Here is a 56840-nt window from a genome sequence, read left to right as displayed (position 1 = left end):
ATAGTGAAGGAACAGATCGAGCAGCGCCAGAAGCACGATGACGACACCGAAACCGATGCCGAAGTGCATCGCGCGTGTGTGCGCAAAGCCAAGCAACCAGGGCGACACGATGAGCCAGATGCCCATCAAAACGTTGAGCCACTCCTCCCAATCTCGATAGGCAATGATGGCAGCCAGCGACAGGATGCCGATGATCGCGCTCGTTACCCAGAGATCGATCTTGCCCTGGCTGACCGTCATCTTGAACAGCCATGGGGATATGAAGAGGACAGCGGCGAGAAACAGATTGTAGACGTCAGGGACAGTTTCGCGCTCTTGCAACCTGCTCATGACACACCACTCCGCGGGCTATGTCGGAGAAAGCATTTGCAAGCGCTTTGGTTCCCGATCAACGCGCTTCGTATGCTAGACCTTGGTCGCAAGCTGTAGTGCGAGCCGGTCTCCTCGATCCGGCGTCTTCGCGGCACTTACCTTCGTATACGGGGTGCTATCCTTTGGATAGAGGCCCCTTACCTCCGTACAATTGAGCGCCGAATGCGCGCGCCTTAGCGTTACTGCATTCGGCGCTCTGGCGCTGGTGGCATGGAACCTCCCTAACCTCGGCGCAAGGCGGCCACTCCTGTCCGGTCGTCTGCGCCGCTTTTTCAGCAGGCCCGTCGGCGCCTTCAGTATTTTCGGCCGGATCGTCGGCTTTCGTGTCGAACTGGGGATTTGTGCATAATGTCTTCGTTTGGGAAGATCGCACTCTTGATCGATGGTTCCAATCTCTATGCCACCTCCAAGGCGCTCGGCTTCGACATCGATTACAGGCGGTTGCTCAGCGAGTTTCAAAGCCGGGGTACGCTGCTGCGCGCCCTTTACTACACGACCGTCGAGGATCAGGAGTTTTCGTCAATCCGCCCGCTGATCGATTGGCTCGACTATAACGGATACACCGTCGTCACCAAGCTCACCAAGGAGTTCGTCGACGCCAGCACCGGCCGCCGCAAGGTGAGGGGCAGCATGGATGTCGACCTCGCCGTGAGTGCGATGGAACTCGCCGAACACGTCGATCAGATCGTGTTGTTTTCGGGCGATGGGAATTTTCGGTCGCTGGTAGAATCCCTGCAACGCCGCGGTGTCCGCGTGACGGTCCTCTCCACACTGTCCACCCAGCCGCCCATGATCGCCGACGACCTGCGCCGGCAGGCGGACGTCTTCATCGATTTGGCTGAACTGAAGCCAAGAGTGGGGCGCAATCCGGTCGACCTGCCGGCATCGCGCGAGGTGCGGCAGCCACCGCAATTCCTCGCGCGCGGAACGATCAAACGCGACGACCGGGTCGAGTGACCCCTGCGGGACGATCGCCGGATCTTCACACGTCGAAGAATACCGTCTCGTCCGGACCCTGCAAATTGATCGTGAAGGAATACACGACCTTGCCGGCACGCTCGCTGCGCTTCGCGATCAGCGTCGAGCGACGGGTCGGCTGCTCGATCAGGTTGAGCACGGGGTCGGCGGCATTGGCCGCCTCTTCGTCCGAGAAGTAGAGCCGCGTGTTGAGGCCGATATTGATGCCGCGCGCGACGACCCAGACGTTGATGTGCGGCGCGCATTTGCGGCCCGCCTTGTCGGTGATCGCGCCCGGCTTGATGGTCTCGAAGGTGACGAGGCCGCTGTCGAAGTCGGAACCGGCCCGGCCCCAGCCGCGAAACTCCGGCTCCAGCGCGCCTGCCGAGCGATCGGCCGGATGGTTGTAGCGACCGCTCGCATTGGCCTGCCAGATCTCCAGCAGCACGTCGCGCAGCGGCGTGCCGGTGCCGTCGAGCACCTTGCCTTCCAGCGTGATGCGTTCACCTGCAGTGTTCGGCGTCACCAGCACGTTGGAGAAGTTCTTCTCGAAAATGTCGAAGCCGGCCATCGCCGGGATCAAGCCGATATGGACGTAGGGCCCGGCCGTCTGCGAGGCGGTTTCCTTGAGATAGTTGAGCGGCTGCGGCATGGCTCAGTTCCCCTCGGTACGATTTTCGAAATAGGTGGAGCGCTGGCCGCGCAGGACGATGTCGAAGCGGTAGGCGAGCGAATCGAACGGCGTGGAGGCGTTGAGGTCGAGCGGCGCCACGAGGCGGTCGAGCGCGTCCTTGTCCGGGATCGTCGTCAGGATCGGGCAGACCGGGATCAAGGGATCGCCCTCGAAATACATCTGCGTGATCAGCCGCTGCGCGAAGCCCGAGCCGAACACCGAGAAGTGGATGTGGGCCGGGCGCCAGCTGTTGACGTAGTTGCGCCAGGGATAAGGCCCCGGCTTCACGGTGCGGAAATAGTAGTAACCGGTCTCGTCGGTCAGCGCGCGGCCGCAGCCACCGAAATGCGGGTCGATCGGCGCCAGATACGTGTCCTTCTTGTGCCGGTAGCGGCCGCCGGCATTGGCCTGCCAAAACTCGACGAGCGTGTTCGGAACGCCCCGGCCGGTCTCGTCCAGCACGCGGCCGTGGATGATGATGCGCTCGCCGACGGGATCGCCGTCCTTGGCGTAGTTGCGGATCAGGTCGTTGTCGAGCGGGCCGAGATCATTGTGCCCGAACACCGGCCCCGTGATCTCCGAGACCGAGTTCTCCAGCGACAACAGCGCTTGGCGCGGCGAGCGCAGCACCGAGGATTTGTACCCCGGCGCATGCGCCGGCGGATGAATGGAGCGGTCGCGCTGGAAGAAGCCGCCATCGCCGAGCGGCGGCGTGAAGGGCTCGGGACGATTGAGGCGGGGATCCCGCAAGGCTGGCGCCTGGACATTCATCGGCGTTGTCTCTCCCTGTGGGCGCCCGGGTCCGGGCGCACGGCTTGTCGGGAGATCATGGGACGGTCTATTCTCAAGATAAATAGATCAATTATAATGAATTCCATCAAGGAAATCGATCATTTGGCGCTCGACGGCCACGCGCTCGAACTGTTCCTCGCCGTGCTGGAGGAGGGATCGGTCACAGCTGCGGCAACACGGCTCGGCCTGACGCAATCGGCGGTCAGCCACGGACTGAACAAGCTGCGGCGGATCGCCGGCGATCCCCTGTTCGCCAAATCCGGCCGCGGCATCGTCGCCACGGCGCACGCCCAGGCCCTCGCGACGAAGGCGCGCGCGCTGATCGACGAGATGCGCAGCTTTGCCGGCGGCGTCACCTTCGCGCCGGCGCAGGCCCAGCTCTCGCTGACGGTGGCCGCCAATGACTTCCAGCGCGACCTGCTGCTGCCGCGCTTCTTCAACCATGTCGCCGAGCAGGTGAAGAGCCTGAACCTGCGCGTGATCCCCTCACAGTCGCCTTCGCCCGCGATGCTGCGCGAAAACCGCTGCGATCTCCTGATCACGCCGCTACCGCCATCCGGCGTCGACATCGTGCAGAAGCGGCTGCTGAGGGATCACTACGTCTGCTACTACGACGCAAAGGCGCGTGCTGCGCCGACCAGCCGCAACGCCTATCTCGCGGCGCGTCACATCACCGTGGTCTACACCGACAACGAGCGGCTGGACTTCGACCGGCGGCTCGCGGCAAACGGGCTTCACCGCGACATCGCGATCTCCGTGCCGAGCTTCTCCGGCGTGCCATCCTTCCTGCGCGGCTCGCAGATGCTTGCGAGCATGCCGAGCCTGCTCGCATCCGGTGTGATGCGCGATTTCGCGCATGCGCGAATTCCATTGGCCTCCCGCACGCGAACGCTGGCCGAGCTGCCGATGTTCATGGTCTGGCACCAGCGCTATCAGAAGGACCCTGCCCATCGCTGGATCAGGACCGAGCTCGAGACCGTTGCGGCGACGGCCGCCGCCTGAACGACGGGCCCGCCGCCGCTAAGAGCCTGATTCCCGCCAGACCCACTGGTTGCGCAGGGGGAGGCACGCTAAAATCCTGCCATGACAGTGACCGACATTGCGAGCCGGACCTATAATCACAGCTGGCGGCTGGATCCCATCATCCGCAGCCTGCTGGATACCGACTTCTACAAGCTATTGATGTTGCAGATGATTCGGGAGGACTACCCGAGTCAGCAGGTGACCTTCTCGGTCATCAACCGCTCGCGCCATGTGCGGCTCGCCGAGATCATCGACGAGGGCGAGCTGCGCGCCCAGCTCGACCATGCCCGTACCATCCGCTTCAGCAAGAAAGAGCTGATCTGGCTGGCCGGCAATACTTTCTACGGCAAGACCCATATGTTCTCGGCGGACTTCATCCGCTGGCTGGCGGAATTCCGCCTGCCCGAATACGAGCTGCGCAAGGTCGAGGGCCAGTACGAGCTGCATTTCCACGGCCCCTGGACCCACACGACCATGTGGGAGATTCCGGCGCTTGCGATTCTCAATGAGCTGCGTTCGCGTGCAGCAATGAAGGGCCGCGGCCGCTTCGAGCTCGACGTGCTCTACGCCCGCGCCAAGGCCAAGCTGTGGACCAAGGTCGAACGGCTGCGGAAGCTCGAGAACCTGCGGCTCTCCGACTTCGGCACCCGCCGCCGTCACGGGTTCCTCTGGCAGCGCTGGTGCGTCGAGGCGGTGAAGGAAGGCCTGGGCTCATCCTTCATCGGCACATCCAACGTGCTGCTCGCAATGGACAACGATCTCGAAGCCATCGGCACCAACGCGCATGAGCTGCCGATGGTCGCAGCCGCGCTCGCCAGGGACGACGAGGAATTGCGCTGGGCGCCCTACCGCATTCTCGACCAATGGCGCCAGACCTATGGCGGCAACCTCCTGATCGCGCTGCCCGACGCCTTCGGCACCAAGGCCTTCCTGCGCGATGCGCCGGAATGGGTCGCCGACTGGACCGGCTTCCGTCCCGACAGCGCGCCGCCGATCCAGGCCGGCGAGGAGATCGTCGCCTGGTGGGAGAAGAAGGGCCGCAACCCCAGGGACAAGCTGCTCGTCTTTTCCGACGCGATGGACGTCGGCTCGATCGAGGAGACCTATCATCACTTCGCCGGGCGCGTGCGGCTCTCCTTCGGCTGGGGCACCAACCTCACCAACGACTTCGTCGGCTGCACGCCGGACGGCTCGTTCAGCCTCGATCCGATCTCGCTGGTCTGCAAGGTCTCGTCGGTCGACGGCCATCCGGCCGTCAAGCTCTCCGACAATCCGGAGAAGGCGACCGGCCTTCCCTCGGAGATCGAGCGGTACCTGCGCGTGTTCGGCGACGCCGGTCGCGTGCGCCAGCCGGTGCTGGTATAGCACCGGACCAAGCTCCCTCGATCAGGTAGATCGCGCAGGACGGAATGCACGGCATTGGTTCGCCGTTACCGCGCCGGTCCCGGTTCGCCGGCATTTGATGCGATTTGCGGGCGGCTACTTCACGACGGCTTCACCCTGTGGCGGAGTCCCTTGCGCCTTTCAGGTCGGGTTAAGCAACCATCCCGTCTACTCTGCGTTGCAGGCGCAACGTTCGGTTGGGATCGTCGATCGACTTGGGGAATAGAGTGCTTCGCAGAACAGCGACGTCGGCGGAGGGGCGCAACCTCCTTCACGTCATCAAGCTCGTCTCGCCTTTCGTGATGGTCGTCGTGCTCCAGGCGGCGATCGCGGGATTCAGTCTCGAGGTGATGTCCTCGGTCCGCGCCTATGTCGCGGGCGAAGCACTTTGGTCGCGCTCGCAGAAGAATGCCGTCTATTTCCTCAATCTCTATCTGCATTCGGGTGAGACCAGCCAGTTCGCGCAATACCATGCCTCGCTCGCCGTTCCCATCGGGGACGAGTTCGCGCGCTGGGCGCTCGAGCGCGATCCGGTCGACGTCGAGGCCGCCCGCATCGGCTTCCTGCAAGGCGGCAACCATCCCGATGACGTACCGGGTCTGATCTGGCTGTTTCGCTACTTCAGCCGCGTCAGCTTCCTTCAGAACGCGATCCGCGAGTGGGCTGCCACCGACCCCATGCTGCTGGAGCTCAGCATCTTTGGGGAGGTCATCCGGTCCGCGCTGGAGCACGGCCCCATTCAGGACGACGATCGCCTGCGATTCCTGTCGTCACGGCTCTCGGAGCTCAATGCCCAGTTCACGGTGCACGCCAACCGGTTCTCCACCGTTCTCGGCGAAGGCTCCCGCGCGATCAAGGTGACGCTGACTTGCATCAACATCGTCACCGCCGCGACGCTGATCCTGCTTCTGATCTGGCATACGCGGCGGCTGGTGCTGCAACGGCAGGCGTTCGAAGACGCCTTGCATGCCGAGAAGGAACGCCTGGCCTGGCAGGCATCGCACGACTGGCTGACCGGCCTGTCAAACCGTCGCGCCTTCGAGGCGCGCCTGCAAAGCGAGCTCGACAATGCGGCGGCGGGTGCGCTCGGCCTCATCCTGCTCGACCTCGACCAGTTCAAGAGTGTCAACGATAGCTGCGGCCACCTTGCCGGCGACCGCCTGCTCTGCCAGGTCTCGCGCCTCCTGCAACAGGGCCGGCATGCGCATGATCTGGTGGCCCGGCTCGGCGGTGACGAATTCGGTCTGATCCTGCCGCGATGCTCGCCCTTCGATGCCGTCGATATTGCCGAGCGTCTGCGCAGATCGCTCGAGCTGTTCGATTTCGCCTGGGACGATCGCTGCTTTGCGGTCACCGCCAGCATCGGCGTGACCTGCATCGCCGACCGCAACACCACGCTCGAGGATGCGATGCGGCGCGCGGATGCCGCCTGCTATCGCGCCAAGGAAAAGGGACGCAACCGTGTTCAGGTCGAGAGCGGAAGACCCGGCGTTGTCGCCGTCGCAGCCCGACCGCGCGAGGCTGCGCGCGCCTGACGCGGCTCGCCACCGTCACCGCGGGGGCAAGAATCCCGAGCCCTCTGAGATGCATGTCGAGGAACCGTTGGTCACAAAGGCAGACCGTCGCCTACCTTCGCGACGGCCGATTTCAACCGAGACAAGGAAATTACGCCGCCGTCCGCCGCTCCTGCGCGTAGCGCAACAGCGCGGTGAAGCGATAGATGCCGTGCACGAACTTGCCGTAGGGCATGGTGATGAACAACGCGAACACGGCGCCGAGATGCAGCGCGAGCAGCGGCCCCATCGCGCCAGTCTCGCGCAGGACCAGCAGCAGCATCCCGGTGAGGCCAGTCAGGAACAGCATGGCGATGAACCCGACATCCATGCCGTAACGACTCTCGTCAAGCAATGCCGGATCGCGTCGCATCCTGGCCAAGAACAGGCCGATCGGCCCGACGATCAGGCCGATGCCGCCGAGCGTGCCCAGCGCCACCGGCACGTCCCACCACGGATATGGCGCCTCGCGGCCGAGCAGATAGTGATACAGCGTCGCCACCGTCGTCGCGGCAAAGCAGAGCAGGAAGCCGTAGAAGGTCAGGTGGTGATAGCGCTTGCGCCGGTCGGTGGGCTTGTCGTCCTCGTTGTAGCAACCGACACCGCCGCCATGGAGATAGCGCAACTCGCCGGCGTCGCGGATCGCCTGGAAGATCGAGCCGCCGTCCGCGCGGCCGCCAATGGGCGCGCCGATGTCGCGCCAGAAGGCGCGCACGCTCATAACGAGGGCGAAGATCGCGTAAAGGAATGCAGCGCCGAAGAGCCAGGCCATCGCGCTATGCGGCATCAGCCTGTAGAACGCGCCGGGTCCGGTCTGCACGCCGAGCAGCACGCCGCGGTCGTTGAGCGCAACGAAGCCGAGAATGAAGGCGGCCATGCTGAGCGCGGCGATGATGCTGATGACGAGCCCGTTGCGCGCAAACGCGCCGGACAGCGCCTGCGGCCAGGCATAGGCCGCATAGGATTCCGCGCGCGCGACCGCCAGCGTCTTGGGGACGTTGACGTTGAACTCGTGCGGCGGCGAGAACTGGCAGTCGACGTAGCAGGCGCCACAGGCATGGCAGAGATTGGCGAGATAGTTGAGGTCGCCGTCGGAAAAGGCACGGCGCATCTCCATGGCGGGAAACACCGCGCACAGACCCTCGCAGTAGCGGCAGGAATTGCAGACCGTCATCAGACGGTCGGCCTCGTCGAGAATCCTAGTTCCGTGCATGTTTTGCCGCTTCCCGTCCCGCGATCCGCCCGAACACGCTGCCGATGGTCATGCCCATGCCGGCGGCATAGCCCTTGCCGAGCACGTTGCCGGCCATGATCTCGCCGGCCGCGAACATGTTGCCTGACGGCTTGCCGTCCTTCATCAGCATTCGCGCCTCCTTGTTCACGCGCGTGCCGAGATAGGTGAAGGTGATGCCGGGCCGCACCGGATAGGCAAGAAAAGGCGATGTCTCGATCCGACGCGCCCAATGCGTCTTCGGCGGCGCGATGCCTTCGGTACGGCAGTCGTCGAGGATGGTGTGGTCGAACGTGCCGGGCCGCACCGCGGCATTGAACTCGGTGACGGTCTTCTCCAGCGCGGCCGGTTCGAGATCGAGCTTGCCGGCGAGCTCGGCCACCGTTTGCCCGGCGATAGGCGGAAACAGCGTCGGCATGAAGCTGGTGACGACGGTGGAATCGAAGATGATGTAGGCGATCTGGTCGGGCTGCGCCGCGACCAGCCGCCCCCAGATCGCGTAGCGCTTCGGCCAGATGTCCTCGCCCTCGTCGTAGAAGCGCTGTGCGTGCTTGTTGACGACGATGCCGAATACGACCGAGTCGTGCCGCGTGATGATGCCGCCGTCGAACTTCGGCGCGCGGGCGTCGATCGCGACCGCATGGCACTGGGTGGGATCGCCGACCTCCTGCACGCCCTTGTCGAGCAGCATCTTCAGGATCGAGCCACGATTATAGGGCGTGCCGCGGATCAGGAAGTTGTCGGCGGCTTCGCCCCAATATTGCTTCAGCCATTCGATGTTGGCCTCGAAGCCGCCGGCCGCTGCGACCAGCGAGGTGGCGCGGATCTCGGTCTCACCCTTCACCGGCCGCTTGAGGCGCGCGGCAAGGAACATGCCGTCCTCGATCACGAGATCGGTGACCTCGGCATCGTATTCGACCTCGACGCCGAGCCGTTCGGCGGTGAGATACAGCGCGTTGAGCATCGCGCGGCCCCCGCCGAGAAAGAAGGAGTTGGTGCGGCCGAGGCTCAGCGTGCCGCCGAGCGAAGGCTGCCAGCGCACGCCCTGCTCCACGATCCAGTCCAGGATGTCCCGGGACTCGCGGATCATGTGACGGGCCAGCACTTCGTCAGTCTGCCCGCCGGTGACACGCAGCAGGTCCTCCCAGAATTCCTCCTCGGTGTAGGGACCGGTGAGGATTTCGGTCGCAGCGTCATGGGCGCAGCGCATATTGCGGGTGTGGCGGGTGTTGCCGCCGCGATAGAATTTCGGCGCGCCTTCGAGCACGAGCACCGAGGCGCCGCCGCGCCGGGCGCTGATCGCCGCGCACAGCGCCGCATTGCCGCCGCCGATCACCAGCACGTCGTATTTGCTGCTCATCCCGTCTGCCCGATGCGACGAAGTTGGAGACATTCCGCCGGCAGGTGGTTCCGATCGAGCCGATCCGCCATTGCGCACCTTTGTATACAAAGATATACATAAACGACGCAAGCGGCATCTCTGCATGGGCAGGATGCGCATCGGGGGACAATGGCCAGACGGCAGGCAAAGGCAGGTGGAGCGATCGCGCGCGGCGGCGGCATTGCGCTCGGCGAAGCCGTATTCCGCTCGCTGTGCGAAGCGCTCCAGGCCGGGAACTACCGCGCCGGCGACCGCCTGCGCGAGGAGGAGGTGGCCCAGCGCCTGAAGGTCAGCCGAACGCCGGTTCGCGAAGCCCTGGGCCGCCTCGCGGCGCGCGGCTTCGTCGAGCCGGCCGGAGGCCGCGGGCTGATCGTCCGCAATCTCGACATCTCCGAGGTGCTCGAGCTCTACGCCATGCGCGAGATCATGGAAGGCGCCGCCGCGCGCCTCGCCGCCGAACACGCCTCCGCCACGGAGATCGACGCGCTCCGCGATATCGAGCAAGCCTTTGTCGAAGCATCCGCGACCGACCCTGCCGAGATGGCAGGAGAAATGGCAAGGCTCAATCGCGCCTTCCACGAGGCCATCTGCCGCGCCGCACGCAACCGCTATCTCGACAACGCGTCGCGGGAATTGCAGGACTGGATCGCCCTGCTCGGCCCGACCACCTTCACTGTATCGGGCCGCCCCTCGACCAGCCACGATGAGCATCGGGCCATCATCGAGGCGATCGCGGCGCGCGACGGCGACAAGGCCGAGCAGCTCGCGCGGGCTCACATCCGTGAGGCGCTGCGCTGCCGGCTGAAGCTGCTGCAGAAGCAGTAGACGAGACGCTCACGCGAGCACGCCTGCAACGGTCGCCTTCAGAACATCCCTGACGTCACCGGGCTTCAGCCGCACCTGCAAGCCGCGCTGGCCGCCGTTGAGGTAGACGAGGTCATGTACCAGCGCGCTCTGTTCGATCACGGTGCGCACCGGCTTCCGCTGCCCGAACGGGCTGATGCCGCCGACCTTGTAGCCGGTGACGCGCTCGGCTTCAGGCGGCTTCATCATCTGGGCGGACTTGCCGCTTGTCGCAGCGGCAAGCTTCTTCATCGACACCTCCTGGTCGGACGGAACGACCACGCAGACCGGCTTGCCGTCCACCAGCGCCATCAGCGTCTTCAGGACGCGCGCCGGGTCCTCGCCGAGGGCGGCGGCCGCCTGGAGACCGATGCTCTCGGCGTCGGGATCATAGTCGTAGGTGTGGACGGTGAAGGCGAGACCGGCGGTCGCGAGCGCACGTGTGGCGGGGGTGACTTTGGACATGGGCGATGTCTAGCACTGTCGCTGCGGGGCGCGAAGCGGCGTGAGGCAGGCCGGCACCACACACTCAGTCGTCGTCCTGGCGAAAGCCAGGACCCATTACCCCAGGGAGAAGTTAGACACGCTGTTCGGTACTACGACCACCCGCAATCGATAGATTCCGCGGTATGGGTCCTGGCTTTCGCCAGGACGACGCCGGAGATTGGGGCGGATATCGGAGCCGCCCAGCGCGGGCCGTCCTACTCCGCCGCGTCCCGCATTTCGGCGCGCTCGGCCCTTACCGCGCAGAACTTGAACTCCGGAATCTTGCCGAACGGATCGAGCGCGGGGTTGGTCAAGAGGTTCGCCGCAGCCTCCGCGTAGCAGAACGGCATGAAGACCATGTTCTCGGGCACGTCGCGGTCGGAGCGCACCTTGACCTCGACCGCGCCGCGGCGGGTCTCCAGACGGATGAAATCGCCCGGTGCGAGCTTCTTCCTGCGCATGTCCTTCGGCGACATGAAGGCGACCGCTTCCGGCTCGATCTGGTCGAGCACCTGCGCGCGGCGCGTCATCGAGCCGGTGTGCCAGTGCTCCAGCACGCGGCCGGTCGACAGCACCATCGGATACTCGTCGTCGGGCAGCTCATCCGGCGGGATGACCTTGGCCGGCACGATCTTGCCGCGGCCGCTCGCGGTCGGGAAGCCCGTGGTGAAGATGATCTCGTTGCCGGGCTTGTCGGGAGCATCGGCCGGATAGGTGACCGCGCCTTCGCGCACCAACCGTTCCCAGCTGATGTTCTTCAGCGACGGCATCAGCTCCGCCATCTCGGTGTAGACGTCGCCGGGGCCGGAATAATTCCACGGCAGGCCCATCCGCTTGCCGATCTCCTGGATGATCCAGAGATCCTGCCGTGCGTCGCCCGGCGGCTTGATCACCTGACGCGCGAGCTGCACGCGACGGTCGGTGTTGGTGAACGAGCCCTCCTTCTCGGCGAAGGCCGAGGCCGGCAGGATCACGTCGGCGTGGAACGCGGTCTCGGTGACGAAGAGGTCCTGCACCACGAGATGATCGAGCATCGCCAGCGCCTGGCGCGCATGCTGGAGATCGGGATCGGACATCGCGGGGTTCTCGCCCTCGATATACATGCCCGTGATCTCGCCGGCATGGATCGCGTTCATGATCTCGACCACGGTCAGGCCGCGCACGGGATCGAGATCGTGCTGCCAGAGCTTTTCGAACGCGCCGCGCATGTCGTCGCGGCCGACCGGCTGATAATCCGGCAGGAACATCGGGATCAGGCCGGCGTCGGAGGCTCCTTGCACGTTGTTCTGGCCGCGCAGCGGATGCAGGCCGGTGCCGGGACGACCGACCTGGCCGGTGATCAGCGCGAGCGCAATCAGGCAGCGCGCATTGTCGGTGCCGTGGACATGCTGGCTGATGCCCATACCCCAGAAGATGATCGAGGATTTTGCCCGCGCATAGCTTCGCGCCACCTCGCGCAGCGTCTGCGCCGGGATGCCGCAGATCCGCTCCATCTTTTCCGGCGTGAACTCCTTGATCTTCTCCTTGAGCTCCTCGAAGCCCTCGGTGTAGCCGGCGATGTACTGGTCATCGGTCAGGCCTTCAGCGATGATCGTGTTGATCATCGCGTTCAGCATCGCGACGTCGGAGCCCGGCTTGAACTGCAGATGCATGGTCGCGTGGCGCGACAGCGACTGCCGGCGCGGATCCATCACGAACAGTTTTGCGCCATTCTGCTTGACCGCGTTCTTGATGAAGGTCGCAGCGACCGGATGATTCACGGTCGGATTGGCGCCGATCACGATGATGACCTCGGCATCCATTGCAGCAGAGAACGGCGCCGACACCGCGCCCGAACTCAGGCCTTCGAACAGCGCCGCCACCGACGAGGCGTGGCATAGACGGGTGCAATGGTCGACATTGTTCGAGCCAAAACCGGTGCGCACCAGTTTCTGGAACAGATAGGCCTCTTCGTTGGAGCCCTTCGCCGAGCCGAAGCCCGCCAGCGCCTTCACGCCCTTCTCGTCACGGATCCTGACGAGGCCCCTGGCGGCGATGTCGAGGGCCTCCTCCCAGCTCGCTTCGCGGAAATGGGTGAAAGGATTGGCCGGGTCGACCTGGTCGTTGGCATCCTTCTTCGCATTCGGCAGCCGCACCAGCGGCTTTGTGAGACGATGCGGATGATGGATGTAGTCGAAGCCGAAGCGGCCCTTGACACAAAGGCGATTGTGATTGGCGGGGCCGTCGCGGCCCTCCGCATAGATCACCTTCTCGTCCTTGACCTCATAGGTGACCTGGCAGCCGACGCCGCAGAACGGGCAGAGCGAGTCGACCTTCCTGTCGGCATAGGTAACGCGCGTCTGCGCATCGTCGAGCATCACGGCCGGCATCAACGCGCCGGTCGGGCAGGCCTGCACGCATTCGCCGCAGGCGACGCAGGTGGACTCGCCCATGGGATCGTCGAAGTCGAACACGATTTTCGAATCGTGATTGCGATAAGCCATGCCGATGACGTCGTTGACCTGCACTTCGCGGCAGGCGCGCACGCACAGCCCGCACTGGATGCAGGCATCGAGATTGACGCGCATCGCCGGATGGCTGGCGTCGGTCGCCCAGCGCTCGGCGGCGGGGAAGCGGCTCTCGGTGACGCCCGTCGTCTCGGCCCAGTGCCAGAATTTCGAATCCGGATCGTGCGAGGTCTCGCGCGCCGGCTGGTCGGCGACCAGCAGCTCCATCACCATCTTTTGCGCCGATACCGCGCGCGCGGACTCGGTCTTCACCTTCATGCCGACCGACGGCGTGCGCTTGCAGGACGCCGCCAGCACGCGCTCACCCTCGATCTCGACCATGCAGGCGCGGCAATTGCCGTCCGGGCGATAGTCCGGCGCCGGCGAATAGCACAGATGCGGAATCTCGCGTCCCTGGCGTTTTGCGACTTGCCAGATCGTCTCGCCGGGATTGGCCTCGACCTGCTTGCCGTCGAGCTCGAACGTAATCTTCGTCATTCGGCCGCTTCCTTGAACTCGTCAGGGAAATATTTGATCACGGAGGACAGCGGATTCGATGCCGCCTGTCCGAGCCCGCAGATCGAGGCATCGCGCATCGCCTGGCTCAATTCTTCCAGCAGGGCACGGTTCCAGACCGGCTTCTGCATCAGCAGCGCCGCCTTCTGGGTTCCGACACGGCACGGCGTGCACTGGCCGCAGCTCTCGTCCTCGAAGAATTTCATCAGGTTCAATGCGGCCGCGCGCACGCTGTCCCTTTGCGACAGGATCACGACCGCTGCCGAGCCGATGAAGCAGCCGTATTTTTCCAGTGTGCCGAAATCGAGCGGGATGTCGTCCATCGACGCCGGCAGGATGCCGCCGGACGCACCGCCCGGAAGATAGGCGTAGAACTGATGGCCGTCGGCCATGCCGCCGCAATATTCCTCGATCAGCTCGCGTACGGTGATGCCGGCGGGCGCCAGCTTCATGCCGGGATTCTTCACGCGTCCCGAGACCGAGAAGCTGCGCAGGCCGTGACGCTCGTGGCGGCCATGGTCCCTCCACCAGTCGGCGCCCTTCTCGACGATGTCGCGCACCCACCACAGCGTCTCGATGTTGTTGATCAGCGTCGGCAAACCGAACAGGCCGACCTGGAACGGATACGGCGGCTTGTGCCTGGGCAGGCCGCGCTTGCCCTCGATGCTCTCCAGCAGCGAGGATTCTTCGCCGCAGATATAGGCGCCGGCGCCGCGGCGCATGTGCAGCGTCGGACCTCCCGGCGGGAGCTTTGCGATCTCGCGTTCGAGGATCTCGCGCGAGGCCGGATATTCGTCGCGCAGATAGATGTAGACGTCGGAGGCCTGGACCACATGCGCGCCGATCAGCATGCCCTCGATGAACCGGTGCGGATCGGTTTCGAGATAGTAACGATCCTTGAACGTACCGGGCTCGCCTTCGTCGCCGTTGATCGCCATCAGCCGCGGGCCGGGCTCGCCCAGCACTGCGCGCCATTTGCGCCCCGTCGGGAAGCCGGCGCCGCCGAGGCCGCGCAGCGAAGCGTCGTCGAGCGCCTTCAGGAGATCGTCCTTCGAGAGTTCGCCCGAACGTACGCGATTGAGCAGCTTGTAGCCACCGCCGGCGACATAGGCGTCGTACTCGGTATGCTCAGGCAGATGCACGTGCGTGTCGCCGGCCTTGGCCGCCGCCATCACATTGGCGACGGTGGCGTGATCGACGAAGTTGTGACCGACTTCCGCGGCAGGCGCAGTATCACAACGGCCGACGCAGGGCGCGCGCACGACACGGATACCGGGGCCCGAGGCGCTCTGCAAATCCTGCAAGAGCTTCTCGCCGCCGAGCATCGCGCAGGTCAGCGAATCGCAGACGCGGATCGTCAGCGGCGCGATGTCGGGCTCGCCTTCCTTCACCACGTCGAAATGGGCGTAGAAGGTCGCGGTCTCGAACACCTCGGCGAAGGCGAGCTTCATCTCGTCGGCAAGCGCCGCCAGATGCGCAGCCGAGATCTGGTGATACTTGTCCTGGATCAGGTGCAGATATTCAATCAGCAGATCGCGCCGCCGCGGCCTGTCGCCGAGCAGCTGCTCGATCTCGTGCGCGGCCGTGGGGTCGACCTGGCGCCCCTTGGGCGTCGCCTTGGCTCGCTTCCGCCCCTCGCCCGGATGTTCGAACGAGCGGACCTGTTGCACGTCGTGGCTCATCACTGCGTCTCGTAGACCTTCTTTGGAACAGGTCCAACCCTATCTCTTGGCATACCAGATGCCAACTGAATTCTTGCGCTCGAATAGGCATTTAAGGGCATGCAGCCAACAATGCCGCATGCCCTCTAGATGCCCCCGCGAAGGGATTTGCGCGGTCAGAGGATCTTCACCGCGCTCTCCAGCGTCTTGTAGACACCCCAGGCCAGCGGAACTCCGACGAAGGCCCAGAACAGCGCGGCCTTGAGGTCCAAGCCGCCCGTGCCGATACCGAACGAGCCGTGCTTGATCGTTGCCTCCCCCTTGGCACTTGCAGCCTGAAGTTTGGCGACCTCCTCCTCGCTCATGTTCCACTTCGGATCGACCGGCTTGATCAGGTAATTGCAGATCAAGCCGGCGATCAGCATGGCACAAAGAATGTACATGGTCGTGTTGTAGAGCTGGTCGCGCGGCACCCCGGCCGCAAGCTGGAACTCGCGGATGTAGTTCACCACCACCGGACCGATAATGCCAGCGGTCGACCACGCCGTCAGCAGCCGGCCGTGGATGGCGCCGACGAACTGAGTTCCGAACATGTCGGCGAGATACGCCGGCACGGTGGCGAAGCCGCCGCCATACATCGACAGGATGATGCCGAAGCCGAGCACGAACAGCAGCTTCGAGCCCATCGCCGCGAAGGTCGGCGCCAGCGCGTAGAGTGCGATGCCGAGGACGAAGAACGTGTAGTAGGTGTTCTTGCGCCCCATGAGGTCCGACATCGACGCCCAGAAGAACCGACCGCCGATGTTGAACAATGACAGCAGGCCGGCGAAGCCCGCAGCGATCGCCGCGATCGTGGCTTTCTGCTCAACCGAGAGCTGGCCGAAGGTCAGCTCCGGATGCCCGATCAGCTTGCCTGCGAAGATCTCCTGGAGCATGGGCGAGGCCATGCCGATCACACCGATACCCGCCGAGACGTTCAGGCAGAGCACCCACCAGATCAGCCAGAATTGCGGCGTCTTGTGCGCGTTGTCGAGGTGCACGTGGTGCTCGGTGATCATCGACTTCTTCTCGCTCGGCGGCGTCCAGCCCTCGGGCTGCCAGCCGGCCGGCGTCACGCGATAGGCGAAGGCCCCGATCATCATGAAGACGAAGTAGACCACCCCCATCGTGACGAAGGTCTCCCAGACACCGACGGAGGCGGGCGTCTTGAAGTAGTTGATCAAGAGATTGGCGAAAGGCGCTCCAATCATGGCACCGCCGCCGAATCCCATGATGGCCATGCCAGTCGCCATGCCGCGACGATCCGGAAACCATTTGATCAAGGTCGACACCGGGGAGATGTAGCCGAGCCCCAGTCCCACGCCGCCGATGACGCCACAACCGAGCCACGTGATCCAGAGCTGGTGGACGTAGACGCCGAAGGCACCGATCAGAAGCCCGCCGCCCCAACAGCAGGCGGCGACGATGCCCGCCTTGCGCGGACCGGCGCGCTCGAGCCAGCCGCCCCAGATCGCGGCGGAGACACCCAGCAAGACAAAGAACAGCGTGTACATCCACCCGAGGCTGGCGACCTTCCAGTCGCAGCTCGTGGTGAAGAGCTCCTGCCACAGCGACATGTCCGGGCAGGCCTTCGGCGCCGTGATGCCGATCGCACGCGACAGCGGCAGCCAGAACACGGAGAAGCCGTAGGCCATGCCGATACAGAGATGGATGCACAGGGCAGCCGGCGGCACCAGCCAGCGATTGAAGCCGGCCGTCGCGATCGTGCGTTCACGATCGAGGAAGCCGGGAGCACCAACCGGTGCAAGAACGGTATCGGCAGTCGTCATAAGCATTACCTCCCAGGCGCGGCCTTGCCGGCACATCGGTTTGAGACCGGTCGTGTGCGAGCTCGGCAGCCGCGCATGACAGGTCGGACTTCATGCCGAAGCGGAATCATCTGGTGCGCATCGCGTCATGTGCGCCGAGCAAGCAACTGATCGCGGGTGATGTCCCTTCGCCTCGCAAGCAGCGTTGCAGTGACGGCTATCGCGCCCTCATCCCCCTCAACACCCTGTCTTGAGATGAGCAACGCGCGTGCCAGAAGTCGCACCGTGATGATTCAACGACTTCCCGCAGCGCAACGTGCTGCGCCGGACAGAATGTCCGGAAATCCTCGGACAAAATGTCCAATCAGGTCGCTTCCGGCAGCCACACCGTGAATGTACTTCCCCAACCGACCCGGCTTTCGGCCGTGATCTGTCCGCCCTGGCGCTTGATCAGCGTCTGGCTGATGGAGAGGCCGAGCCCGGTGCCTTGCCGCTGTTTCGTGGTGTAGAAGGGATCGAATATCTTCTCGATCACCTCGGTGCTCATGCCGATGCCGGTATCAGTGACTTCGATGGCGACGCCTCGATGGCCGTCGCGCTCGGCATCGAAGGAGCGAAGCGTCAGGGTTCCGCCGTCCGGCATGGCATGGATCGCGTTGACGATGAGATTGACCAGGACCTGCTGCAGCTCGTTGCGGTTCATCAGCACGAGCCGGTTGGCCCGGTCGTCCCGGACCAGGGCGATCTCGGTCTTGTTCAGAAGATGCTGCACCAGCGGTAGGCAGTCGGAGATGACGCTTGTCGGCGCATGGCGCTCGACATAGCCGGCATATTCCTCCGGCCTTGCAAACTGCAACAGCTTGGTCACGATCTGGCTGATGCGGTGAATCTGCTCGTCGAGCAGGCGAAACTCGACCTTCGCCCTGTCGGCATCGTCCCCGAACACGCTGCGGATGACGTCGAGATTGCCCTGCATCACCGCGATCGGATTGTTGATCTCGTGCGCAACCCCGGCGGTGATCTCGCCGATCGCAGCCAGCTTCTCAGACATGATGAGCTGCTTGGTGGTTGCCTCGAGCTTGAGATTGGCGTGCTCGAGGTCCCGGGTGCGCTCCCGCACGCGGACGTTCAGCTCCTCATTCCATTCCCGGAGCTGTCGGTCGCGTTCCTGGATCTGGTCGAGCAGGCTGTCGAGATGAACCGCGACGCGGCCGATCTCGTCACCCAGCACCGGCATCCTGGTGCGGGCGGAGAGGTTGCCGCGCTCCACCTCGGTAATCGTCGCCGTCACGCGCTCCAGCGGCATGAAGATGGAGCTCGCCCAGCGCAGGAAGATCGGTACGGTCGCGGCGGTGATGGCGACGAACGCTGCGATGATGATCACCAATGTCTGGTATTTGGCTTCGCTGAACGGCTTCTCCAGAAAGCCGACATAGAGCATGCCGACCCGCTTGCCGTAACTGTCGACCAGCGGCTCGTAGGCGGAGATGTACCAGTCATTGACCACGAAAGCGCTGTCGAGCCAGGTGCGCCCCTCGCCCAGCACGGCCGAGCGCACCGCCGCCGACACGCGCGTGCCGAGAGCGCGCCGTCCCTCGAACAGACGGACGTTGGTCGATATCCGCACATCGTCCAGGAACAGCGTCGCAGTGCCCTGGCTGCCCTCCGGCAGGCTCGCCGCGCGATAGACCAGATCGTTGATCGTGTCGATGAATTCGAGATTCTGGTTGAGCAGTGTGCCGCCGACCAGTGCGGCGGCACCGCCGTCAGGCAGCATCGCCCGGCTCGCCGCATGCACGACCATGCCGCGCGTCTCCGTGCTGCGGTCGGTCGGCACCGCGTTCGGGGTCGGCACGAGATCCAATCGCGCGCGCTCAGCCAGGGTCGGCGAAATTGCGGCGAGCTCGTCATTGCTGAAAATGTCGACGCCGGTTGCAGAGACCTGCCCCGACAGCGCCGACATGATGATCGGCCAGTCATGTCTCGGTTGATGCTGCAGCGGCGGCGATGAGGCCAGGACATCGCCGCGGCCGTTGGTCAGATAGAGGAAATCGAGACCGATTTCCTTTCGGGTCTCGTCGAGCAGATCCCGCAGGGAGCCGCGCGCATCCGGCGCCAGCACCTCGTGGAAGCGGGCCGACAGGCTGAGCGCCCGGATCTGGACGCCGGTCTTTTCCAGGATGCGGGCGAGATATTGGTGAGCGATGGTGAGATCGCCGTTCACCTTGGAGATCAAGGTCGCGTCGAACTTCGCGTTCCAGCGATAGATCGCAACGCCGAGCAGGAGCGGCAGGATGACCAGCATCGGCAGCAGCGCGATCGCGAGCAGCCGGAAGCGCACGGAGCGTCCCCGCACGGGCTCGGCGCTGCGACCGGCAGCATCAGACATCCCACAACGCGCATTTGCGGTCGATGGTCTTGCGCGAGATACCAAGGCGCCGAGCCGCCTCCTCGCGATTGCCATTGACCTCCTTCAGCACGCCGAGAATGTGACGGCGCTCGAGTTCCGCGAGACTGTCGGCAGGCGACGACTGACCGTCGCGGCGGGGACCGGCGAAATCGTCGGGGAAGGCTCCGAGGATCAGCGTGCGCTCGATCAGATTGCGCAGCTCGCGCACGTTGCCCGGCCAGTCATAGCTTGCGAGTGCCGACTGCACCGAGGCGTCGATCGGCACCGGCGGCATGCCGAGCTGAACCGACAGCTTGCTCATGAAGATAGCGGCAAGCTCCTGCACGTCATCGCCGCGATCCTTCAGGAGCGGCAGGTGGATCTGCATCACGTTGAGCCGGTAGAACAGGTCGGCCCGGAAACGGCCTCTCTCGACCTCCTTCTGGAGCTCGGCATTGGTTGCGAAGATGAAGCGCAGGTCGACCGGAACTTCGCGCTCGGAGCCAACCGGACGGACGCGGCGGTCTTCAAGCACGCGGAGCAGCTTGCTCTGCATCGGCGGCGGCAGCTCCCCGATCTCGTCGAGGAACAGCGTGCCGCCATGCGCGTATAGGAACAAGCCCTCGCGCCCCGAATCGGCGCCGGTGAAGGCTCCCTTGATGTGTCCGAACAGCTCGGCCTCGATCATCTCGGGCGGGATCGCCGCGCAATTCACGGGCACGAAGGGCTTGTCGGCGCGGTCGGACAGCGAGTGGATCGAGCGCGCGGCCACTTCCTTGCCGGTGCCGGATTCGCCGGTGAGCAGAACCGAGGTGGGCAGGCGCGCGACGCGTGCGATGGTCTCACGCACGCGCAGCGTCGCTGCCGACTGTCCGATCAGATTGTCGCGCAGAAAGGTGCGGTCGGACGAGGCACGCAAAGCATAGCGCAGGACGTAATTCTCGCGCTGGAGGCGGACACGGTCGAGGCATCGTGCCACCGCGTTGAGGATCTGGTTGGAGCGGAACGGCTTGAGCACGAAATCGGCCGCACCGGCGCGCAGGGCCTGGATCGCAGTGTCGAGGTCGGCATAGGCGGTGATCAGGATGGCGTCGGCGAAAAAACCGACGGCGCGCTGCTCGGCGAGCCAATCGACGCCGTTCTTGCCTGGCATGATGTTATCGAGAATGACGACGTCGTAGCGGTTGGAATCGAGCTTGCGCGATGCCTGGTCGGTATCGGCCGCCTCGTCCACCAGCTTGCAGCGCGGCGCAAGCGTGCGCACCAGGAAATTGCGCATGCCCGGCTCGTCGTCGACGATCAGGATGGAGGCCTGCGCCAGCGCGCTGAACTCCGGCCCTGCAGCCGTCTTGCCGAGCTTGACGGCAGGCTCGCGGCCCACCGCGGGGCTTGCGCCTGCCCTCGATGTCGAGAATGTCATGCCCGATGTCTTAGGTTTGAGAGTCTTAGGTTCGAGATCATCCACCGCAACAATCGGCGTCTTTCGCATTGCAGCGAAGCTCCGGCCGTTTCCCCCGCAGGCGCAGCATAGTCAAACGTCGCCGCCGTGAACATTCGCCTTTCTACGGGGCGCCGCTCTTTTCGACCAGGAACACGATGCGCGCTTCGTTGCGCTCGGTGATCTCGACCTTGTCGCCGGTCTCGCGGATCAGGTTCGGAATGTCAATCACCGACAAGGGATCGGTGCAGTGAACCTCCAGCTGATCACCCGGCTGCAAAGGCTTGAGCGCCTTGCGCGTCTTCAGGGCGGGCAGCGGGCATTTCAGTCCGGTGAGATCGAGCGTCGTTCTGGTCATGGCCGCAACATGGCGGGACGAAGCGATGGCGTCAACGGAAGGCCTCCAAAGCGTGATGAGATCAGGTCTGATTGCTGCAACGGCAGAGGTGCCTGCCTCTCCCGCAAGGCAAGCGGGAGAGGTGAGCTCCTCCAGCGGCACGCGGCACGCAGAAATGAATTTGCGCCCTACCCGCGCCCTTCCGACGCGGTCGGCCGCCACACCAGGAGGCGGCGCTCCGCGAGCGTCACCCCGAAATCGATCAGGATGACGAAGGCCGAGAGCACGAACATGCCGGCGAACACGCCGGCAACGTCGAACACGCCCTCGGCCTGCTGGATGAGATAGCCGAGCCCCGCCGCCGATCCCAGATACTCGCCGACGACCGCGCCGACCACGGCAAAACCCACCGAAGTGTGCAGCGAGGAGAACATCCACGACAGCGCCGACGGCCAATAGACGTGCTGCATCAACTGCCGCTCGCTCATGCCGAGCATGCGGCCGTTGTCGAGCACGGTGCGGCTGACTTCCTTCACACCCTGATAGACGTTGAAGAAGACGATGAAGAACACCAGGGTGACGCCGAGCGCGACCTTGGACCAGATGCCGAGGCCGAGCCACAGCGCGAAGATCGGCGCCAGCACGACGCGCGGCAGCGCGTTGACCATCTTCACGTAGGGGTCGAACACTGCGGCGACCAGCGGCTGGCGCGCGAACCAGAAGCCGACCAGCACGCCACCGAGCGATCCGATCACGAAGGCGAGGATCGATTCCGCCAGCGTGATCCCGAGATGCTTCCAGATGACGCCTGAAGCGAACCATTTCACGATCTGGCTGAACACGTCGAACGGATTGGAGAAGAAGAACGGCGGCAGCAGGATCTTGCCGAATACCGGGACGGTCGACAGCACTTGCCACAGCACGATGCAGACGACCGCGACCAGGATTTGCAGCGCCAACAGCATCAAGCGCGACATCAGACCGCCTCCGCCGCGTGAGCGGGTTGCGCGTAGCCCTTCATCACCTCGTCCTTCAGCACGCTCCAGATCTCGCGATGGAGCGCATGGAATTCCTTGTCCAGGCGCACCTCGAAGATGTCGCGCGGGCGCGGCAGGCTGACGCGCCAGTCGCCGATGATGCGCGAGGACGGCCCGGCCGACATGATCACGACGCGGTCGGCGAGCGCGATCGCCTCTTCGAGATCGTGGGTGACGAACAGCACGGCCTTGCGGTCCGCATTCCAGAGATCGAGCAGCAGGTTGCCCATGACCTGGCGGGTCTGTGCATCGAGCGGCCCGAACGGCTCGTCCATCAGGAGAATCTTGGGATCGCGAATCAGCACCTGCGCCAGCGCCACGCGCTTGCGCTGGCCGCCGGACAGCATGTGCGGATAGCGGCCCGCGAAGGCACCGAGACCGACCGACGTCAGCCATTTTTGCGCCCGCGGCAGCGCTTCGGCGCGCGGCGTGCCCTTGATCTCGAGCCCGATCGCGACATTGTCGAGCGCGGTCTTCCACGGGAACAGCGCGTCGGCCTGGAACAGGTAGCCGGCATCCCGGTTCAGCCCCGCCAGCGGCCGGTCGAAAATCTGGACGCTGCCAGCGGCGGGCTTCAGCAGCCCGGCTGCGACGTTGAGCAGCGTCGATTTCCCACAGCCGGTCGGGCCGACGATGGCGACGAACTCGCCCTGGGCGACCGCGAGATGGGCCTTCTCGACTGCCGTATAGACCCGCCCGTCCCCGAGGCGGAACGCGACCTTGGCATCTTCCAGCGCCACTGCCGTGGGCGTCGTCATGGGCGTCCTCCGAATTCAGGCCGATGCCTTAGCCGCTCGCGCGGCCAAGTTCAATCAAGCCGCCAAGCGTGCTACGCATGGGGTGCCGGGGCGCTCTTACCCTCCCCTGGAGGGGGAGGGTCGTTGGGCATGCAGCGAAGCGAAATGCACAACGGGGTGGGGTGACGGTCTCTCCGCGTCGAACACTGCCCGTGTTGAGAGATCACCCCATCCCGCCCGCGCTTCGCGCGAGCGACCCTCCCCCTCCAGGGGAGGGTAAGGAAGAATGAGCCACGTCGGATGCCTTCCAAACCAGCCATCAGCTACCAACACGTCACCAAGAGCTTCGGCTCCCTCAAGGCCGTGAACGATGTAACGCTCGACGTCGCCGAGGGCGAGTTTGTGGCGATCGTCGGCGGCTCGGGCTCGGGCAAGACCACGCTGCTGCGGCTCGCCAACCGGCTGATCGAGGCCGACGGCGGCACCATCACGGTCGAGGGCGAGGACGTGAGGAAGGTCGATCCGGTCGCGCTGCGGCGACGGATCGGCTATGTCTTCCAGAGCGGCGGGCTGTTTCCGCACTTGAGCGTCGCCGACAATATCGGGATCACGCCAAGGCTGCTGGGCGAGCCGTCGGCTGCAATCGCAATGCGCGTCGACGAGTTGCTGGAGCTGGTGCAGCTCGAGCGGGCCGCGCATCGCGACCGTCTGCCGGAAGCGCTCTCCGGCGGCCAACGCCAGCGCGTCGGCGTGGCGCGGGCGCTCGCGGCAAGGCCTCGCATCGTTCTGATGGACGAGCCGTTCGGCGCGCTCGATCCCCTCACCCGCGATGCACTCGGCGACGACTATCGTTCGCTGCATCGCAGGCTCGGCCTGACCACCGTGATGATCACCCATGACATGACGGAGGCGATTCTGCTCGCCGACCGCATCGCAGTGATGCGCGGCGGACAGCTGCTCGCGCAGGGCACGCCCGATGAGCTCACCAGGAGCGGCGACGCCTACGTGCTGGAGCTGCTGCGCACGCCGCGGCGCCAGGTCGAGCGGCTGAATGCGCTGTTGCCGCAGAGCGGTGCGGCATGAGCCTCCTCGCCGATCCGCGCTGGGGCGAAGCGCTGGCGCATCTGCCCGACTATCTCGGCAACCATGTGCGGGTGAGCCTTGCCGCACTGGCGCTCGGTCTCGCCGTCAGCCTGCCGCTGGCGATCCTCACGCGCAATCGCCCGGCACCGCGCGCCATCCTGCTCGCATTCGCCAGCATCGTGCAGACCGTGCCTGGGCTGGCGCTGCTTGCGCTGTTCTATCCGCTGCTCCTGCTGGCTGCTTCCGTCGCGCTGGCCTGGTTCGGCGTTTCCTTCTCCGCGTTCGGCTTCCTGCCGGCGATGCTGGCGCTGGCGCTCTATTCGATGCTGCCGGTGCTGCGAAACGGCATCACCGGGCTCAACGGCATCGATCCCGCGCTGATCGAAGCCGCCAAGGGCGTCGGCATGACCGGGCGGCAGTCGCTGGTCATGGTCGAGCTGCCGCTGGCGCTGCCGGTGATGATGGCGGGCATCCGCACCGCCGCAGTCTGGGTGATCGGCACCGCGACGCTATCGACTCCGATCGGGCAGACCAGTCTCGGCAATTACATCTTTGCCGGACTCCAGACCCAGAACTGGGTGTTCGTGCTGTTCGGCTGCCTGGCCTCGGCCCTGCTCGCGCTCGCCGTCGATCAACTGCTTGGCCTGATCGAGAACGGCCTGCGTCGTCGCAACCGTCTGCGCGCAGCGCTCGGCTGCGCCGGGCTCGCGGCCCTCGTCGCCGCAACCCTGGTGCCGACGATGGGGCGCTCCTCGCAGGGCTACGTCGTCGGCGCCAAGACATTTGCCGAGCAATATGTGCTGTCGGCGCTGCTCAGGGACCGTCTCCAGGCCGCCGGTCTGTCCGCGACGGCGCGCTCGGGCCTCGGCTCAAGCGTGATCTTCGAGGCGCTGAAGGCCGGCGACATCGATCTCTATGTCGACTATTCCGGCACGCTTTGGGCCAACCAGCTCCATCGCACCGACATCAAGCCGCGCGCGGTGCTGCTCGCGGAACTGAAAACGGCGCTCGCCAGGGACAACATCTCCCTGTTCGGCGAGCTCGGCTTCGAGAACGCCTATGCGCTGGTGATGCCGAAGCAGCGCGCCGAGGCACTCGGCATCCGCAGCATCGCCGATCTCGCCGCGGACGCATCGACGATGTCGATTGCCGGCGACTACGAGTTCTTCTCGCGACCGGAATGGGCCGCCCTGCAAAAGGCCTACGGCCTTTCGTTCCGCGCCCAGCGTCAGATGCAGCCGGATTTCATGTATGCGGCGGTTGCCAGCGGCGAGGTCGACGTGATCGCCGGCTACACCAGTGACGGCCTGATCGCGAAGTACGACTTGGTCACGCTCGACGATCCCAAGCACGCGATCCCGCCCTATGACGCCATCCTGCTGCTCGCGCCGAAACGCGCCGGTGACGAGCGGCTGAAGGCCGCACTCAGCCCCCTGCTCGGCAAGATCGACATCGCCACCATGCGCGAAGCCAATTTGCGTGCCAGCGGCAACGACGCGAACTCATCGCCGGATGCGGTGGCGAAGTGGCTGTGGGGAACGATCAGGCACCGATAGGCACAGTCGAGGGGGTGGCCGCGATGGGGAATTCCGGCCACCCCCTCTCGCCCGTCTCCTGGAGGAAGAGAGGGCGATGCCGATCCGCTCACGCCCTCACCTCCTGCCGCTGGAACAGCACATAGCTGAACGCGAACAGGATGATGGTGCCGGCAACGAGGCCGACGGTCTGCGGCCATGCGATCATGATGCTTTCGCCGAACGGAAGCGGCGCGCCGATCACGGCGCCGCGAAGTTGATCGAGGAACACGGGCCCGAGCGTGCGCGTCGTCGGCGACAGCACGGCCAGCATCGCCTCGCCGAACAGGTCGTTCGGCGACAGTCTCAGCAATTCCTGCGTCCAGACAGCGGTCGCCGGATCGTTCAGGCCGAGCAGCGCATAGCGAGGATCGGACGGCGCAATCAACTGCGCCACGGCCGGGGCCAGCATCGGCCAGAGCACCGTCAGGAACAGCCAGATGCCCAGCGAGACCAGCGCCGCCGTGGCGGCCGACCGGAACACTGTGGACAGCAGCATCGCAAGCGACAGCCAGACCCCAGCGTAGAAGATCGCCACGACCAAGAAGACCAGCGATCTTGCAATTTCTTCTCCGCCGGGAGGTACACCGAGGAAGAGCAGACCGAGACCGATGACAAGCAGCCACAAGGCGGCAAGGCTGATGCCTATCGTGGCAAGCGCCGCAAGGAACTTCCCCATCAGCAGCGCGTCGCGGTAGATCGGCTGTGCCAGGATACGCGACAGCGTCCGCCGGCTGTGCTCGCCATTGACGGCGTCGAAGCCGAGCCCGATCGCCATCAGCGGAATGAGAAAACCGAGGATCGCGACGAAAGACGGCAGCGGCGCCTGGTCGGTCGTGAACAGCCGCAGCAGGAGAAACGGATCCTCGGCCGTGGTCTGCCTGAGGCTGCTGATCGCCTCATAGAGCGCCGCCAAGGCCGTGAACACGATCAGGAGTTCCAGCATCAGCATCCGGATGCTGGAGACGTGATCGGCGAGCTCCTTGACGAACACGGTCGACAGTCCCTGGAACGGTGATCCCTCACGCCGCATGACGAACGTCTCCCGCGGGCTGCGCCTGGAAACAGTGCGCATAGATTGCTTCGAGGCTCGGCTCGTCCACCGACAGCTTTCGCAGGGCTCCATCGACCGCGACAACGGCGCGGGCCGCGTCGGGCCGCACATCGCGCTCGGCCGTCATGCGGAAGCGGTCGTCCGCGAGGGTCTCCACCTTGGTCACGCCCGGGATCAGCGCAAGCCGCCGGGCGATGCCGGCCCCCTCGGCCTCGACCTCAACGACGAAGCCCGCGCCAAGCACCTTGACCGCAAGCTCCGGCACGGCTCCCATCAGCTCGATCCGCCCGGCCCGGAACAGCGCGACGCGATCGCAGACACGCTGCACCTGGTCGAGCATGTGGGAGGACAGCAGCACGGTGACGCCCTCGGCTTTCAGCTCGCCGATCAATCCGAGGAATTCCTGCGTCGCCTGCGGATCAAGCCCGGAGGTCGGCTCGTCCAGGATTGCGATCTCGGCGCGCTTCACGATGATCTCGGCCAGGCCCAGCCGCTGCCGCATACCACGCGAGAAGGTCGCGACAGGCTTGGCGGCGACCTCGGCGAGACCAACGCGGGCGAGCGCCGCCTCGATCCGTCCTGCCCGCTCGGCGCGCGCGAGGCCCATCAGCTTGGCCGTGTAGGCGAGGTTTTCAGCGGCCGTGAGCTGATCGTAGAAGCCGACGGCGTCGGGCAGATATCCGACACGCCGCTTGACCTTCAGCGGCTCCCGCGCCGGATCGAAGCCGAGCACGCCGACCTCGCCGGACGATATCTCGGTCAGGCCGAGCATCATCAGGATGGTCGTCGTCTTGCCGGCGCCGTTCGGGCCCAGCAGGCCGAACACCTCGCCGCGGGCGATGCCGAAGTCGACGGCGTCGACGACGACGGTTCTTCCATAGCGTCTGGTCAACCCCCGCGCACTGATCACGAGATCTCGCCGCTCGTTTCTGGTCTCGCTCTGTTGCTCGGTCATCGGCGTCCGAACCTCGCTACTGCGCCCAGCATCAAGAGGAGTGCGAGGCCGATGACTCCGGCGCCCGCAACGCCCCAAACCGTCGATGTGGCGACGGTGATGCGGAACTGGCTGGAAGCACTTTCCCCGCGCGATGTCGCGCGGATGGTGGCCTGATAGTCGCCGGCCAGCGACTTGTCACTGGGCGTGAGCAGCGCCTGCACCTCGCTGTCCTTGCCGGGCACGAGGCGATCGATCGTCGCCGGCTCGAACGTCACCTTCCAACCGCTCGGCGCCGTGCCGGCCAGTGCGATGTTCTCGGCCGGTGCCGTGCCAGTGTTGGTGACGACGACCGGTATCGAGCTTTGCTTGCCCGCAACCGCACGCGCGCTCAAGAGGCCGTCGCGCCCGGTGATCTGGAGCTGGGGTTGGCCGACGATGTCGAGCGCAAGTTCGGTGGAGGCCGAGGTGTCCTCCGCCTTCACCGTCACCTTGACGGGGAAATGACCCGCGTCGACGGTGGTGGGCGGACGCACCTTCAGCTTGATCTCCTTGGACTGCCCGGCATCGATGGGGATCGAGGACAGCTCCTGCGTGCCATACGCCTCGGTGAACGAGGTCTCGAAATTGGTCGGCGCCTCTGCGGCGAAGCTTGCCACGAGGTTGCGGCCCGAATCGTTCTTGATCGAAAGGGTGTAGTCGAAATTGGACTTCGGGCTGCCGCGCAGCGAGGGCAGGCTCGACTTGACGGTTAGTTTCGCGGGCAGCTCCTTTGCGAGCGACACCGCGATCGGAAGCTCCGCGCTTGCACCCTGCCCTTCGGCCCGGACCGTGACGGTATGCGCGCTGAGATCGCTGCCGGCGGGCACGTCGAGCCTGAGCTGAAGTGCGACATTGCCATCAGCAGCGGGCATCGCAGCGCCGACCGGCTGGCCGCCACCGAGCAGCGTCGCGGTCCAGCCGCTCGGCACGCCTGCGACTGAAAGCTGGTAACGTTCCGGCGCCAGACCGTAATCCTGCAAGCGCAGCGAAACATTGGTCGTGGTGCCGGGCTGCACGGTGATCGCCGGATAGTCGGTCATGAGATAGAGGCCCTTGATGTCGTGCGTGGCTTCAGCCGCATGGACGGCCGGGCTCAGCAGCACGAGGGCAAATGCAAGACGCGCAGCATCAAGCGCTCGCATGGACGATACTCCTGCAAGGAAGGTGGATCACGAATGGGCATCGCGCCGCCGGAAAGACGATGGTGACGGCGTGTCGGATGATGGGAGCAATCGTGACGAAGTTTTGGAAGTGGAGTGGCCCGTCAATTACAAGTCGGTGATTTCGGGCATATTCGGCTCAGACTTTAGTTCAAAAATTTCTGCGCGAGGAAAAGATTACGAAGCCGTAATGCAAACGGGACGCAAGCGCGTCCGCTACAGCCCCGTGATCATCCCCGCGTCGATCAGCAGCCGGTTCAGCCGCCGCGCCTCGGCGCCGTCCTTGCAGCCGTAGAAGATACCCTTGCAGCGGAGCATGATCTCCTTCTGCTCGGCGAAGGACGGGTCGAGCGGTATGCCGGCGGTCTCCTGGATCACCAGCGGCAGATAGGGGCCGTCGATCGTGTCCATCACGGCCGCGCTTTTCACCGGCTCGAAATTGACGGCGTCGACCGCATAATAAGTCGCGTAGAGACGCGGATCGTAAGCGTCGAGCTTCTTGCCGAGTGCGCCCTCGTCGAGCCCGGGCTCGAGGATGGCAGGCGCGAACTCCGGCTGATGATCGCCGTAGCGCACGATCAGGAAGGGCTCGCCCGGAAAGGTCTTCTTCAGCCCTGCGACGAAAGCCTTGTACTGCTCGGCGCTCATGGCCTGCCGGCGCAGATATTCGTCGATGAACGGCGCATTGCCCGCCGCGCGCCAGTTCGGCAGCAGGTCGGGTCGGAACCGCGTCTCCCACGGGAAATGGTTGGCGCCGAGATAGATGAAGGTGAACAGCGGCTTGTTCGGCGGCTGCTGGCCCATCAGCTGGAGCGCCTTGTCGTAGAAGAAGCTGTCGGGCTCGACATCCTTCGCGCCGAGGTCTCTCGCATCGAGAAAGCGCTCGATGCCGGTCGTCATCTGGAAGCCGCGCGCGCCCATGAAGCCGCCATAGGCGGGATAAAGCGACAGCGTGTCGTAGCCGCAACGGCGCAGCGCCAGCGGCAAGCCGCGCTCGACACGGCTCGAGGCGATCCGCGTCACGAAATAGGCGAAGCGTCCGAACGAGCGCGAGGAGAGCCCTGCAAGCACGTTGTATTCGGTGAACCAGCTCGGTCCACCATTGCTCTCGGCCAGGAACGTGCGCTGCTTCCCGTCCCAGGACTTGAAGTGGCTGCCATAGCCCTGCGGCACCTTGATCCCTTGCGCGGCACGGATGTCGAAGCTCGATTCATCATGGATCATGATGATGTTCGGCCGGCGGCCGGCGGGATAGCAGGCATCGACGAGCGGTATGTTGAGCCGTTCATTGGTCGCAGCGGCCGCCTCCATGAAACCGTACTGCGCGAAGTCCGACACCGCGGTGACGCCCGAGCGGAAGAATTTCGAGAGATAGCCGTCGTCGTAGTAGCCGCGCCAGGCTTCATCCGGATGATAGAGCGAATACCCGACAAGCCCGGCGAGGCAGGCGAGCTTGCAGGCCAGCGCCGGCAGGCGGCGGACGCGGAACGGATCGAGCCACCACAGCGAATACATCAACGGCAGCGTGACGAGGCCGGCCAGGATCACCGACCAGCGCAAATTCGGGAAGATCGTGAACAGGAACGCGACGGTGTCGCGGTCGATCATCATCAGATCGATGAAGTTCACCGTCATCTGCACGACGTCGTGCTTGAGCCGCGACAGCAGAACCAGCACGACGACCAGGGTCAGCGATAGAGCGCCCGAGAGCGCCGGCCGTCGCAGCAGCGTGATCCAGAAGAAGTTCAGGATGCCCCAGGCGAGCGCGAAGGACAGGTGCGAACCGAAATCGGTCTCGGTCTCGAACATCAGCGCGAGCGCAGCAAGATGCGGCGCTGCAACCGCGAGCAGGCGCCAGATGCCGAGCGCGGCGACGCTCGCCAGCACGGCGGTCGTGGCAGAAGGACCAGGATTGGGCGCGGACGCCATCGAAAATACGCTAAACTTCAACTCCGGCCCGGTGATGCCAAGCCGACCGGCCAGGGCGCGGCGCAGCCGGAAGCCTGCACCGTGTCATAAAACTGTAACGGAACCGTCAAGGACAGGCAACGCGCGGTGCGGTCCGACCTTGGCTCAATGTAAGCAAGCGGCGAAGCGCCGCATGGCGGCTGCCGAAGCCGCCCGGCCGTGCCAGGGCTTTGCGATCCCTGCGATGAACAGGTCGAGCACCCTCTGCTCAATTCGCAAGTTGCAGCGCAGCATCGATCAAAGCGCGGCCGAGATCACCGTGGTGATACGGCCCGGCTTCGGATGCGGGGCGGTGGGGCGACGTGCCGGCATCACTGCGGCAGCAACCCGAGCCGCTTGGCGATGATGCGGTCGAGTGTCCGCTTCGGCAGCAGGGCTGCGATCACGTGGCGCATCGGGTCCGGCGTGATCTGATAGCGCACCTTGGGGCTTGCCGCGGTCAGCGCCTCGAACACGATTTCGGCAATGCGCTCGGCCGGCAGGCCCTTCGCGCCGAGCTCCGTCATGAAGGCCATCACCTTGTTGAGCGCCGGCAGATAGGGCGAGTTCTTGTAGACGGACAGATCGATCTGTTCGGCCTTGCTCCAGATCGGCGTCTTCACCGCGCCGGGGGCGACGATGATGACGTCGATGCCGAACAGCATCAACTCGCGGCGCAGGCTTTCCGACAGTCCCTCGATGGCGTGCTTGGAGGTGCAGTAGGGCGCCGACAGCGGATTGCCGTTCTTGCCCGCAACCGAGCTCATCATCACGATCCGACCCTTCGGTCCCTTCAACGACGGATCGGCGCCGAGCAGCGGCCCGAACACCTGTGTCGCGATGACGGGGCCGATGACGTTGATGTCCATCTGGCGGCGGAAATCGTCGGCCGACAATTCGAGCACGGGACCGGCGACCGCGATGCCTGCATTGTTGACGAGGCCTGCCAGCGTCTCGCCGCCCAGTGCTTCGCGGACTGTTCGCCCGGCAGCAAGGACTGCGGCCTCGTCGGTGACGTCGAACAGGAGCGGGGTGAAATTGGCGCCGAACTCACCCTGGAGCCGGTCGGCGTCCGCCTGCTTTCGGACGCTGCCGAAGACGCGATAGCCGCGCGCGACCAGAAACTTCGCAATGGCCCAGCCGATACCGGTGGACGCACCGGTGACGACGACAGATCGCATGGTCCTCTCTCCAGGAGTTCCCCCGCAAGATCATGTGGGAGCGAAGGTGCCGGGTACGCAATGGCGAGTGATCTCGATGAGATGGACGCGAGATGAGAATACGGATGAAGAGCCGAATCCTTGGCCCTGAAGATGCAGACGTTTTTGGTGTTCTGAAGGTCGCCAAAAAATCCGAGAAACCACGCGATTTCAAGAATGTGATTTAAATGTCAGTTCTTCGCATTCAGGCCGGCGCCGTCGGCCCGCGAAGAATTTGAATGAAGCGGCAATGCTTCGCGCGGGATGGAAAGAACGATATCGCCGTTTGCGATCTCGCTCGAACGTAGGCGCGAAGATTTAAAATTTGGTTTGGCGAGCGAAGCTTGTGTTCACTCGTGTCCCGGACGAGGCGCGGCGCGTAAGCGATGTGCCGCAGAGCCGGAACCCAGGAAACGCAATGTCCCCCGGATCGGCAACGCACCACGGCATGATGCGCTGCGTCCGGGAGCGACGACTTAGTTCTTCGACTTGTCGACCAGCGCGCCCTTCTTGATCCAGGGCATCATGTCGCGCAGCTTCGCGCCGACTTCCTCGATCGGGTGCGCGGCGAGCTTGGCGCGGGTCGCCTTGAACGAGGTCTGGTTGACCTTGTTCTCGAGCATCCAGTCGCGGGCGAACTTGCCGCCCTGGATGTCGGCGAGAACCTTGCGCATCTCCTTCTTGGTCTCGTCCGTGATGATGCGCGGACCGGTGACGTACTCGCCATATTCGGCGGTGTTGGAGATCGAGTAGTTCATGTTGGCGATGCCGCCTTCATAGATCAGGTCGACGATCAGCTTCACTTCGTGCAGGCACTCGAAATAGGCCATCTCCGGCGCGTAGCCGGCTTCGACCAGGGTTTCGTAGCCACCCTTGATCAGCTCGACCAGGCCGCCGCAGAGCACCACCTGCTCGCCGAACAGGTCGGTCTCGCACTCTTCCTTGAAGGTGGTCTCGATGATCCCGGCGCGGCCGCCGCCGATGGCGGAAGCATAGGACAGGCCGAGGTCATGGGCGTTGCCCGAGACGTCCTTGGCGATCGCAATCAGGCAGGGCACGCCGCCGCCGCGCTGATATTCCGAGCGCACGGTGTGGCCGGGGCCCTTCGGGGCGATCATCAGCACGTCGAGGTCGGCGCGCGGATCGAGCAGGTTGAAGTGGACATTGAGGCCGTGCGCGAACACCAGGGCGGCGCCCTTCTTCATGTTGTCGTGCAGATGCTCGCGATAGATGTCGCCCTGAAGCTCGTCCGGCGTCAGCATCATGACGAGGTCGGCCCATTTGGCGGCTTCGGCAACTTCCATCACCTTGAAGCCGGCGTTCTCCGCCTTCTTGGCCGAGGCCGAACCCTTGCGCAGCGCAATGGCGACTTCCTTGACGCCGGAATCCTTCAGGTTGAGCGCATGGGCATGGCCCTGGCTGCCATAGCCGACGATGGCGACCTTCTTGCCCTTGATCAGGTTCAGGTCGGCGTCGCGATCGTAGTAAACACGCATGGTCGTTTCCTCGTTCAGGGCCGAAAATCGGCCAATGGTCAGTGTCCGAATGGTGAAATTTGCGGATTTCGGGGGCTGTCTAGAGCATTTTCAGCCCTGAGGGAAACCCGTTTCTGCATGGAAATCCGCGACATCATGCATCCATGAAAACGGGGTAGAGGGAAGCGAGCAGCAGGACCGCCATCAGGATATTGAAGGCGCGGACCAGCCGCGCCGAGGTCAGGACCGGGCGCAGCGCGGTGCCGAACAGAGCCCAGACCACGGTCGAGACCGTGCCGACGATCAGGCTGATCATGGTCTGGATGGCGATGTTGAGCGGGAATTGGGCGATTGCGGCATAGGCGGTGATGGTACCGATGACGATCACCCAGCCCTTGGCGTTGATCCACTGAAACATCGCCGCGCCCCAGAAGGTCATCGGGCCGCGGCCGCCCCCCTCGTCCGGCTTGGTTGGACCGGACATGGCGATCACAGCGGCAAGGTAAACGAGATAGGCGGCCCCGGCATATTTCAGCATGGTCTGGAGGATCGGATAGGCCAGGAATACCGTGCCGAGCCCGAGGCCGACCGCGGCCACCATGAAGGCAAAGCCGATGACGATCCCGACGATGTGCGGGACGGTGCGGCGGAAGCCGTAGGTGAGGCCGGAGGACAGCAGCATGATGTTGTTCGGCCCGGGCGTGAAGTACATCACCACCATGAACGCGAGAAAGGCATAGAATAGCGAGTAGGTCATATTCACCTCACGCAGTCTTCGGCAGGACTTGCGGGCGTCTCGCCAGCACCATCACGGCGATACCGCCGACCACGGTCAGCATGCCGGCCAGGCGCAACGGTCCGAAGCGCTCGCCGAACACGATGCTGGAGGCGGCCGAGCCGACGAACGGCACCAGCAGCGCGAACGGCACCACCTGCGCGGCCGGATAGTCGCGCAGCAGGCGGCCCCACAGCCAATAGGCGATGCTGGTGGAAATGCCGCCGAGCATCAGCATGCAGAGCGCCGTCGTCAGGGATATCTGTGTCAGCGATGTCCAGGTCGGCGCCGGTCCATCGGCGATCAGTGCCAGCGCGAACAGCGGCACGGCGGCGCTGAGGCACAGCCAGGCGAAAAGATCGAACATCGGCACGCCGCGTGCCTGGCGCAGCAAGAGATTGCCAACCGCAAAGCTGATCGGGGAGATCATCAGCACCGCGAAGGCGGCAACGCTGAAGTCGTAGCCGACCGTTCCGCAGATCATCAGCAACCCGGCAGCGGCGATCATGATACCGAGCGTCTGCACCGGCGTCGGGCGTTCGCCGAAGACGAGCGCGGCGAAGCCGATCGTGAACAGCGCCTGGCTCTGCACGACGACGGAGGTCAAACCCACCGGCACGCCATGGGCGATGCCATAGGCCTGGCTCAGGAACTGGCCGAGGAACAACGTGAAGCTGATCGCGATCAACAGCGACCAGGCGATCTTCGGCTTGGGAATGAACAGGCACGGCACCGCGGCGATGGCAAAGCGCAGCGCCGTCATCAGCTCCGGCGATAGCTCGTCGAGCGCCATTCGGCTCGCCACGAAGGCAAGCCCCCATACGATCGCCACCATGACGGCGATGAGGATGTCGGCCGGCTTCATTGTTTTTTCCGGTTCTGTCTTGTCGTGCAGCCTTGCTTATTCTTGTTCTCGTCTAGCCTTGCTTGCCGGCTTTCGGTTTTCGCAGCAGATAGGTGCCGTGCATGGGGGCGTGGTAATCGGCCGAGACCAGCGTGAAGCCGACGTCGGTCAGCATCCGCTCCATCACCCAGCCGAACGTGGAGTATTCGTCGCGCATATGCGTCACCACGCTCTCCCGCGCGAAATCGTGGTTCTTGATCTGGAAGTCGGCCCATTGGTCGACGTCGCGCTCGATCGCGTCAGGCATCGCTGTGTAGACGATGTCGCGCAGATAAAAGCTCGCACCCGGCTTCAGTGCGCGATAGATCCGCGACATCGCCACCGCCTTCCAGAAATCCGGCAGATGGTGCAGCGTGAACTCGCTGACGATCAGATCGTAGGACTCGGGGCGGTAGGCGAAGCTGAGCAGGCCTGCCGACTGGGTGCGCACGGGCGCCTTGCGGTCGCGGGCGTAGATCTCGGCGAGCGCCAGCATCGCCGGCGAGATGTCGATGGCGTCGACCTCCGCGCCCATCAGCGCGGCCTCGGTCGCCAGCACGCCGTTGCCGCAGCCGATATCGGCGATACGCCAGCCGCGCTGCACACCGAGCATTTTCAGCGCGGCGCGCGCCCGCAGATCGGCATCGTCATGGTTGTCGTAGATCGACGCCACGGCGGGCTCGATCCCCATCCGGTTCCGCTCGTTGTAGTACCAGTCCCGCGCCAGCATGGCTCACATCCCTTCAGGCCCGCGACCGATCGCGGCAACACCGGTGCGCGACACCTCGACAAGGCCGAGCGGGCGCATCAGGTCGATAAATTGATTGATCTTGTCCGTATTGCCTGTGATCTCGAACACGAAGCTCTCGGTGGTAGCGTCGATCACGCGGGCGCGGAACGCATCCGCCAGCCTGAGCGCCTCGACCCGGTGCTCGCCCTGCCCGCGCACCTTGACCATCGCCAGCTCGCGCTCGATCGAACGCCTGGTCAGGGTCATGTCGACGACCCGGTAGACGGGGATCATGCGGTCGAGCTGGTGCTTGATCTGCTCGATCACCATCGGCGTACCCGTGGTGACGATGGTGATGCGCGACAGATGCTTCTGGGCCTCGGTCTCCGAGACCGTGAGGCTCTCGATGTTGTAGCCGCGCCCCGAGAACAGGCCGATCACGCGCGCGAGCACCCCCGGCTCGTTCTGCACGAGCACCGAGAGCGTGTGCGTCTCGTTGGGATCGTGACGGTCCTCGATGAAGTAGGCGGATGCGGGCTGGTTCACTTGTCGTCCCCTCTTGTCTCTCCGTCACGCCATCGCTGGCGCGCCCGTCCCGACCCAACGGCGGAACAGATCGAAATCGATATTGCCGCCGGACAGTACGAGACCGACGCGCTTGCCCGACAGTTTCGTCTTCTCCTGAAGTGCCGCGGCGAGTGGGGCCGCTCCGGCGCCTTCGGCGAGATTGTGCGTGTCGGTCCAGTAGGCGCGGATCGCTGCAGCGACTTCGTCGTCGGTGACCTGCACGATGCGCGAGGCGCCCTTGCGGATCAGGGCGAACGCATCCGGGTCTGGAATGCGCGTCGCCATGCCGTCGGCGAGCGTATTGCTGGTTTCGGTCGTGACGATCCTGCCCGCAGCAAACGAGAGCGCGTAGGACGGCGCCTCAGTCGATTGCACGCCGACGATCTCGGTCTGCAGGCCCAGCAGGTCGCGCGCCATGATGCAGCCGGAAATTCCGGAGCCCTGTCCGATCGGCACATAGAGAACGTCGAGATCCGGCGCCGTCCGGAATAGTTCGAGCGCATAGGTGGCGACGCCGAGCACGAGATCCGGGTGGAACGACGGCACCATGTGCAGGCCGGTAAACTGGGCGCGCCGCTGGGCCTCCTCGGCGGCCGCCTGAAAGTCCTCGCCATGCTCGACCAGCTCGGCACCAAACGCCTTCATGGCGCGGTTCTTCTCGGCCGAATTGCCCCGCGGCACGTAGATCACGGCGGGAATGCCGTGGCGAGCTGCGGCAAAGGCCAGGCTCTGGCCGTGATTGCCGCGCGTCGCCGAGATGATGCCGGGCGTTTTCGGCCGCTCGCGCTTCAGCCGGTCGAGATAGACGAGCCCGCCGCGCACCTTGAAGGCGCCGATCGGGGTGTGGTTCTCGTGCTTGACGACGACCTCGGTCCCAAGACGTTCAGCGAGCAGCGGCCAGGCATGCGCCGGCGTTACCGGCACCGCCTGCCCCACGATCGCGTGTGCGCGCTCGAGCTCGTTCAGGTCGAACATGGCCTCACACCAGCGCCTTGCCGCCGGCGAACGCCTTGGCCGTCGCTTCGTCGTTGGCCTGCTCCGGCAGCAGCATCTCGTTATGTGCCTTGCCGGAGGGGATCATCGGGAAGCAGTTTTCGAGCGCGGCGACGCGGCAGTCGAACAGCACGGGGCGCCTGACCGAGATCATTTCCCTGATGGCGCCCTCGAGATCGGCAGGCTTGTGCACCTGGAGGCCGACGGCGCCGTAGGCTTCCGCCAGCTTGACGAAATCCGGCAGCGCCTCCGAGTAGGAATGCGACAGGCGGTTGCCATGCAGCAGCTGCTGCCACTGCCGCACCATGCCCATGTACTGGTTGTTCAGGATGAAGATCTTGATCGGCAGCTCGTACTGCACGGCCGTCGACATCTCCTGCATCGTCATCTGCACCGAGGCATCGCCCGCGATGTCGATGACGAGGCTGTCGGGATGGGCAACCTGCACGCCGACCGCGGCCGGCAGGCCATAGCCCATGGTGCCGAGACCGCCCGATGTCATCCAGCGATGCGGCTCCTCGAAGCCGTAGAACTGTGCCGCCCACATCTGGTGCTGGCCGACCTCGGTCGTGATGTAGGTGTCCTTGCCGCGCGTCGCCTCGAACAGGCTCTGGATCGCGTGCTGCGGCAGGATGACGTCGTTGCTCTTCTTGTAGTAGAGCGAGTTGCGGGCGCGCCATTGCGCGATCTGCTGCCACCAAGACTTGATGTCGGGCTTCTTCGCCTCCGCCTTGAACACCTGGAGAATGTCGCCGAGGATGTTGCCGCAATCGCCGATGATCGGCACGTCGACCCGGATGTTCTTGTTGATCGAGGACGGATCGATGTCGATGTGGATCTTCTTCGAGCCCGGGGAGAACGCATCGACGCGGCCGGTGATGCGATCGTCGAAGCGCGCGCCGACGCACAGCATGACGTCGCAATCATGCATGGTCATGTTGGCTTCGTAGGTGCCGTGCATGCCGAGCATGCCGAGCCAGTTCTTGCCTGACGCCGGATACGCACCGAGGCCCATCAGGGTGGAGGTGATCGGAAAACCGGTGACCTCGACCAGCTCGCGCAGCAGCTTGGTGGCTTCAGGACCGGAATTGATGACGCCGCCGCCGCTGTAGATCACCGGGCGCTTGGCGCTCGCGAGCAGCGCCACGGCCTTGCGGATCTGCGTCGCATCGCCCTTCACGCGCGGCGCATAGGAGCGGTGCACGTCGGACTTGCGCGGCGGATGATAGGTGCCGGTCGCGAACTGCACGTCCTTGGGAACGTCGACCAGCACCGGGCCGGGACGGCCGGAGGTCGCGACATAGAAGGCTTCGTGCAGCACCTTGGCCAGATCGTTGACGTCGCGCACCAGCCAGTTGTGCTTGGTGCAGGGACGCGTGATGCCGACGGTGTCGCATTCCTGGAAGGCATCGTTGCCGATCAGATGCGTCGGCACCTGGCCGGAGATGCAGACCAGCGGAATGGAGTCCATCAGCGCGTCGGTGAGCGGCGTCACCATGTTGGTGGCGCCGGGGCCGGAGGTCACCAGCGCGACGCCCGGTTTGCCGGTCGAACGCGCATAGCCTTCGGCGGCGTGGCCCGCGCCCTGCTCGTGGCGGACCAGGATGTGCTGGACCTCGCTCTGCTGGAAGATCTCGTCGTAGATCGGAAGCACCGCGCCGCCGGGATAGCCGAAGATGTCGGTCACGCCGTGATCGATGAGCGCGCGGACGATCATTGCGGCGCCGGTCATCTGGTTCGGATCGTGGCTCTTGTCGCTCATTGGCTTGCTCCGGATGCGCTGTTGGCAGCGGCTTCGTTCGTGTCGGGTTCGGGAAATAAAAAAGGCCCCGAAGAGGGCCCATGCACACCGCCTGTCTTGTGGATGGCAGCTAGCCACCCCCGGCGGTGTGCCTGGGTACGACGGCGATAAGGAGTTTGGCAATAATGTTACGCATGGCGGGCGCTCGGCTTCCCAAAGGTTGCGCGAAACATAGCGGCCAAAGCCCGGATGTCAAGGCAATGCGGCCGTTCCCGCGCGATTTTGGCAGTGTAGCGGTGTTCCCGTGGTTCGGCGAGAGGTAAATTCCGGGAACCACGCACAAAAGCGCGTCAACCCGGGCTCGCCACATTCACGATCGCCGCGAGCGCTCCCCTTGCCTCGTCCGGCCTCACCCATTCGAAATCCGGCAATTGGTGCCGGAACCAGGTGAATTGCCGCTTGGCGTAATGGCGGGTGTCGGCGCGCCCAATGCTGGCGGCTTCCTCCAGGCTGAGCTCGCCGCGCAGATGGCGGATCAAGGCCGGCACGCCATGGGCTTTCATGGCCGGCAGCAGCGGATCGAGGTGTCTCGCGGCGAGCCGCTCGACTTCCCTCAACGCGCCGGCTCCCAACATGGCGTCGAAGCGGGCATCGATGCGGGCATAGAGCTCGTCCCGTTCGGGCGCGAGAAACACCGCGCGAAAACTGTCCTTCGGCAGCAGCGGTGGCTGCCCCTCCCGGTGCCAGTCGAGCAGCGAACGCCCGGTTGCCTCGATCACCTCGAGCGCGCGCGCAATCCGCGTGCGGTCGCGCAGGTTCAATCGCTCGGCCGCACCGGGGTCACGGCGCGCAAGTTCCGCGTGCAAGGCCTCGACGCCGTTGCAGTCCAGCCGCGCGCGCACATCGTCGCGCACCTCGGCAGGGATTGGCGGCACCACGGAGAGGCCGACCGTCAGCGCCTTGAAATAGAGCCCGGTGCCGCCGATGAAAATCGGCAGACGGCCTCGAGCCCTTGCTTCATCGAGCGCCTTCGCCGCGTCGCCGACCCAGACACCGGCCGAAAAATTCACGGATGCATCGACATGGCCATAGAGACGATGCGGCACGAGCGCCTCATCCGCCCCAGTTGGCCGTGCCGTGATGATGCGGAGGTCGCGGTAGACCTGCATGGAATCGGCATTGATGACGGTACCACCGGTGGCGCGCGCAAGCTCGAGCGCCAGCGCCGACTTGCCGCTGGCGGTCGGGCCTGCGATAAGCACGGCCTTGCTTGAACGCTCCTCGCTCACGAAAACCTCAAATGTCCCTCGTTGCCACGCTGATCTGCAACCCCGACAATCCCGCGCTCGACTCGACCATCGTCGACGGCGCCCGCGCCGTGCTGCCACAAGCGGCGCCCGCGCACTGGCTGTTCGACGGGGTTGCGGTCGACATCCCCTTCGGCGCCGACAGTAACCTCGAAGGCGACCGTCACGCCATCGAGCAACGGCTCCGCGAGCTCCGCGGCGACCTGCCCATCGACATCGTCGTGCAGCCTGTTGGCTTCAGGCGCAAGAAGCTTTTTCTCGCCGACATGGATTCCACCATGATCGGCCAGGAATGCATCGATGAGCTCGCCGATTTCGTCGGGGTGAAGGCGCATGTCGCCGCGATCACCGAGCGCGCGATGCGCGGCGAGATCGAGTTCGAGCCGGCGCTGCGCGAGCGCGTTGCGCTGCTCAAGGACCTGCCCGCCAGCGCGGTCGACGAGGTGCTGGCCAGGCGCATCACGCTGACGCCGGGCGGCGGCACACTGGTCGCGACCATGCGCGCGAACGGCGCCTACACCTGTCTCGTCTCCGGCGGATTCACGCTGTTCACGAGGGCGGTCGCCGCCAGGATCGGCTTTCAGGAGAACCGCGCCAACGAGCTCGTCGTGCGCGACGGCAAGTTCACGGGCGAAGTGAAGGAGCCGATCTTGGGCCGCGCCGCGAAGCTCGCGACGCTGGTGGATTTGATGGAGTCGTTCGATCTCGACGACATTGACTCGGTCGTGGTCGGCGACGGCGCCAACGATCTCGCCATGATCCAGGCGGCGGGGCTGGGCGTCGCCTATCACGCCAAGCCGGCCGTGGCGGCTGCGGCAGCAGCGCGGATCGATCATGGCGATCTCACCGCGTTGCTCTATGCGCAGGGGTATCGGCGGGACGAGTTCGTGGGGGGATAGATTTTTCTCTCCGTCGTTCCGGGGCGATGCGAAGCATCGAACCCGGAATCTCGAGATTCCGGGTCTGGTGTTTGCGCACCATCCCGGAATGACAGCGGGTGTGGGGCCAAGAAGGCGCGGCTACTGCACGCTCAGCGCGACGAATCGCAGCTCGCCCTCGCCGTTGGAGACCAGCAGCAGCACCGATTTCTTGCCGTCCTTCTTGAGCTGATCGACTCGCTTCTGGATGTCGGTACCGCTCGACACCGCCTCCTGTGCCACCTCGACGATGACGTCGCCGGCGGACAGGCGCTTCTCGGCGGCGTCCGAATTGGCGTCGACGTTGGTAACGACCACGCCCTTGACGCTGTCCTTGATCTTGTAGCGCGTGCGCAGATCCTTGTTCAGCGTCGCGAGATCGAGGCCAAGCGCCTTCTGCGTCACCGGCTTCTCCGGCGCCGGCTCGTCGGTCTTCACCGCGGCCTGCACCTTGTCGGGATCCTGGAGGCGGCCCAGCGTGACCTTCTTGGTCTCTTCCTGCCCCTTGCGGATGACGACGACGTCGACCTCCTTGCCGACCGCCGTGTCGGCGACGACGCGGGACAGGTCCTTCGGATCCTTGACGTCCTTGCCGTCGAACTTGACGACGACGTCGCCGGGCTCGATGCCGGCGGGCTTGGCCGGGCCCTTGTCGTCGACGCCGGCGACCAGCGCTCCGCGCGCGGGCTTGATGTTGAGACTCTCGGCAATCTCGTCAGTGACGCTCTGGATGCGCACCCCAAGCCAGCCGCGGCGCAACTCGCCGAACTGGCGGAGCTGGTCGACGACGCCCACCACCGTCTTCGACGGCACGGCGAAGCCGATGCCGATCGAGCCGCCGGAAGGGGAGATGATCAGCGTGTTGACACCGATGACGTCGCCATCGAGGTTGAACAGCGGACCGCCGGAATTGCCCCGATTGATGGAGGCGTCGGTCTGGATGTAGCTGTCATATGGTCCCGACGAGATGTCGCGGTTCTTGGCCGAAACGATGCCGGCGGTCACCGTGCCTCCCAGGCTGAAGGGGTTGCCGATCGCGACCACCCAGTCGCCGAGGCGCAGCTTGTCGGAGTCGCCGAACTTGACCGCGACCAGCGGCTTCGGCGGCTTGATCTTGAGCACGGCGAGATCGGTCTTCTTGTCGACGCCGACCAGCTCGGCCTTGATCTTGGTGCCGTCGTTGAGGATGACGTGGATCTCGTCGGCGTCCGCAATGACGTGGTTGTTGGTGACGACGACGCCCGATGGGTCGATGATGAAGCCGGAGCCGAGCGAGTTGGTCTTGCGCGGCGGGTTGTTGTCGCCGCCCTTGCTGCCGCCACCGGGACCCCGGCGGTTCTTGAAGAAGTCGTCGAAGAACTCCTCGAACGGCGAGCCGGGCGGCAGTTGCGGCATGGTGTTGGTGCCGCCGCCCTTGGCCTCGACCGTCTGCGAGGTCGAGATGTTGACGACCGCGTCAATCACCTTCTCGGCGACGTCGGCGATGCCATCCGGTCCGCGCGCATGGGCCGGCGTGCCGAACGCGCTGAAAGCACTGACGGCGAGCGCGGCCAGCCCAATTCGCACACCAAGTCTCGCGCAACGGCGCGAGCGGGACGGGGCAGTGGTGGCAGCGGTCATTGTGATCTCCAGACAAGGGGAATTCGGCGCCAGACTGCGCTCGAACGGGGGCACGGCGCAAGCGCGGAGCTTGACGGGCCTCAAGACCTCGATAATACGGCGAAAACCAGTCTGGCGCCTTCACTTTGGCGTTGGGCCCGATGCCTAAATCGGACGCCGCATAACCCAGATCAGGACCAGACCCGCGACGGCCGAGCCGATCCCAACGGCCCGCAGGATGTTGTCCGGCGTGGCAATGGCGCTCTTCATGGCTTTGCGCATCCAGCTGGGACTGGCCGCAAACATCAAGCCTTCCAGCACGAACAGGATGCCCAGGCCGATGAGGAAGTCGGCGAACGCAATGGACCTCATCGGAATGGAACCTCCCGTCGTACTGTTCTTTGTCTGGACAAAGGGCGGCCAGACCGGCCGCCCTTGTCTAGCTTACGGCTTGGCCGGCGTCTCGGTTGCCATCTTGCCGGACGGACTACCGAAGTACCGGAAGAAATCCGAGTCCGGCCGCAGCAGGAAGCGGGTATCGTTCGAACGCAGCCCGTTCTCATAGGCCGTCATCGACCGGTAGAAGGCGAAGAAGTCGGCGTCCTTGCTGTAGGCTTCCGCAAACAGGCGGTTGCGCTCGGCATCGCCCGCACCGCGGGTCTGCTCGGCCTGCGAATTGGCTTCTGCGATGATCACGGTTGCCTCGCGGTCGGCCTTGGACTTGATCTCCTGCGCCTTCTGACCGCCCTGCGCGCGGAACTCCGCAGCCTCGCGCTCGCGCTCGGTCTTCATGCGCTGGTAGACCGCCTGGCTGTTCTGCTCCGGCAGGTCGGCGCGGCGAATCCGGACGTCGACGACCTGGATACCGTAGCCGTCGGCCTCGCGATCGAGCTGGTCGCGGATGCGCTGCATCAGCTTCTCGCGGTCGTCACGCACCACGTTGATGAAGGTGACCTCGCCGAGCACGCGGCGCAGCGCCGCGTTCAAGAGCGTGGTGAGCTGGATGTTCGCGGCCTGGATCGAGCCGACGCTCTGATAGAAGCGCAGCGCGTCCTTGATGCGGTAGCGCGCGAAGGCATCAACCACGAGACGCTTCTGGTCGGACGCGATCGCTTCCTGCGAGGGGTTCTCCAGGTCGAGGATGCGCTTGTCGATATTGATCACCGAATTCCATGGCGCCTTGAAATGCAGGCCGGGCGCGGTGACGACGTCGACGGGCCTGCCGAACTGGAGCACGATGGTCTGCTCGGTCTGCTGCACCGTGAACAGCGACATGTAGCCCACGATCACGACGAGCAGGAGGGCGAGCAGCGTGACGAAACCTGTGACCGGAGACCTCATCGGTTGCCTCCGCTCGACTGCGGACCGGTGGTGGGCGGCCGCTTGGCCGACAGTTCGGGAAGCGGCAGGTAGGGCACGACGCCCTGGCCCGAGGGGCCGCCGTCATAGACGAGCTTGTCCGCGCCCCCGAGCACGCGCTCCATCGTCTCCAGGTAGATCCGTTCACGCGTCACGTCGGGCGCCTTCTTGTATTCGTCGTAGACTTTCAGGAAGCGCGCGCTCTGGCCCTTGGCCTCGGCGACCGCCTGCTCCTTGTAACCTTCGGCATCCTGCAGGATCTTGGCGGCACGTCCGCGCGCCTGCGGCACGACCTGGTTGGCGTAGGTCTGCGCTTCGTTCTGCAACTGCTCCTGATTGGCGCGGGCCGCCTGGACGTCGCGGAAGGCATCGATCACCTGCGCCGGCGGATCGACCTTCTGCATCTGCACCTGGGTGATGAGGATTCCCGACCCGTAGCTGTCCAGAGTCTTCTGGATCAGCTCCTGCACGCCCTGCTCGGTGACGTTGCGCGCTCCGGTCAGGATCGGCTGGATCTGGGACCGGCCGATCACCTCGCGCATCGCGCTTTCGGCGACCGCCTTCACGGTGCCCTCGGGATTCTGGATGTTGAAGAGGAAGTCACCGACGCCGTCCGGCTTGATGCGCCAGAGCACGGTGAAATCGACGTCGACGATGTTCTCGTCGCCGGTCAGCATCAGACTTTCTTCCGGCACGTCGCGAATGGAGCGGCCGCGCCGTGCAGGGTCCTCGATCAGCGTCATGCCGATGGAGGTGGTGTTGACGCGCAGCGCCTTGGGCAGCAGCACGGTCTCGATCGGATAAGGCAGATGATAGTTCAGGCCCGGCTGCACGGTGCGGACATGCTTGCCGAAGCGCAGCACCACGCCGAGCTCTTCGGACTGAACGCGGAAAAAGCCCGACAGCAGCCAGAACGCGACGATCAGCAGGATGATCAGCGTGATGCCAACGCCGGAGAAATAGCCGCCCGGCATGATCTGCTGGAGGCGGTCCTGGCCGCGCCGCAGAAGATCCTCCAGATCCGGCGGCCTCGGCCCGACCGGTTGCGGGCCTGAGCCCCATGGTCCCTTTGGACCCGAGCCCCATGGGCCACCGCCCTGATTCTTCCACGGCATTCTGTGCTCTCCTCGGCAGGGTGGAATGCCCCCGCCCGCTTTGTCCGGTCCGGCTTTATAGGGGACAGGCAGGTCCCTTACAACGCAGCCCGGACCATCATTCGAGCTATGCTTGGGCACGAAAAAGTCAATGTAAACATTGACGAAAGCGGTTAATGGCCGCGCCGCCGACGATATGTCACATAGGAGAAGTCAGCGCTGTCGTCGGGGCCGGCAGGATGGAGGATGCGCTCAATCTCGTCCCACTCCGCCTTGTCGATGTCGAAATGCGTGTCGCCTTCGGGCCGTGCGTGGACTTCGGTGATTTCGAGGCGGTCGGCGCGATCGAGCCATTGCCGGAAGATCTCGGCCCCGCCGATCACCGCGATCTCGGTGACCGAACGCCGCAGGGCGTCACCAAGCGCAACCGCGCCTGCATCCGCGGCGGATGTCGTGACGATGGCCCCGCTGGCGCGATAAGCCGCATCGCGCGTGATCACGATATTGGTGCGGTTCAGCAACGGCCGGGGCAGGGATTCGAAGGTCTTGCGGCCCATGATCACCGGCTTGCCGATGGTGAGCGCCTTGAAGCGCGCCATGTCGGACTTCAATCGCCACGGCATCGCATTGCCCGCGCCGATGACGCCATTCTCCGCGATCGCAACGACGAAAACGATCTCCATCAGGCAGAGCTCCCGGCAAGCCGCTCCAGCGCGGGACCCGTGACGCGGCACAGCGTCCAGTCGTCCATCATGACCGCGCCGAGCGACTTGTAGAACGCGATCGAGGGCACGTTCCAGTCGAGCACCGCCCATTGCAGGCGCGACCAGCCGTTCTCGACGCATTCCCTGGCGAGATAGACCAGCAGCGCCTTGCCGAGACCCCTGCCCCGATGCGACGGCCGCACGTACAGATCTTCGAGATAGATGCCGCGGCGGCCGCTGAAGGTGGAGAAATTCGTGAACCACACCGCGAAGCCGACCGGCTCACCATTCCACTCGGCGATCGCGCAATAGAGTTGCGGCCTTTCACCGAACAGCGCGTCGGCGATGTCAGCCTCGGTCGCCTCCACCTCGTGCGAGAGCTTTTCGTAATCGGCAAGCTCGCGGATGAAGGAGAGAACGAGCCCGGCTTCTCCGGGCTGCGCACGACGAATGGCCAACGACATCGGCGCTAGACCGCGACTTCCGCCTTGATGTGCGGATGCGGATCGTAGCCGACGAGCTCGAAATCCTCGAAGCGGAACGAGAAGATATCCTTCACCTCAGGATTGATCCGCATCACCGGCAGCGGGCGCGGCGCGCGGGTGAGCTGGAGCTTCGCCTGCTCCAGATGGTTGGAATAAAGATGGGTATCGCCGAGCGAGTGCACGAAGTCGCCGGGCTTCAGGCCCGTGACCTGCGCCACCATCATGGTGAGCAACGCATAGGATGCGATATTGAAGGGCACACCGAGGAAGACGTCGGCCGAGCGCTGATAGAGCTGGCACGACAGCTTGCCGTTCGCGACATAGAACTGGAACAGCAGGTGGCAGGGCGGCAGCGCCATCTTCTCGACGTCGGCCGGATTCCAGGCGGTCACGATCAGCCGGCGCGAATCGGGGGTGCGCTTGATCATGTCGATGACATTGGCGATCTGGTCGATGCTACGCCCGTCGGCTGTAGGCCAGGAGCGCCATTGATGCCCGTAGACCGGGCCGAGATCGCCATTGGCGTCCGCCCACTCATCCCAGATGGTGACGCCGTTGTCGCGCAGATATTTGATGTTGGTGTCGCCCTTCAGGAACCACAACAGCTCATGCACGATCGCCTTCAGCGGCAGCCGCTTGGTGGTCAGCATCGGGAAGCCGGCCGACAGATTGAAGCGCATCTGGTGGCCGAACACCGAGAGCGTGCCGGTGCCGGTCCGGTCGGTCTTCTCGGCGCCGTCTGAAAGAATCCGCTCGAGCAGGTCCTGATATTGGTGCATGTGCGACTATGCCTTTGGGAAGGCGGCGAACTTAGCGGCCGCCCCCACGCTGCAACAGCTGCGATTCGCTGTCCGCACCGATTATACCCGGAAAAGTGAGCATCCCCGGTGCAAACGACAAGGGGCGGAACTCATGTCCCGCCCTTAGCCCTACCGCCTTGATCCTGCTGCCTAAGTCGCCGAATTGCGCACCGGGACCCAGCCCCTCAGTTCTCGGATTCGGTGAACACCTCGTCACGCTTCGACCGCAACGCGGGCAGCACCGTGAGCAGCAGCAGGCTCACCGCGACCGCCAGCAGAACCGCCGACAACGGACGCGTGACGAACACGCTCCAGTCGCCCCGCGAGATCAGCAGCGCCCGGCGCAGGTTCTCTTCCATCAGCGGTCCGAGCACCATGCCGAGCAGCAGCGGCGCCGGCTCGAAATCGTGCTTGATCAGCCAATATCCGACCAGACCGAACACGCCTGCGAGGATGACGTCGACCGGTGCGTTGTTCACCGAATAGATGCCGATCGCGCAGAAGATCACGATCGAGGGGAACATCAGCCGGTACGGCACGCGCAAGAGGCGCACCCAGATTCCGACCAGCGGCAGGTTGATGATGATCAGCATCAGATTGCCGATCCACATCGAGGCGATCATGCCCCAGACGAGATCCGGCTGCTTCTGCATCACCTGCGGACCCGGCACGATGCCGTGAATGGTCATCGCGCCCACCATCAGCGCCATCACCGCGTTCGGCGGGATGCCGAGCGTGAGCAGCGGGATGAACGAGGTCTGCGCCGCGGCGTTGTTGGCGCTTTCCGGTCCCGCCACGCCCTCGATCGCGCCGCGGCCGAACCGCGACGGGTTCTTGGCCAGCTTCTTCTCGAGCGTATAGGCCGCGAACGACGCGATGACCGCGCCGCCGCCGGGCAGAATGCCGAGGATCGAGCCGAGCACCGTGCCGCGCAGGATGGGCGGCGTCGAGTCGACCAGATCCTTCCTGGTCGGCATCAGGCCGGTGATCTTCTGCTGGACGAGGTCGCGGTTCATCTCGGCGCCATGGTCGAGATTGCGGATGATCTCGGCAAAGCCGAACACGCCCATCGCCACCGTCGCAAAGCCGAGACCGTCGGCGAGTTCCGGAATGTTGAAGGCCATGCGCGAGGCGCCGGTCTCGATGTCCGAGCCGACCATCGACAGCAAGAGACCGAGCACGATCATGGCGATCGCCTTCAGCACCGAGCCCTTGGCCAGCACCACCGCAAAGATCAGGCCGAGCACCATCAGCGAGAAATACTCGGCCGGGCCGAACGCCAGCGCGAGCCTCGTGAGCGGCGCGCCGAGGATGGCAATCAAGACGGTCGCGACGCAGCCGGCGAAGAACGAGCCGATCGCGGCGATCGCCAGCGCCGGGCCGGCGCGGCCCTGCTTGGCCATCTGGTGCCCGTCGATGGCGGTGACCACCGATGTCGCCTCGCCTGGAATATTGACCAGGATCGACGTGGTCGAGCCGCCATATTGCGCACCGTAATAGATGCCGGCGAGCATGATCAGCGCGCCGACCGGCGGCAGTCCGAAGGTGATCGGCAGCAGCATCGCGACGGTCGCGATGGTGCCGATGCCCGGGAGCACGCCGACCAGCGTGCCGACGAGGGCGCCGATCAGGCACATCAGCAGGTTGATCGGGGAGAACGCGACGGCGAAGCCGTGAGCGAGGTTGGCAAAGATATCCATCACGCCCTCACTGGATCAGGAAACGCGGAAACATCGGCATCGGCAGCCCGAGCACATATGGGAACAGGATGGCGCATCCAAGCGTCAGGCAGGCGCCGACGATGGCCGCTTCCAGCCAGCGCGTCTCGTGCGACCCGGTCGCCGCGATCATGAAGCTCGCAAAGGCCGTGACCACGAGGCCGAGCGATCGAATCGACAGGGCGAAGAAGAGGATCGCCGCCATCACGAACAGCGGTCCGCGCCAAGAATAATGGGCGAGCGCCGCTCCCTCCGTCATGAGGCCCGTCAACGCGATGCCGGCCGACAGGGCAACCAAGAGCCCACCGAACATGCGTGGTGCGGTGCCCGCACCAAAGGAGAAGCCATGCATGCCCTGCAAGTCGCTCCCTGCCCACAACGCGAACAGAGCAAGCGCCATGAGAACGACGCCGCCGACATAGTCTTGCGCCGAGCGGATCGTCATGAACAGCGTGAGGATCGCCACCACGAACAGCGGATAGGAATAGATCAGCGCCAGCAGCACCTCGGACGACACCTTCTTGGTGCCGCCGCCGAACGATCCGAAGATGGCACTGGGCGCGCCGGCGAGCAGCGCCGTCACATGGCTGGCGACCACCGTCGCCGGGCCGCGGCCGGCCCCCCAGCCGAAGATCGTTCCGATCGACCAGATAAATTCGAAGATCTGCGGCGCAATCGCCAGCAGACAAAAGCCGACCACCAACCGGGTATTTCGGGTGGCTGTCGCTGAGTGGCCCATCGTGTCGGCCATGCCTGTCTCCTCCGCGACCCGTAAGTCACGAGCACTGTTGTTCTAAATCGGCTGGAAAGGGATCCCCGCCCGGATCACTGCCTAGCGATTTTCATCACACAATGCCAGCGAAACCCAACACGCCACCGGCGAGCAGGAGCCACAGTGGATTGATGCGCGAGACGGATGCCATCACCGCGACTATTGCCGTCAGGAGCAGTGCAGCAATGCTGCGATCGGTCGACTGGGCCAGAATCAGGGCACTCGCGGCCATCAAACCGATCGAGAGCGGAACCAGTGCAGCCTGGATCAGGCCGGGCCAGCGCGATTGGCTGGGGCGGTTCAGGAGTCGGCTGACATAATAGGCAAGTAGCGCCGTCGGCAGGCACATCGCCAGCGTCGCCGCCAGCGCACCGGGGATGCCCGCGACGGCATAGCCGATTAACGTCACGATAAGCACGTTCGGACCCGGCGAGAGTTGCGCGATGGCATAGGCGTCGGTGAACTGCTTGTCGGTCATCCATTGATGCACCTCGACCGCGATGCGGTGCATCTCCGGGACCGCCGCCGCGGCCCCGCCGACGGCGAACAGCGACATCAGACCGAAGGTGGAGATCAGCGCCCAGATCGGGCTGTAGTCGGTCATGCTGTTACTTTCCGCCGCAGGAAATAAGTGACGCCGACACTGACGGGGATTGCGACCAGCAACACCGCCTGGAGCGGCAGGCGAAGCACGCCGATGGCGAGGAACACGCCGAGCATCAGGATCAGCGCGAGGGGATCCGTCCGCCTGAGCAGCGGCGTCATCATGCGGAAGACCACCGCGATCAGGAGGCCGACCGCCGCGCAGGAGATGCCGGCCAGGATTCGGCGCAGCACCTCGAGTTCGCCGAAACGGGCATAGGCGATCGCAAGCACCATCATGATCAGCGTCGGCGGCAGCAACAGCCCGGTAAAGGCGGCAACACCGCCGGCGATGCCGCGCAGCCGCGATCCGAACACCATCGATAGGTTGACGATGTTGGGCCCTGGCAGGAAGTGGCAGAGCGCAAAGGTCTCGTTGAACTCGTCCGCCGTCATCCAGCGGTGCTGCTCGACGATCGCCCGCCGGGCAAACACCAGGACGCCGCCGAAGCCGGCCAGCGACATCCGAGCGAAGGCCAGAAACAGCGCGAGCAGGCCGGGCGGAGGGGCCCCGGCAGGAAAATCCGGCTTCTGATCTGATTTTTGGCCGGCCAGCGCTGAATTGTCGGACATGTCAGAAGCTTAGAACGCCGCCCGTCACGCGGCCAAGTCCGGCAGGAACCTATCCAAAGGGAACCGCAGGATCGCGCTTCCAAGCCTCTGTTTTTTGGGACCTTTGCCCCCTATATTGGGGGCGCCGGTTCGCCGGCTATGGAAATAAACGGTCGTCGCAATAAACCATTCGGACCCGGGGGCGGTACCCGGCGCCTCCACCAAAGCCCACCCATCGGGCGAGCCCGAAGCTGAGCTTTGGCGGGGGCGAAATAGGATCGACGAGGGCGTAAAGGGCGTACTTTTTCCCGGTATTGTTCCGCCGTTATCGGGCTACTGCAATAGTTGCCAACGACAACTTTGCTCCGGTTGCTCAGGCTGCGTAACGCAGTTTGAAAGACCAACTTAAAGTCCTAGCGGGTTAAGCTCCGCTAGGCGGGGTTCGGAGGCACCTGGCAACAGAAGCCTCCACTTTGCTCTTTGAATTCTTCCCCGGCGGACTCCTGCTCACCCGTCAGGCGCGGTATTATTGCGGCTTGGCGAGTCGGGCCGGCAGGGTCCGGCTTCGGGAATGCAACAGGACCACCATGGCGACCGATCATATCCGATACGATGTGCTGGCCCGCGACGCGCTGCGCGGCGTGCTGCGGAAGGTGCTGACCGATGCCGCGGCCCATGGCCTGCCCGGCGAGCATCATTTCTTCATCACCTTCGTGTCGAAGGCCGAAGGCGTGAAGCTGTCGCCGCGACTGCTCGCGCAATATCCGGAAGAGATGACGATCATCCTCCAGCACCAGTTCTGGGACCTGACCGTGCTCGAGGACCGCTTCGAGGTCGGCCTGTCCTTTGGCGGCATTCCGGAGCGGCTGGTGGTGCCGTTCAGTGCCATCAAGAGCTTCCTCGATCCGTCCGTGAAGTTCGGCCTCCAGTTCGACACCTCCGACGTCGCCGAGGTCTCGCCCGAGAAGCTGCCGGCGGCGCCCGCGCCATCGGCTGTATCGATGCCGGCGCCTGCCGCGGAAGAGGCGGAAGCTACGGATGAGCCGACCCCGCCGAGCCAGGGCGGCGCCGAGGTTGTGCGGCTCGATCGTTTCCGCAAGAAATGATCTAGGTTGGGCCCGAGCCGGTCGCACACGGCGAAACTCTCTATATAGAGAAGCACATGAAAAGGCCGCGCGGCTTTTCGCGCGGCAGAATGGATGTGCTCATGGCCAAGACGACCCGCCCCTCACGCTCCGCGACCCGCATCGAAACCGACAGCTTTGGCCCCATCGAGGTCCCGGCCGATCGCTATTGGGGGGCCCAGACCGAACGCTCGCGCCAGAATTTTCGCATCGGCACCGATCGCATGCCGATCTCGCTGGTGCATGCCCTCGGCATCGTCAAGCTCGCCGCCGCGCAGTCCAACCTCGAGCTCGGCCTGCTCGACCAGCGCCGCGCCAAGGCCATCATCCGCGCCGCGCGCGAGGTGATCGAAGGCAGGCTGGACGATCATTTTCCGCTTGTCGTGTGGCAGACCGGCTCCGGCACGCAGAGCAACATGAACCTCAACGAGGTGATCGCCAACCGCGCCAATGAGCTGCTCGGCGGCGAGCTTGGCGCCAAGAAGCCGGTGCATCCCAACGATCATGTCAACATGAGCCAGTCGTCGAACGACTCGTTTCCGACCGCGATGCACATCGCGGCCGCAAGCCGCATCAACGCCGATCTCGTCCCTGCTCTCGGCGAATTGCTCCGCGCGCTGCGCAAGAAGGAGAAGGAGTTTTCGAAGATCGTCAAGATCGGCCGCACCCACACCCAGGATGCGACGCCCCTGACCCTGGGCCAGGAGTTTTCCGGCTACGCCGCGCAGGTCGAAAGCGGCATCGCCCGGCTCAAGGTCGCGGTGAAGGAGCTCTATCCGCTGGCGCAGGGCGGCACCGCCGTCGGCACCGGCCTCAACTCGAAGCCGCGCTTTGCAAAACTGTTCGCAAGGCACGTGGCCGGGATCACGAAGCTCCCCTTCACCAGCGCCGCCAACAAATTCGAGGCGCTGGCATCGAACGACGCCTATGTGCTGGCACACGGCGCCATCAATTCGGTCGCGACCGGCCTGTTCAAGATCGCCAACGACATCCGCCTGCTCGGCTCCGGCCCGCGTTCGGGCCTCGGCGAGTTGATCCTGCCGGAGAACGAGCCGGGCTCCTCGATCATGCCCGGCAAGGTCAATCCGACCCAATGCGAGGCGATGACCATGGTGTGCTGCCAGGTGTTCGGCAATCACACCGCCATCACCATCGCCGGCAGCCAGGGCCATTTCGAGCTCAACGTCTACAAGCCCGTGCTCGCCTACAACATGCTGCACTCGATCCGCCTGATGGCGGATGCCGCGCGCTCATTCACCGAACATTGCGTCAGCGGCATCCGCGCCGACGAAAAGCGCATAAGTGAGCTGATGCAACGCTCACTGATGCTGGTGACGGCGCTGGCGCCGAAGATCGGCTATGACAACGCGGCCAAGGTCGCCAAGACGGCGCATGCCAATGGCACCACGCTGAAGGAGGAGGCGCTGCGGCTCGGCTTCGTCTCGGCCGACGAGTTCGACCGTCTGGTGCGCCCCGAGAAGATGACCAGCCCGGGATAGATTCCGAATTCCGACAGTCATCCGTAATGATACGGACCCTCGGCGGTCAGAAATATGCGGCTTTGGGGGCGGGATTTGATTACCGTCAATGTTGCGGCGGCGCGGCGTGTTACGCAGTTCTTCTGCCCTCGACGGGCGAAATTCATCGTTTGATGGCCCAAGGGGCCGATTGACGAGGACGAGCGAATGGCGATCAAGTCTTGTGGGGCGCAACGCGGCACCCTGTTTCTGAATGTTTCATCCTGCCTGATGAGGATCGGATGATGGAGACACGGCATGGGGAACGTCATCAACCTGAATCGCTTCAGGAAGCGCGCCGAGCGGGAAGCCTCGGCGAAGCGGGCGGACGCCAACCGGGCGAAATTCGGGCGCACGAAGGCGGAACGGTCGGCGGAGGAGAAGCGGGCGGACCAGGCCAAGGAGCATCTGGACCAGCACCGGATCGATCGCGAGGAGCAGCCATGAAGTCGCCCGTCGTGAAACGGTCGATTGTCGTCGCCGGGCACAAGACCAGTGTCAGCCTGGAAGAGGCGTTCTGGAACGGCATGAAGGAGATCTCCGGCCTGCGCAACATGACGTTGTCCGAGCTGGTCGGCGAGATCGACAACAACCGCCAGCAAGGCAATCTGTCATCGGCGATCCGTCTGTTCGTCCTGGACTACTTCAAGAGCCGCGCCATGGCCGCCCAGCCGGACAAGGTCCCGGCCCAATAGCCGTCGGGGGCGCCCTCGACGGCGCCCCGGTCTCCGCACTTTAAAATCACTCTAAGGTGCAGCTTCGGCGGGCGTGCGCGCTTGACCTCAATGCCTTGCGTTGAAAATACAGGGCATGACCGACACCACTGACACGCGTTCGCACATGCCGCTGGGTCTGGCCCAGCGCGGCTATACCGGCGTCATCCAGCACCTTTCCGCCAAGGAGGCGGGCTCGGCGCTCTCGGACGTCGAGCTCGAGAGCCGCCTGATCGAGCTCGGCTTCGTCGAGGGCGCCCGGGTCGAGATCTTGCACGAGGGGCTGGTCGGACGCGACCCAATCGCTGTGCGGGTCGACAGCATCACGATCGCGGTCCGCCGTCGCGAAGCCATGGCCATCATCGTCGCCTAGATCGCGACGGGACGCCTCATCCCGGGCCCTTGATCACATGGAACTACCCCTGCTGCATCTCGCCCTGGTGGGCACGCCAAACAGCGGCAAGACCTCGCTGTTCAACGCCCTGACCGGCAGCCGGCAGAAAGTCGCGAATTATCCCGGCGTCACCGTCGAGCGCAAGGAAGGCTTCTTCGTCACCCCGCTCGGACGCCAGGTCTCGGTGGTCGACCTGCCCGGCACCTATTCGCTGCGCGGCCGCAGCCCGGACGAGGAGATCACCCGCGATTTCGTGCTCGGCAAGGCATCCGGCGAGACGGTGCCAGATCTCGTGCTGTGCGTCGCCGATTCCACCAATCTGCGCCTGACCATCCGCCTGCTGCTCGAGCTCAAGCGCACCGGACGGCCGATGATCCTCGTGCTCAACATGTTCGACATCGCCAGCCGCCGCGGCATCACTGTCGATGTCGAGCGGCTCGCCAAGGAGCTCGGCGTGCCGGTGGTCACCTCGATCGCGGTGCGCAAGGGCGGTACGGCCGATCTGCTCGGGCTGACCGATGAGATCTCGGCGAAGCTTGCCACTGAACCCCAGGAGAACAGCTGGCGCGCACTCAGCGTCAGCGAATTGCGCGCGACCCAGCGCGAGGCTGACCGCATCATCGCCGATTGCGTCAGCCTGCCTGCCAGGCCCGACACCTGGACGGCGCGGATCGACGCCGTGGTGCTGCACCCCGTGGGCGGCCTCATCGTGCTGGCGCTGATCCTGTTCGTGATGTTCCAGGCGGTGTTCGCCTGGGCGCAGCCGCTGATGGAGCTGCTCAATTCCGGCTTCGACGCGCTCGGCGAGCTCGTCCACGACACCCTGCCCGCCGGCCTGTTGCAGAGCTTCCTGCAGAACGGCGTGATCTCGGGCGTCGGCAGCGTCATCGTGTTCCTGCCGCAGATCATCATCATCTTCCTGTTCATCCTGCTCCTGGAAGATTTCGGCTACATGGCCCGCGCCGCGTTCCTGATGGACCGCATCATGGGCGGCGCCGGGCTGCACGGCCGCGCCTTCATCCCGCTGCTGTCGAGCTTTGCCTGCGCCATTCCCGGCATCATGGCGACGCGCGTGATCGACAACAAGCGCGACCGGCTGACCACGATCCTGATCGCGCCGCTGATGACCTGCTCGGCGCGCATTCCGGTCTACACGCTGATCATCTCCGCCTTCATTCCGGCCAAGGACGTCTGGGGCTTCATCAACCTCCAGGGCCTCGTGATGTTCGGACTCTATGCAGCCGGCATCATCAGCGCGCTTGCCGTCTCGTTCATGATCAAGTTCTTCATGCTGCGCGACTACGCGCCGGCGCCGTTCATGCTGGAGCTTCCCGACTACAAGATGCCGCGGCTGAAATCGATCGCGATCGGGGTCTATACCCGCGCCAAGATGTTCCTGTACCGCGCCGGCACCACGATCTTCTCGATGATGGTGCTGATCTGGTTCCTGGCCTCGTTCCCGCAGCCGCCGGCAGGCGCGACCGAGCCGGCGATCGATTTCAGCCTCGCTGCGATGATAGGCAAGGCGCTGGAACCGCTGCTCGCACCTGTTGGATTCAACTGGCAGATCGCGGTGGCGCTGATCCCCGGCATGGCGGCGCGCGAGGTCGCGGTCGCAGCGCTCGGCACCGTCTACGCGATCGAAGGCGGCAAGGAAGCGGCCGAGCAGATCGGCCAAGTGCTGGCGACCAAATGGTCGCTCGCAACCGCCCTGTCGATGCTGGCCTGGTATATCTTCGCCCCGCAATGCGCCTCCACGCTGGCCGTGATCCGGCGCGAGACCGGAAGCTGGACCTGGATGGCCGTGACCTTCAGCTACATGCTGGTGCTGGCCTATGCGGCGAGCCTCGTGACGTACAACGTCGCGGTCGCGCTGGGGGCGG

Annotated in this window: 52 protein-coding genes and 1 other RNA gene (2 of these 53 running past the window's edge); 15 read left to right on the top strand and 38 right to left on the bottom strand. The window is 64.7% G+C overall.

Annotated features, from left to right (window positions below):
• A protein-coding gene (locus XH87_RS23965; RefSeq protein WP_050990867.1) for an SPW repeat protein crosses the window boundary here: on the bottom strand, window positions 1-330 show its 5' portion. 60 nt of this gene lie to the left of the window's left edge; 330 of the gene's 390 nt are visible here — the first part of the coding sequence; it begins with the start codon at window positions 328-330; the stop codon falls past the left edge of the window.
• 390 nt (window positions 331-720) lie between these two features.
• Between XH87_RS23965 and XH87_RS23960 the strand changes: the two genes are divergently transcribed.
• Entirely contained in the window at window positions 721-1329 is a 609-nt protein-coding gene (locus XH87_RS23960; protein WP_271589135.1) for a LabA-like NYN domain-containing protein, read from the top strand.
• Between the two features lie 25 nt (window positions 1330-1354).
• Here the strand turns inward: XH87_RS23960 and pcaG are convergent, their stop codons facing one another.
• Both pcaG and pcaH read right to left on the bottom strand, forming a co-directional pair.
• Window positions 1355-1981: a protocatechuate 3,4-dioxygenase subunit alpha gene (pcaG, locus tag XH87_RS23955; protein ID WP_158667693.1), complete on the bottom strand. Its 627-nt coding sequence runs from the start codon at window positions 1979-1981 to the stop codon at window positions 1355-1357.
• A gap of 3 nt (window positions 1982-1984) precedes the next feature.
• Window positions 1985-2773: a protocatechuate 3,4-dioxygenase subunit beta gene (gene pcaH, locus XH87_RS23950; RefSeq protein WP_271589134.1), complete on the bottom strand. Its 789-nt coding sequence runs from the start codon at window positions 2771-2773 to the stop codon at window positions 1985-1987.
• A gap of 96 nt (window positions 2774-2869) precedes the next feature.
• Here pcaH and XH87_RS23945 point away from each other — a divergent pair, with 96 nt between their 5' ends.
• The 3 genes from XH87_RS23945 to XH87_RS23935 all read left to right on the top strand — a co-directional run bounded on the left by XH87_RS23945 (window position 2870) and on the right by XH87_RS23935 (window position 6735).
• Window positions 2870-3796, top strand: coding sequence for a LysR family transcriptional regulator (locus XH87_RS23945; protein WP_271589133.1), 927 nt, complete (start codon window positions 2870-2872; stop codon window positions 3794-3796).
• An 81-nt stretch (window positions 3797-3877) separates the two neighbouring features.
• Window positions 3878-5182: a nicotinate phosphoribosyltransferase gene (pncB, locus tag XH87_RS23940; protein WP_271589132.1), complete on the top strand. Its 1305-nt coding sequence runs from the start codon at window positions 3878-3880 to the stop codon at window positions 5180-5182.
• Window positions 5183-5427: 245 nt separating this feature from the next.
• Complete coding sequence (locus tag XH87_RS23935) at window positions 5428-6735, top strand: GGDEF domain-containing protein (protein WP_271589131.1); 1308 nt, start codon at window positions 5428-5430, stop codon at window positions 6733-6735.
• Window positions 6736-6865: 130 nt separating this feature from the next.
• Here XH87_RS23935 and tcuB read toward each other — a convergent pair whose 3' ends face one another.
• Both tcuB and tcuA read right to left on the bottom strand, forming a co-directional pair.
• Window positions 6866-7966 (bottom strand): tricarballylate utilization 4Fe-4S protein TcuB, encoded by a 1101-nt coding sequence (gene tcuB / locus XH87_RS23930; RefSeq protein ID WP_271589130.1) that lies wholly within the window; start codon window positions 7964-7966, stop codon window positions 6866-6868.
• Window positions 7953-9344 carry an FAD-dependent tricarballylate dehydrogenase TcuA gene (tcuA, locus tag XH87_RS23925; RefSeq protein ID WP_271589129.1) on the bottom strand — a complete coding sequence of 464 codons (1392 nt, stop codon included), beginning with the start codon at window positions 9342-9344 and terminating at the stop codon, window positions 7953-7955. Before tcuA ends, tcuB begins: the two co-directional genes overlap by 14 nt.
• 150 nt (window positions 9345-9494) lie before the next feature.
• Here tcuA and XH87_RS23920 point away from each other — a divergent pair, with 150 nt between their 5' ends.
• A complete protein-coding gene (locus XH87_RS23920) occupies window positions 9495-10190 on the top strand; it encodes a GntR family transcriptional regulator (protein WP_271589128.1) in 696 nt (231 codons plus the stop codon).
• Window positions 10191-10199: 9 nt separating this feature from the next.
• On the opposite strand, the gene ybaK is transcribed toward XH87_RS23920, so the two are convergent.
• The 9 genes from ybaK to XH87_RS23875 form a co-directional block, all read right to left on the bottom strand.
• Window positions 10200-10673: a Cys-tRNA(Pro) deacylase gene (gene ybaK, locus XH87_RS23915; protein WP_271589127.1), complete on the bottom strand. Its 474-nt coding sequence runs from the start codon at window positions 10671-10673 to the stop codon at window positions 10200-10202.
• A gap of 236 nt (window positions 10674-10909) precedes the next feature.
• Entirely contained in the window at window positions 10910-13678 is a 2769-nt protein-coding gene (gene fdhF / locus XH87_RS23910) for a formate dehydrogenase subunit alpha (protein WP_271589126.1), read from the bottom strand.
• Window positions 13675-15378 (bottom strand): NADH-ubiquinone oxidoreductase-F iron-sulfur binding region domain-containing protein, encoded by a 1704-nt coding sequence (locus tag XH87_RS23905; protein ID WP_271589125.1) that lies wholly within the window; start codon window positions 15376-15378, stop codon window positions 13675-13677. Before XH87_RS23905 ends, fdhF begins: the two co-directional genes overlap by 4 nt.
• Window positions 15379-15533: 155 nt before the next feature.
• Window positions 15534-17186: an OFA family MFS transporter gene (locus XH87_RS23900; RefSeq protein ID WP_271589124.1), complete on the bottom strand. Its 1653-nt coding sequence runs from the start codon at window positions 17184-17186 to the stop codon at window positions 15534-15536.
• Window positions 17187-17529: 343 nt separating this feature from the next.
• Entirely contained in the window at window positions 17530-19554 is a 2025-nt protein-coding gene (locus tag XH87_RS23895; protein ID WP_271589123.1) for a sensor histidine kinase, read from the bottom strand.
• Window positions 19547-20974: a sigma-54-dependent transcriptional regulator gene (locus XH87_RS23890; protein ID WP_271589122.1), complete on the bottom strand. Its 1428-nt coding sequence runs from the start codon at window positions 20972-20974 to the stop codon at window positions 19547-19549. The genes XH87_RS23895 and XH87_RS23890 overlap by 8 nt, the downstream gene beginning before the upstream one ends.
• A gap of 142 nt (window positions 20975-21116) precedes the next feature.
• Window positions 21117-21350: a sulfurtransferase TusA family protein gene (locus XH87_RS23885; RefSeq protein ID WP_035700257.1), complete on the bottom strand. Its 234-nt coding sequence runs from the start codon at window positions 21348-21350 to the stop codon at window positions 21117-21119.
• Between the two features lie 167 nt (window positions 21351-21517).
• On the bottom strand, window positions 21518-22306 hold the full coding sequence (locus tag XH87_RS23880; RefSeq protein ID WP_271589121.1) for an ABC transporter permease: 789 nt from the start codon (window positions 22304-22306) through the stop codon (window positions 21518-21520).
• On the bottom strand, window positions 22306-23124 hold the full coding sequence (locus tag XH87_RS23875; protein ID WP_158670986.1) for an ABC transporter ATP-binding protein: 819 nt from the start codon (window positions 23122-23124) through the stop codon (window positions 22306-22308). Before XH87_RS23875 ends, XH87_RS23880 begins: the two co-directional genes overlap by 1 nt.
• Window positions 23125-23403: 279 nt before the next feature.
• Between XH87_RS23875 and XH87_RS23870 the strand changes: the two genes are divergently transcribed.
• Both XH87_RS23870 and XH87_RS23865 read left to right on the top strand, forming a co-directional pair.
• A complete protein-coding gene (locus tag XH87_RS23870) occupies window positions 23404-24186 on the top strand; it encodes an ATP-binding cassette domain-containing protein (RefSeq protein WP_271589120.1) in 783 nt (260 codons plus the stop codon).
• Entirely contained in the window at window positions 24183-25742 is a 1560-nt protein-coding gene (locus XH87_RS23865) for a glycine betaine ABC transporter substrate-binding protein (protein ID WP_271589119.1), read from the top strand. The genes XH87_RS23870 and XH87_RS23865 overlap by 4 nt, the downstream gene beginning before the upstream one ends.
• Before the next feature lie 88 nt (window positions 25743-25830).
• Here the strand turns inward: XH87_RS23865 and XH87_RS23860 are convergent, their stop codons facing one another.
• From XH87_RS23860 to miaA, 13 genes are all read right to left on the bottom strand, one after another.
• Complete coding sequence (locus tag XH87_RS23860; protein ID WP_035700271.1) at window positions 25831-26793, bottom strand: ABC transporter permease; 963 nt, start codon at window positions 26791-26793, stop codon at window positions 25831-25833.
• Entirely contained in the window at window positions 26783-27769 is a 987-nt protein-coding gene (locus XH87_RS23855) for an ABC transporter ATP-binding protein (protein ID WP_271589118.1), read from the bottom strand. The genes XH87_RS23860 and XH87_RS23855 overlap by 11 nt, the downstream gene beginning before the upstream one ends.
• Window positions 27766-28932, bottom strand: coding sequence for a COG1470 family protein (locus tag XH87_RS23850; RefSeq protein WP_271589117.1), 1167 nt, complete (start codon window positions 28930-28932; stop codon window positions 27766-27768). The genes XH87_RS23855 and XH87_RS23850 overlap by 4 nt, the downstream gene beginning before the upstream one ends.
• Window positions 28933-29166: 234 nt before the next feature.
• A complete protein-coding gene (locus XH87_RS23845) occupies window positions 29167-30879 on the bottom strand; it encodes a sulfatase-like hydrolase/transferase (protein ID WP_271589116.1) in 1713 nt (570 codons plus the stop codon).
• A gap of 350 nt (window positions 30880-31229) precedes the next feature.
• Entirely contained in the window at window positions 31230-32078 is an 849-nt protein-coding gene (locus XH87_RS23840; protein ID WP_035700278.1) for an SDR family oxidoreductase, read from the bottom strand.
• Between the two features lie 494 nt (window positions 32079-32572).
• On the bottom strand, window positions 32573-33592 hold the full coding sequence (ilvC, locus tag XH87_RS23835; RefSeq protein ID WP_035700280.1) for a ketol-acid reductoisomerase: 1020 nt from the start codon (window positions 33590-33592) through the stop codon (window positions 32573-32575).
• Window positions 33593-33725: 133 nt separating this feature from the next.
• The gene (locus XH87_RS23830; protein ID WP_271589115.1) at window positions 33726-34328 is read right to left on the bottom strand and encodes a LysE family translocator; all 603 of its coding nucleotides are present in this window, start codon (window positions 34326-34328) and stop codon (window positions 33726-33728) included.
• A gap of 7 nt (window positions 34329-34335) precedes the next feature.
• Window positions 34336-35211 carry an EamA family transporter gene (locus XH87_RS23825; RefSeq protein WP_271589114.1) on the bottom strand — a complete coding sequence of 292 codons (876 nt, stop codon included), beginning with the start codon at window positions 35209-35211 and terminating at the stop codon, window positions 34336-34338.
• A gap of 52 nt (window positions 35212-35263) precedes the next feature.
• Window positions 35264-35959 (bottom strand): class I SAM-dependent methyltransferase, encoded by a 696-nt coding sequence (locus tag XH87_RS23820; protein ID WP_035700289.1) that lies wholly within the window; start codon window positions 35957-35959, stop codon window positions 35264-35266.
• Window positions 35960-35962: 3 nt separating this feature from the next.
• Complete coding sequence (gene ilvN, locus XH87_RS23815; protein ID WP_035700291.1) at window positions 35963-36505, bottom strand: acetolactate synthase small subunit; 543 nt, start codon at window positions 36503-36505, stop codon at window positions 35963-35965.
• Between the two features lie 24 nt (window positions 36506-36529).
• On the bottom strand, window positions 36530-37501 hold the full coding sequence (locus tag XH87_RS23810; protein ID WP_271589113.1) for a threonine dehydratase: 972 nt from the start codon (window positions 37499-37501) through the stop codon (window positions 36530-36532).
• A 4-nt stretch (window positions 37502-37505) separates the two neighbouring features.
• A complete protein-coding gene (locus XH87_RS23805; protein WP_271589112.1) occupies window positions 37506-39281 on the bottom strand; it encodes an acetolactate synthase 3 large subunit in 1776 nt (591 codons plus the stop codon).
• Between the two features lie 329 nt (window positions 39282-39610).
• Window positions 39611-40549: a tRNA (adenosine(37)-N6)-dimethylallyltransferase MiaA gene (gene miaA, locus XH87_RS23800; protein ID WP_271589111.1), complete on the bottom strand. Its 939-nt coding sequence runs from the start codon at window positions 40547-40549 to the stop codon at window positions 39611-39613.
• Between the two features lie 11 nt (window positions 40550-40560).
• On the opposite strand from miaA, the gene serB reads away from it, so the two are divergent.
• Window positions 40561-41466, top strand: a complete 906-nt coding sequence (serB, locus tag XH87_RS23795) for a phosphoserine phosphatase SerB (protein ID WP_271589110.1) — start codon at window positions 40561-40563, stop codon at window positions 41464-41466.
• A gap of 120 nt (window positions 41467-41586) precedes the next feature.
• Here the strand turns inward: serB and XH87_RS23790 are convergent, their stop codons facing one another.
• The 11 genes from XH87_RS23790 to XH87_RS23740 form a co-directional block, all read right to left on the bottom strand.
• Entirely contained in the window at window positions 41587-43104 is a 1518-nt protein-coding gene (locus tag XH87_RS23790; protein ID WP_158670851.1) for a Do family serine endopeptidase, read from the bottom strand.
• A gap of 144 nt (window positions 43105-43248) precedes the next feature.
• Window positions 43249-43455: a DUF2065 domain-containing protein gene (locus XH87_RS23785; RefSeq protein ID WP_035700309.1), complete on the bottom strand. Its 207-nt coding sequence runs from the start codon at window positions 43453-43455 to the stop codon at window positions 43249-43251.
• Window positions 43456-43527: 72 nt separating this feature from the next.
• Window positions 43528-44424 (bottom strand): protease modulator HflC, encoded by an 897-nt coding sequence (hflC, locus tag XH87_RS23780; RefSeq protein ID WP_035700311.1) that lies wholly within the window; start codon window positions 44422-44424, stop codon window positions 43528-43530.
• Window positions 44421-45557 carry an FtsH protease activity modulator HflK gene (gene hflK, locus XH87_RS23775; protein ID WP_035700314.1) on the bottom strand — a complete coding sequence of 379 codons (1137 nt, stop codon included), beginning with the start codon at window positions 45555-45557 and terminating at the stop codon, window positions 44421-44423. The genes hflC and hflK overlap by 4 nt, the downstream gene beginning before the upstream one ends.
• Window positions 45558-45709: 152 nt before the next feature.
• Window positions 45710-46219 (bottom strand): dihydrofolate reductase, encoded by a 510-nt coding sequence (locus XH87_RS23770; RefSeq protein WP_271589109.1) that lies wholly within the window; start codon window positions 46217-46219, stop codon window positions 45710-45712.
• On the bottom strand, window positions 46219-46704 hold the full coding sequence (locus XH87_RS23765; protein ID WP_271589108.1) for a GNAT family N-acetyltransferase: 486 nt from the start codon (window positions 46702-46704) through the stop codon (window positions 46219-46221). Before XH87_RS23765 ends, XH87_RS23770 begins: the two co-directional genes overlap by 1 nt.
• A 5-nt stretch (window positions 46705-46709) precedes the next feature.
• Window positions 46710-47504, bottom strand: a complete 795-nt coding sequence (locus XH87_RS23760) for a thymidylate synthase (protein ID WP_035700322.1) — start codon at window positions 47502-47504, stop codon at window positions 46710-46712.
• A gap of 206 nt (window positions 47505-47710) precedes the next feature.
• Window positions 47711-49225 carry a tripartite tricarboxylate transporter permease gene (locus XH87_RS23755; protein WP_271589107.1) on the bottom strand — a complete coding sequence of 505 codons (1515 nt, stop codon included), beginning with the start codon at window positions 49223-49225 and terminating at the stop codon, window positions 47711-47713.
• Between the two features lie 7 nt (window positions 49226-49232).
• Window positions 49233-49994, bottom strand: coding sequence for a tripartite tricarboxylate transporter TctB family protein (locus XH87_RS23750; RefSeq protein WP_271589106.1), 762 nt, complete (start codon window positions 49992-49994; stop codon window positions 49233-49235).
• A gap of 94 nt (window positions 49995-50088) precedes the next feature.
• Window positions 50089-50619 (bottom strand): chromate transporter, encoded by a 531-nt coding sequence (locus XH87_RS23745; RefSeq protein WP_271589105.1) that lies wholly within the window; start codon window positions 50617-50619, stop codon window positions 50089-50091.
• The gene (locus XH87_RS23740; RefSeq protein ID WP_271589104.1) at window positions 50616-51230 is read right to left on the bottom strand and encodes a chromate transporter; all 615 of its coding nucleotides are present in this window, start codon (window positions 51228-51230) and stop codon (window positions 50616-50618) included. Before XH87_RS23740 ends, XH87_RS23745 begins: the two co-directional genes overlap by 4 nt.
• Before the next feature lie 84 nt (window positions 51231-51314).
• Here XH87_RS23740 and ssrA point away from each other — a divergent pair.
• From ssrA to feoB, 7 genes are all read left to right on the top strand, one after another.
• Window positions 51315-51682, top strand: a transfer-messenger RNA (tmRNA) gene (gene ssrA / locus XH87_RS23735).
• A gap of 114 nt (window positions 51683-51796) precedes the next feature.
• On the top strand, window positions 51797-52315 hold the full coding sequence (locus XH87_RS23730) for an SspB family protein (RefSeq protein WP_271589103.1): 519 nt from the start codon (window positions 51797-51799) through the stop codon (window positions 52313-52315).
• 89 nt (window positions 52316-52404) lie between these two features.
• A complete protein-coding gene (gene fumC / locus XH87_RS23725; RefSeq protein ID WP_271589167.1) occupies window positions 52405-53832 on the top strand; it encodes a class II fumarate hydratase in 1428 nt (475 codons plus the stop codon).
• A 276-nt stretch (window positions 53833-54108) separates the two neighbouring features.
• On the top strand, window positions 54109-54297 hold the full coding sequence (locus XH87_RS23720) for a DUF4169 family protein (protein ID WP_271589102.1): 189 nt from the start codon (window positions 54109-54111) through the stop codon (window positions 54295-54297).
• Window positions 54294-54545 (top strand): ribbon-helix-helix domain-containing protein, encoded by a 252-nt coding sequence (locus XH87_RS23715; protein ID WP_025038043.1) that lies wholly within the window; start codon window positions 54294-54296, stop codon window positions 54543-54545. The genes XH87_RS23720 and XH87_RS23715 overlap by 4 nt, the downstream gene beginning before the upstream one ends.
• 115 nt (window positions 54546-54660) lie before the next feature.
• Window positions 54661-54936, top strand: a complete 276-nt coding sequence (locus XH87_RS23710; RefSeq protein ID WP_035700342.1) for a FeoA family protein — start codon at window positions 54661-54663, stop codon at window positions 54934-54936.
• Between the two features lie 37 nt (window positions 54937-54973).
• Window positions 54974-56840, top strand: partial view of a ferrous iron transporter B gene (gene feoB / locus XH87_RS23705; RefSeq protein WP_271589101.1) — the 5' portion only. Its footprint extends 5 nt past the window's final position; only the first 1867 of its 1872 coding nucleotides appear in the window; the start codon lies at window positions 54974-54976; the stop codon falls past the right edge of the window.

The sequence above is a fragment of the Bradyrhizobium sp. CCBAU 53415 genome, assembly GCF_028128735.1.
Taxonomy (GTDB): Bacteria; Pseudomonadota; Alphaproteobacteria; order Rhizobiales; family Xanthobacteraceae; genus Bradyrhizobium.
The sequence above is the reverse complement of the archived record's forward strand: the minus strand, read 5'-3'. Positions and strand labels throughout refer to the sequence as shown.

What these genes read in the sequence shown, in the direction of transcription:
- XH87_RS23840 (WP_035700278.1), bottom strand. Translation starts at nt 32,078, where the DNA reads ATGCGATCTGTCGTCGTCACCGGTGCGTCCACCGGTATCGGCTGGGCC.
- XH87_RS23770 (WP_271589109.1), bottom strand. Translation starts at nt 46,219, where the DNA reads ATGGAGATCGTTTTCGTCGTTGCGATCGCGGAGAATGGCGTCATCGGC.
- XH87_RS23865 (WP_271589119.1), top strand. Translation starts at nt 24,183, where the DNA reads ATGAGCCTCCTCGCCGATCCGCGCTGGGGCGAAGCGCTGGCGCATCTG.
- XH87_RS23885 (WP_035700257.1), bottom strand. Translation starts at nt 21,350, where the DNA reads ATGACCAGAACGACGCTCGATCTCACCGGACTGAAATGCCCGCTGCCC.
- XH87_RS23860 (WP_035700271.1), bottom strand. Translation starts at nt 26,793, where the DNA reads ATGCGGCGTGAGGGATCACCGTTCCAGGGACTGTCGACCGTGTTCGTC.
- serB (WP_271589110.1), top strand. Translation starts at nt 40,561, where the DNA reads ATGTCCCTCGTTGCCACGCTGATCTGCAACCCCGACAATCCCGCGCTC.
- XH87_RS23880 (WP_271589121.1), bottom strand. Translation starts at nt 22,306, where the DNA reads ATGTCGCGCTTGATGCTGTTGGCGCTGCAAATCCTGGTCGCGGTCGTC.
- XH87_RS23890 (WP_271589122.1), bottom strand. Translation starts at nt 20,974, where the DNA reads ATGACATTCTCGACATCGAGGGCAGGCGCAAGCCCCGCGGTGGGCCGC.
- pncB (WP_271589132.1), top strand. Translation starts at nt 3,878, where the DNA reads ATGACAGTGACCGACATTGCGAGCCGGACCTATAATCACAGCTGGCGG.
- XH87_RS23715 (WP_025038043.1), top strand. Translation starts at nt 54,294, where the DNA reads ATGAAGTCGCCCGTCGTGAAACGGTCGATTGTCGTCGCCGGGCACAAG.
- XH87_RS23820 (WP_035700289.1), bottom strand. Translation starts at nt 35,959, where the DNA reads ATGCTGGCGCGGGACTGGTACTACAACGAGCGGAACCGGATGGGGATC.
- XH87_RS23870 (WP_271589120.1), top strand. Translation starts at nt 23,404, where the DNA reads ATGCCTTCCAAACCAGCCATCAGCTACCAACACGTCACCAAGAGCTTC.
- fdhF (WP_271589126.1), bottom strand. Translation starts at nt 13,678, where the DNA reads ATGACGAAGATTACGTTCGAGCTCGACGGCAAGCAGGTCGAGGCCAAT.
- XH87_RS23850 (WP_271589117.1), bottom strand. Translation starts at nt 28,932, where the DNA reads ATGCGAGCGCTTGATGCTGCGCGTCTTGCATTTGCCCTCGTGCTGCTG.
- XH87_RS23745 (WP_271589105.1), bottom strand. Translation starts at nt 50,619, where the DNA reads ATGACCGACTACAGCCCGATCTGGGCGCTGATCTCCACCTTCGGTCTG.
- XH87_RS23905 (WP_271589125.1), bottom strand. Translation starts at nt 15,378, where the DNA reads ATGAGCCACGACGTGCAACAGGTCCGCTCGTTCGAACATCCGGGCGAG.
- XH87_RS23810 (WP_271589113.1), bottom strand. Translation starts at nt 37,501, where the DNA reads ATGTTCGACCTGAACGAGCTCGAGCGCGCACACGCGATCGTGGGGCAG.
- XH87_RS23785 (WP_035700309.1), bottom strand. Translation starts at nt 43,455, where the DNA reads ATGAGGTCCATTGCGTTCGCCGACTTCCTCATCGGCCTGGGCATCCTG.
- XH87_RS23765 (WP_271589108.1), bottom strand. Translation starts at nt 46,704, where the DNA reads ATGTCGTTGGCCATTCGTCGTGCGCAGCCCGGAGAAGCCGGGCTCGTT.
- ilvC (WP_035700280.1), bottom strand. Translation starts at nt 33,592, where the DNA reads ATGCGTGTTTACTACGATCGCGACGCCGACCTGAACCTGATCAAGGGC.
- hflC (WP_035700311.1), bottom strand. Translation starts at nt 44,424, where the DNA reads ATGAGGTCTCCGGTCACAGGTTTCGTCACGCTGCTCGCCCTCCTGCTC.
- XH87_RS23790 (WP_158670851.1), bottom strand. Translation starts at nt 43,104, where the DNA reads ATGACCGCTGCCACCACTGCCCCGTCCCGCTCGCGCCGTTGCGCGAGA.
- pcaG (WP_158667693.1), bottom strand. Translation starts at nt 1,981, where the DNA reads ATGCCGCAGCCGCTCAACTATCTCAAGGAAACCGCCTCGCAGACGGCC.
- tcuB (WP_271589130.1), bottom strand. Translation starts at nt 7,966, where the DNA reads ATGCACGGAACTAGGATTCTCGACGAGGCCGACCGTCTGATGACGGTC.
- XH87_RS23920 (WP_271589128.1), top strand. Translation starts at nt 9,495, where the DNA reads ATGGCCAGACGGCAGGCAAAGGCAGGTGGAGCGATCGCGCGCGGCGGC.
- XH87_RS23805 (WP_271589112.1), bottom strand. Translation starts at nt 39,281, where the DNA reads ATGAGCGACAAGAGCCACGATCCGAACCAGATGACCGGCGCCGCAATG.
- XH87_RS23960 (WP_271589135.1), top strand. Translation starts at nt 721, where the DNA reads ATGTCTTCGTTTGGGAAGATCGCACTCTTGATCGATGGTTCCAATCTC.
- XH87_RS23895 (WP_271589123.1), bottom strand. Translation starts at nt 19,554, where the DNA reads ATGTCTGATGCTGCCGGTCGCAGCGCCGAGCCCGTGCGGGGACGCTCC.
- XH87_RS23875 (WP_158670986.1), bottom strand. Translation starts at nt 23,124, where the DNA reads ATGACGACGCCCACGGCAGTGGCGCTGGAAGATGCCAAGGTCGCGTTC.
- XH87_RS23945 (WP_271589133.1), top strand. Translation starts at nt 2,870, where the DNA reads ATGAATTCCATCAAGGAAATCGATCATTTGGCGCTCGACGGCCACGCG.
- XH87_RS23825 (WP_271589114.1), bottom strand. Translation starts at nt 35,211, where the DNA reads ATGAAGCCGGCCGACATCCTCATCGCCGTCATGGTGGCGATCGTATGG.
- XH87_RS23830 (WP_271589115.1), bottom strand. Translation starts at nt 34,328, where the DNA reads ATGACCTACTCGCTATTCTATGCCTTTCTCGCGTTCATGGTGGTGATG.
- ybaK (WP_271589127.1), bottom strand. Translation starts at nt 10,673, where the DNA reads ATGTCCAAAGTCACCCCCGCCACACGTGCGCTCGCGACCGCCGGTCTC.
- XH87_RS23855 (WP_271589118.1), bottom strand. Translation starts at nt 27,769, where the DNA reads ATGACCGAGCAACAGAGCGAGACCAGAAACGAGCGGCGAGATCTCGTG.
- XH87_RS23760 (WP_035700322.1), bottom strand. Translation starts at nt 47,504, where the DNA reads ATGCACCAATATCAGGACCTGCTCGAGCGGATTCTTTCAGACGGCGCC.
- XH87_RS23845 (WP_271589116.1), bottom strand. Translation starts at nt 30,879, where the DNA reads ATGGCGTCCGCGCCCAATCCTGGTCCTTCTGCCACGACCGCCGTGCTG.
- XH87_RS23740 (WP_271589104.1), bottom strand. Translation starts at nt 51,230, where the DNA reads ATGTCCGACAATTCAGCGCTGGCCGGCCAAAAATCAGATCAGAAGCCG.
- hflK (WP_035700314.1), bottom strand. Translation starts at nt 45,557, where the DNA reads ATGCCGTGGAAGAATCAGGGCGGTGGCCCATGGGGCTCGGGTCCAAAG.
- XH87_RS23755 (WP_271589107.1), bottom strand. Translation starts at nt 49,225, where the DNA reads ATGGATATCTTTGCCAACCTCGCTCACGGCTTCGCCGTCGCGTTCTCC.
- tcuA (WP_271589129.1), bottom strand. Translation starts at nt 9,344, where the DNA reads ATGAGCAGCAAATACGACGTGCTGGTGATCGGCGGCGGCAATGCGGCG.
- XH87_RS23900 (WP_271589124.1), bottom strand. Translation starts at nt 17,186, where the DNA reads ATGACGACTGCCGATACCGTTCTTGCACCGGTTGGTGCTCCCGGCTTC.
- fumC (WP_271589167.1), top strand. Translation starts at nt 52,405, where the DNA reads ATGGATGTGCTCATGGCCAAGACGACCCGCCCCTCACGCTCCGCGACC.
- XH87_RS23710 (WP_035700342.1), top strand. Translation starts at nt 54,661, where the DNA reads ATGACCGACACCACTGACACGCGTTCGCACATGCCGCTGGGTCTGGCC.
- XH87_RS23720 (WP_271589102.1), top strand. Translation starts at nt 54,109, where the DNA reads ATGGGGAACGTCATCAACCTGAATCGCTTCAGGAAGCGCGCCGAGCGG.
- XH87_RS23730 (WP_271589103.1), top strand. Translation starts at nt 51,797, where the DNA reads ATGGCGACCGATCATATCCGATACGATGTGCTGGCCCGCGACGCGCTG.
- pcaH (WP_271589134.1), bottom strand. Translation starts at nt 2,773, where the DNA reads ATGAATGTCCAGGCGCCAGCCTTGCGGGATCCCCGCCTCAATCGTCCC.
- XH87_RS23750 (WP_271589106.1), bottom strand. Translation starts at nt 49,994, where the DNA reads ATGGCCGACACGATGGGCCACTCAGCGACAGCCACCCGAAATACCCGG.